59 protein-coding genes and 1 pseudogene (2 of these 60 only partly in view) are annotated in these 57,296 nt (G+C 45.8%); 26 read left to right on the plus strand and 34 right to left on the minus strand.

Annotated features, from left to right (window positions below; all coding sequences use genetic code 11):
- The 11 genes in view from flgL to flgB are tightly spaced (at most 32 nt apart) and all read right to left on the minus strand, a layout consistent with a single transcriptional unit that may run on beyond the window.
- Window positions 1-184 carry the 5' end (the start) of a flagellar hook-associated protein FlgL gene (gene flgL, locus R7R24_RS12155; RefSeq protein WP_005373998.1) on the minus strand. It extends 716 nt beyond the left edge of the window, so the window shows 184 of its 900 coding nt (coding positions 1-184); it begins with the start codon at window positions 182-184; its stop codon lies beyond the left edge, outside the window.
- 13 nt (window positions 185-197) lie between these two features.
- Complete coding sequence (gene flgK, locus R7R24_RS12160) at window positions 198-1,571, minus strand: flagellar hook-associated protein FlgK (protein WP_005374000.1); 1,374 nt, start codon at window positions 1,569-1,571, stop codon at window positions 198-200.
- Window positions 1,572-2,120, minus strand: a complete 549-nt coding sequence (locus R7R24_RS12165; RefSeq protein ID WP_005374002.1) for a rod-binding protein — start codon at window positions 2,118-2,120, stop codon at window positions 1,572-1,574.
- A 10-nt stretch (window positions 2,121-2,130) separates the two neighbouring features.
- A complete protein-coding gene (locus R7R24_RS12170) occupies window positions 2,131-3,267 on the minus strand; it encodes a flagellar basal body P-ring protein FlgI (RefSeq protein ID WP_086026720.1) in 1,137 nt (378 codons plus the stop codon).
- The gene (gene flgH / locus R7R24_RS12175) at window positions 3,252-3,923 is read right to left on the minus strand and encodes a flagellar basal body L-ring protein FlgH (RefSeq protein ID WP_017635111.1); all 672 of its coding nucleotides are present in this window, start codon (window positions 3,921-3,923) and stop codon (window positions 3,252-3,254) included. Before flgH ends, R7R24_RS12170 begins: the two co-directional genes overlap by 16 nt.
- Window positions 3,924-3,955: 32 nt before the next feature.
- A complete protein-coding gene (gene flgG, locus R7R24_RS12180; protein WP_005374008.1) occupies window positions 3,956-4,741 on the minus strand; it encodes a flagellar basal-body rod protein FlgG in 786 nt (261 codons plus the stop codon).
- Between the two features lie 24 nt (window positions 4,742-4,765).
- Window positions 4,766-5,497, minus strand: a complete 732-nt coding sequence (gene flgF / locus R7R24_RS12185; RefSeq protein WP_005374009.1) for a flagellar basal-body rod protein FlgF — start codon at window positions 5,495-5,497, stop codon at window positions 4,766-4,768.
- A 12-nt stretch (window positions 5,498-5,509) separates the two neighbouring features.
- A complete protein-coding gene (gene flgE, locus R7R24_RS12190) occupies window positions 5,510-6,706 on the minus strand; it encodes a flagellar hook protein FlgE (RefSeq protein ID WP_017635110.1) in 1,197 nt (398 codons plus the stop codon).
- Between the two features lie 27 nt (window positions 6,707-6,733).
- The gene (gene flgD / locus R7R24_RS12195) at window positions 6,734-7,417 is read right to left on the minus strand and encodes a flagellar hook assembly protein FlgD (protein ID WP_005384410.1); all 684 of its coding nucleotides are present in this window, start codon (window positions 7,415-7,417) and stop codon (window positions 6,734-6,736) included.
- Window positions 7,417-7,851, minus strand: coding sequence for a flagellar basal body rod protein FlgC (gene flgC / locus R7R24_RS12200; protein WP_005374012.1), 435 nt, complete (start codon window positions 7,849-7,851; stop codon window positions 7,417-7,419). Before flgC ends, flgD begins: the two co-directional genes overlap by 1 nt.
- Before the next feature lie 2 nt (window positions 7,852-7,853).
- Window positions 7,854-8,216 carry a flagellar basal body rod protein FlgB gene (flgB, locus tag R7R24_RS12205; protein WP_005374013.1) on the minus strand — a complete coding sequence of 121 codons (363 nt, stop codon included), beginning with the start codon at window positions 8,214-8,216 and terminating at the stop codon, window positions 7,854-7,856.
- Between the two features lie 77 nt (window positions 8,217-8,293).
- On the opposite strand from flgB, the gene flgA reads away from it, so the two are divergent.
- From flgA to R7R24_RS12225, 4 genes are all read left to right on the plus strand, one after another.
- The gene (gene flgA / locus R7R24_RS12210; RefSeq protein ID WP_054579236.1) at window positions 8,294-9,091 is read left to right on the plus strand and encodes a flagellar basal body P-ring formation chaperone FlgA; all 798 of its coding nucleotides are present in this window, start codon (window positions 8,294-8,296) and stop codon (window positions 9,089-9,091) included.
- A gap of 136 nt (window positions 9,092-9,227) precedes the next feature.
- Window positions 9,228-9,509, plus strand: coding sequence for a flagellar biosynthesis anti-sigma factor FlgM (flgM, locus tag R7R24_RS12215; protein ID WP_005374016.1), 282 nt, complete (start codon window positions 9,228-9,230; stop codon window positions 9,507-9,509).
- Window positions 9,510-9,529: 20 nt separating this feature from the next.
- Window positions 9,530-9,967, plus strand: a complete 438-nt coding sequence (gene flgN, locus R7R24_RS12220) for a flagellar export chaperone FlgN (RefSeq protein ID WP_005374018.1) — start codon at window positions 9,530-9,532, stop codon at window positions 9,965-9,967.
- Complete coding sequence (locus R7R24_RS12225) at window positions 9,948-10,694, plus strand: lytic transglycosylase domain-containing protein (protein WP_054579235.1); 747 nt, start codon at window positions 9,948-9,950, stop codon at window positions 10,692-10,694. Before flgN ends, R7R24_RS12225 begins: the two co-directional genes overlap by 20 nt.
- A gap of 434 nt (window positions 10,695-11,128) precedes the next feature.
- On the opposite strand, the gene R7R24_RS12230 is transcribed toward R7R24_RS12225, so the two are convergent.
- Window positions 11,129-11,647, minus strand: coding sequence for an NUDIX hydrolase (locus R7R24_RS12230; protein ID WP_005374021.1), 519 nt, complete (start codon window positions 11,645-11,647; stop codon window positions 11,129-11,131).
- A 277-nt stretch (window positions 11,648-11,924) separates the two neighbouring features.
- Here R7R24_RS12230 and R7R24_RS12235 point away from each other — a divergent pair, with 277 nt between their 5' ends.
- Together R7R24_RS12235 and R7R24_RS12240 are read left to right on the plus strand one after the other, a co-directional pair.
- Window positions 11,925-12,191 carry a DUF333 domain-containing protein gene (locus R7R24_RS12235; protein WP_005374023.1) on the plus strand — a complete coding sequence of 89 codons (267 nt, stop codon included), beginning with the start codon at window positions 11,925-11,927 and terminating at the stop codon, window positions 12,189-12,191.
- A gap of 248 nt (window positions 12,192-12,439) precedes the next feature.
- Window positions 12,440-13,096: a hypothetical protein gene (locus R7R24_RS12240; protein ID WP_005374025.1), complete on the plus strand. Its 657-nt coding sequence runs from the start codon at window positions 12,440-12,442 to the stop codon at window positions 13,094-13,096.
- Here R7R24_RS12240 and R7R24_RS12245 read toward each other — a convergent pair.
- Window positions 13,086-13,928, minus strand: a complete 843-nt coding sequence (locus R7R24_RS12245) for a YdcF family protein (RefSeq protein ID WP_054579234.1) — start codon at window positions 13,926-13,928, stop codon at window positions 13,086-13,088. The genes R7R24_RS12240 and R7R24_RS12245 overlap by 11 nt on opposite strands.
- Before the next feature lie 131 nt (window positions 13,929-14,059).
- On the opposite strand from R7R24_RS12245, the gene R7R24_RS12250 reads away from it, so the two are divergent.
- Window positions 14,060-15,430: an L-serine ammonia-lyase gene (locus R7R24_RS12250; protein WP_005374028.1), complete on the plus strand. Its 1,371-nt coding sequence runs from the start codon at window positions 14,060-14,062 to the stop codon at window positions 15,428-15,430.
- 121 nt (window positions 15,431-15,551) lie between these two features.
- Here R7R24_RS12250 and R7R24_RS12255 read toward each other — a convergent pair whose 3' ends face one another.
- The gene (locus tag R7R24_RS12255) at window positions 15,552-15,788 is read right to left on the minus strand and encodes a hypothetical protein (protein WP_005374030.1); all 237 of its coding nucleotides are present in this window, start codon (window positions 15,786-15,788) and stop codon (window positions 15,552-15,554) included.
- A gap of 248 nt (window positions 15,789-16,036) precedes the next feature.
- On the opposite strand from R7R24_RS12255, the gene R7R24_RS12260 reads away from it, so the two are divergent.
- On the plus strand, window positions 16,037-16,912 hold the full coding sequence (locus tag R7R24_RS12260; RefSeq protein ID WP_047102796.1) for a LysR family transcriptional regulator: 876 nt from the start codon (window positions 16,037-16,039) through the stop codon (window positions 16,910-16,912).
- 68 nt (window positions 16,913-16,980) lie between these two features.
- Here R7R24_RS12260 and R7R24_RS12265 read toward each other — a convergent pair whose 3' ends face one another.
- The 5 genes from R7R24_RS12265 to R7R24_RS12285 form a co-directional block, all read right to left on the minus strand.
- Complete coding sequence (locus tag R7R24_RS12265; RefSeq protein ID WP_047102797.1) at window positions 16,981-17,850, minus strand: LysR substrate-binding domain-containing protein; 870 nt, start codon at window positions 17,848-17,850, stop codon at window positions 16,981-16,983.
- Window positions 17,851-18,050: 200 nt separating this feature from the next.
- Window positions 18,051-19,031, minus strand: a complete 981-nt coding sequence (locus R7R24_RS12270) for an OmpA family protein (RefSeq protein ID WP_065275126.1) — start codon at window positions 19,029-19,031, stop codon at window positions 18,051-18,053.
- Between the two features lie 455 nt (window positions 19,032-19,486).
- Window positions 19,487-20,611, minus strand: coding sequence for a carboxypeptidase family protein (locus tag R7R24_RS12275; RefSeq protein ID WP_170893074.1), 1,125 nt, complete (start codon window positions 20,609-20,611; stop codon window positions 19,487-19,489).
- Window positions 20,612-20,724: 113 nt separating this feature from the next.
- Entirely contained in the window at window positions 20,725-22,125 is a 1,401-nt protein-coding gene (locus R7R24_RS12280; RefSeq protein WP_191115949.1) for an FAD-dependent oxidoreductase, read from the minus strand.
- Window positions 22,126-22,344: 219 nt separating this feature from the next.
- Window positions 22,345-22,704 (minus strand): DUF3316 domain-containing protein, encoded by a 360-nt coding sequence (locus R7R24_RS12285; protein ID WP_005374041.1) that lies wholly within the window; start codon window positions 22,702-22,704, stop codon window positions 22,345-22,347.
- A 412-nt stretch (window positions 22,705-23,116) separates the two neighbouring features.
- On the opposite strand from R7R24_RS12285, the gene R7R24_RS12290 reads away from it, so the two are divergent.
- Window positions 23,117-24,043 (plus strand): VirK/YbjX family protein, encoded by a 927-nt coding sequence (locus R7R24_RS12290; RefSeq protein WP_005384371.1) that lies wholly within the window; start codon window positions 23,117-23,119, stop codon window positions 24,041-24,043.
- A gap of 12 nt (window positions 24,044-24,055) precedes the next feature.
- A complete protein-coding gene (locus R7R24_RS12295) occupies window positions 24,056-24,607 on the plus strand; it encodes an outer membrane beta-barrel protein (protein ID WP_005374044.1) in 552 nt (183 codons plus the stop codon).
- A 68-nt stretch (window positions 24,608-24,675) separates the two neighbouring features.
- Here the strand turns inward: R7R24_RS12295 and R7R24_RS12300 are convergent, their stop codons facing one another.
- The 5 genes from R7R24_RS12300 to R7R24_RS12320 form a co-directional block, all read right to left on the minus strand.
- Window positions 24,676-25,581, minus strand: a complete 906-nt coding sequence (locus tag R7R24_RS12300; protein ID WP_047102800.1) for an EamA family transporter — start codon at window positions 25,579-25,581, stop codon at window positions 24,676-24,678.
- A 66-nt stretch (window positions 25,582-25,647) separates the two neighbouring features.
- Window positions 25,648-26,352: a phosphonate utilization transcriptional regulator PhnR gene (phnR, locus tag R7R24_RS12305; RefSeq protein ID WP_005442366.1), complete on the minus strand. Its 705-nt coding sequence runs from the start codon at window positions 26,350-26,352 to the stop codon at window positions 25,648-25,650.
- Between the two features lie 9 nt (window positions 26,353-26,361).
- A complete protein-coding gene (locus R7R24_RS12310; protein ID WP_047102801.1) occupies window positions 26,362-28,086 on the minus strand; it encodes a putative 2-aminoethylphosphonate ABC transporter permease subunit in 1,725 nt (574 codons plus the stop codon).
- 8 nt (window positions 28,087-28,094) lie between these two features.
- Entirely contained in the window at window positions 28,095-29,201 is a 1,107-nt protein-coding gene (locus R7R24_RS12315; RefSeq protein WP_009705055.1) for a putative 2-aminoethylphosphonate ABC transporter ATP-binding protein, read from the minus strand.
- A gap of 269 nt (window positions 29,202-29,470) precedes the next feature.
- Entirely contained in the window at window positions 29,471-30,481 is a 1,011-nt protein-coding gene (locus tag R7R24_RS12320) for a putative 2-aminoethylphosphonate ABC transporter substrate-binding protein (protein ID WP_005384363.1), read from the minus strand.
- 266 nt (window positions 30,482-30,747) lie between these two features.
- On the opposite strand from R7R24_RS12320, the gene phnW reads away from it, so the two are divergent.
- The 3 genes from phnW to phnX all read left to right on the plus strand — a co-directional run bounded on the left by phnW (window position 30,748) and on the right by phnX (window position 34,162).
- Window positions 30,748-31,851 (plus strand): 2-aminoethylphosphonate--pyruvate transaminase, encoded by a 1,104-nt coding sequence (gene phnW / locus R7R24_RS12325; protein ID WP_054579226.1) that lies wholly within the window; start codon window positions 30,748-30,750, stop codon window positions 31,849-31,851.
- 26 nt (window positions 31,852-31,877) lie between these two features.
- Window positions 31,878-33,257, plus strand: a complete 1,380-nt coding sequence (locus R7R24_RS12330; RefSeq protein WP_054579225.1) for an aspartate aminotransferase family protein — start codon at window positions 31,878-31,880, stop codon at window positions 33,255-33,257.
- 89 nt (window positions 33,258-33,346) lie between these two features.
- A complete protein-coding gene (phnX, locus tag R7R24_RS12335) occupies window positions 33,347-34,162 on the plus strand; it encodes a phosphonoacetaldehyde hydrolase (RefSeq protein WP_054579224.1) in 816 nt (271 codons plus the stop codon).
- 86 nt (window positions 34,163-34,248) lie between these two features.
- Here the strand turns inward: phnX and R7R24_RS12340 are convergent, their stop codons facing one another.
- Entirely contained in the window at window positions 34,249-35,277 is a 1,029-nt protein-coding gene (locus tag R7R24_RS12340; protein ID WP_191115951.1) for a LacI family DNA-binding transcriptional regulator, read from the minus strand.
- Between the two features lie 248 nt (window positions 35,278-35,525).
- Between R7R24_RS12340 and R7R24_RS12345 the strand changes: the two genes are divergently transcribed.
- Genes R7R24_RS12345 through R7R24_RS12355 form a run of 3 tightly spaced genes read left to right on the plus strand, consistent with a single transcriptional unit; the run spans window position 35,526 to window position 37,582 of the window.
- Entirely contained in the window at window positions 35,526-35,969 is a 444-nt protein-coding gene (locus R7R24_RS12345) for a PTS sugar transporter subunit IIA (RefSeq protein WP_005384357.1), read from the plus strand.
- A gap of 59 nt (window positions 35,970-36,028) precedes the next feature.
- A complete protein-coding gene (locus R7R24_RS12350) occupies window positions 36,029-36,316 on the plus strand; it encodes a PTS sugar transporter subunit IIB (protein WP_005374080.1) in 288 nt (95 codons plus the stop codon).
- Between the two features lie 9 nt (window positions 36,317-36,325).
- Complete coding sequence (locus R7R24_RS12355) at window positions 36,326-37,582, plus strand: PTS ascorbate transporter subunit IIC (protein WP_005384349.1); 1,257 nt, start codon at window positions 36,326-36,328, stop codon at window positions 37,580-37,582.
- Window positions 37,583-37,774: 192 nt separating this feature from the next.
- On the opposite strand, the gene R7R24_RS12360 is transcribed toward R7R24_RS12355, so the two are convergent.
- Entirely contained in the window at window positions 37,775-38,137 is a 363-nt protein-coding gene (locus R7R24_RS12360; RefSeq protein ID WP_038895857.1) for an ATPase, read from the minus strand.
- A 9-nt stretch (window positions 38,138-38,146) separates the two neighbouring features.
- Entirely contained in the window at window positions 38,147-40,177 is a 2,031-nt protein-coding gene (locus R7R24_RS12365) for a S8 family serine peptidase (protein ID WP_025768035.1), read from the minus strand.
- Window positions 40,178-40,643: 466 nt separating this feature from the next.
- Between R7R24_RS12365 and R7R24_RS12370 the strand changes: the two genes are divergently transcribed.
- Complete coding sequence (locus R7R24_RS12370; RefSeq protein WP_017819748.1) at window positions 40,644-41,900, plus strand: type 2 secretion system lipase; 1,257 nt, start codon at window positions 40,644-40,646, stop codon at window positions 41,898-41,900.
- A gap of 155 nt (window positions 41,901-42,055) precedes the next feature.
- Here the strand turns inward: R7R24_RS12370 and R7R24_RS12375 are convergent, their stop codons facing one another.
- Window positions 42,056-42,655, minus strand: coding sequence for a TetR/AcrR family transcriptional regulator (locus R7R24_RS12375; protein WP_005374096.1), 600 nt, complete (start codon window positions 42,653-42,655; stop codon window positions 42,056-42,058).
- Window positions 42,656-42,766: 111 nt separating this feature from the next.
- Between R7R24_RS12375 and R7R24_RS12380 the strand changes: the two genes are divergently transcribed.
- On the plus strand, window positions 42,767-43,309 hold the full coding sequence (locus tag R7R24_RS12380) for a carboxymuconolactone decarboxylase family protein (RefSeq protein ID WP_005374097.1): 543 nt from the start codon (window positions 42,767-42,769) through the stop codon (window positions 43,307-43,309).
- A 96-nt stretch (window positions 43,310-43,405) separates the two neighbouring features.
- On the opposite strand, the gene R7R24_RS12385 is transcribed toward R7R24_RS12380, so the two are convergent.
- From R7R24_RS12385 to R7R24_RS12395, 3 genes are read right to left on the minus strand one after another with little or no spacing between them, the layout of a single operon-like run.
- Window positions 43,406-44,782 (minus strand): efflux transporter outer membrane subunit, encoded by a 1,377-nt coding sequence (locus R7R24_RS12385; RefSeq protein ID WP_170893068.1) that lies wholly within the window; start codon window positions 44,780-44,782, stop codon window positions 43,406-43,408.
- A gap of 14 nt (window positions 44,783-44,796) precedes the next feature.
- Entirely contained in the window at window positions 44,797-46,761 is a 1,965-nt protein-coding gene (locus R7R24_RS12390) for a MacB family efflux pump subunit (RefSeq protein WP_170893067.1), read from the minus strand.
- A 1-nt stretch (window position 46,762) separates the two neighbouring features.
- Window positions 46,763-47,938 carry an efflux RND transporter periplasmic adaptor subunit gene (locus R7R24_RS12395; protein ID WP_170893066.1) on the minus strand — a complete coding sequence of 392 codons (1,176 nt, stop codon included), beginning with the start codon at window positions 47,936-47,938 and terminating at the stop codon, window positions 46,763-46,765.
- 770 nt (window positions 47,939-48,708) lie between these two features.
- Between R7R24_RS12395 and R7R24_RS12400 the strand changes: the two genes are divergently transcribed.
- From R7R24_RS12400 to R7R24_RS12415, 4 genes and pseudogenes are all read left to right on the plus strand, one after another.
- Window positions 48,709-50,052 (plus strand): OmpP1/FadL family transporter, encoded by a 1,344-nt coding sequence (locus R7R24_RS12400; RefSeq protein WP_005497916.1) that lies wholly within the window; start codon window positions 48,709-48,711, stop codon window positions 50,050-50,052.
- A 78-nt stretch (window positions 50,053-50,130) separates the two neighbouring features.
- A complete protein-coding gene (locus R7R24_RS12405; protein ID WP_025768040.1) occupies window positions 50,131-50,850 on the plus strand; it encodes a carbonic anhydrase in 720 nt (239 codons plus the stop codon).
- Between the two features lie 79 nt (window positions 50,851-50,929).
- A pseudogene (locus R7R24_RS12410) lies at window positions 50,930-51,480 on the plus strand (YtfJ family protein).
- A 20-nt stretch (window positions 51,481-51,500) separates the two neighbouring features.
- On the plus strand, window positions 51,501-51,935 hold the full coding sequence (locus R7R24_RS12415; protein ID WP_191115953.1) for a hypothetical protein: 435 nt from the start codon (window positions 51,501-51,503) through the stop codon (window positions 51,933-51,935).
- Between the two features lie 79 nt (window positions 51,936-52,014).
- Here R7R24_RS12415 and R7R24_RS12420 read toward each other — a convergent pair whose 3' ends face one another.
- Together R7R24_RS12420 and yjjG are read right to left on the minus strand one after the other, a co-directional pair.
- Window positions 52,015-52,554 (minus strand): NUDIX hydrolase, encoded by a 540-nt coding sequence (locus tag R7R24_RS12420; protein WP_318119500.1) that lies wholly within the window; start codon window positions 52,552-52,554, stop codon window positions 52,015-52,017.
- 51 nt (window positions 52,555-52,605) lie between these two features.
- A complete protein-coding gene (gene yjjG, locus R7R24_RS12425; RefSeq protein ID WP_005374109.1) occupies window positions 52,606-53,280 on the minus strand; it encodes a pyrimidine 5'-nucleotidase in 675 nt (224 codons plus the stop codon).
- Window positions 53,281-53,418: 138 nt separating this feature from the next.
- Between yjjG and R7R24_RS12430 the strand changes: the two genes are divergently transcribed.
- The 4 genes from R7R24_RS12430 to R7R24_RS12445 all read left to right on the plus strand — a co-directional run bounded on the left by R7R24_RS12430 (window position 53,419) and on the right by R7R24_RS12445 (window position 55,853).
- A complete protein-coding gene (locus tag R7R24_RS12430; RefSeq protein ID WP_053307145.1) occupies window positions 53,419-54,342 on the plus strand; it encodes a LysR family transcriptional regulator in 924 nt (307 codons plus the stop codon).
- Between the two features lie 115 nt (window positions 54,343-54,457).
- Window positions 54,458-54,772: a hypothetical protein gene (locus R7R24_RS12435; protein WP_147690787.1), complete on the plus strand. Its 315-nt coding sequence runs from the start codon at window positions 54,458-54,460 to the stop codon at window positions 54,770-54,772.
- Window positions 54,773-54,819: 47 nt separating this feature from the next.
- Entirely contained in the window at window positions 54,820-55,506 is a 687-nt protein-coding gene (locus R7R24_RS12440) for a helix-turn-helix transcriptional regulator (RefSeq protein WP_191115954.1), read from the plus strand.
- 164 nt (window positions 55,507-55,670) lie between these two features.
- Entirely contained in the window at window positions 55,671-55,853 is a 183-nt protein-coding gene (locus tag R7R24_RS12445) for a hypothetical protein (RefSeq protein ID WP_042523437.1), read from the plus strand.
- 70 nt (window positions 55,854-55,923) lie between these two features.
- On the opposite strand, the gene R7R24_RS12450 is transcribed toward R7R24_RS12445, so the two are convergent.
- Window positions 55,924-57,296, minus strand: the end of a protein-coding gene (locus R7R24_RS12450) for a M66 family metalloprotease (RefSeq protein WP_206946933.1). Its footprint extends 2,746 nt past the window's final position; the window shows 1,373 of its 4,119 coding nt (coding positions 2,747-4,119); its start codon lies beyond the right edge, outside the window; the stop codon is at window positions 55,924-55,926.

Here is a 57,296-nt window from a genome sequence, read left to right on the forward strand (position 1 = left end):
ACTGAGCAATCGCACTGGTTTCTCGGTCTAAGTTAAGCAACTTGATCGAAGCCATTGGATCGTCAGACAGCTTGGTCAAGCGCTTGCCAGTAGACATCTGTTGCAGAGCTTCGCCTAATCCCGCGCTATTGCTCTGCAAGCTGTGCAACATCATTTGACTAAATTGATTGTCACTAATTCGCATCTAAACTTTCCTCTTAGAATAACTGCAGAATAGAATCGAGCAGTTGATTTGCTGTGCTGATCACTTTCATGTTGGCATTGTGCGCATTAGCAAACATCATTAGGTTAGCCGCTTCTTCATCGCTGTTTACGGAACTAACATTATCGCGAGCTGCGTGCGCTTGCTTGTTCATGGCTAACTTCGCTTGATAATCAGCATTAGCTTGGCGTGCTTTAATTGCGGTTTGACCCACCATTGAACTAAAGGCATCGTTCAAGCTTACTGAGCCGTAACCTGATACCGCCACTGGCTTGTTGCTTAACTCGATCAATGATTGCAACGCATCTGCGTTACCAGGTGTTCCATCACTTGAGAACGCAAGCTCATCTGGAGTTAGCTTGGTAATATCCAAACTGGCTGCAGGGTTTGCTGGGTCATAGCTGAACAAAGGTTTACCTGGGTTGCCATTTAAGTCTTTGCCAGTCGCAAGCACGGCGTTGTATTCATCCGCGAGAGCTTTCGCCATGTCATTCAGAGCCAGTTGGTTTGGTTTCAACACTTCGGTTTGATAGTCATTAATCGCACCTAATTTGCCACCAAGCGAGTCACCAATCGCAAAGCTTTGATTCGAGAACGTGACGTGTAAGTCCGCCAAGTAAGGATCACTCGGGTCAGGAATGGCTTCCAGTTTGCCATGGTCCGTACCCATCACAAGCGGTTGACCAGAGGTTAGTGTGACCTGAACACTGCCGTCATGCTGCTGTGTTGTTTTGATTTCAATGGTTTGAGATAACTCACCGATTAACCTATCTCGTTCATCCATTAACTGTGATGGGTTACCACCTGTACCTTGCATCTCTACCAGTTGCTTGTTCACCTTCGCGATATTTTCCATAAGGCTATTCGCGTGGTTAAGCGCTGCATTACGTTGGTCGCTCATGTCTTTATGTTGATTGTATAAAGACTCGGTAAGCGTATTAAAACGGCGGGCCAAAGCTTCAGATTCGTTAATGATCTGCTGGCGGTAGGGTATGGATTCTGGCTTAACGGTCGCATCGTTAAGCGCGGCGTTTAGTGAGTCCAAGCCAGCCGATATACTGAAACCATCGGCACCAAGCGTATTCTCCAGCTGACTCATGTTACTGGTGTATCCAGATGCGTATGCCGCCATACTGTTAGTCGACCACGTTTGCTTAATCAGAAATTGATCAGTAACGCGGCGAATGCTAGTGACTTCTACCCCTAAACCTGGACTTAAGCGATTGGCTTTACCATCATCGACAGACGCCATCAACGCTTGTTGACGACTGTAACCCACGGTATTCACGTTTGCCACGTTTTGCGCGGTTACGTCTAGGGCCACACGGTTCGCGCCTAAACCTGAAAGGGCAATATTAACTAGGTTCATTTACAGCTCCATTTTTCTGATCAACGGCTGAGAAAACGCGGTAGTCATACCGGCCTCACCGAATACCTGTTTAACAGAGGCGACGGCTTGAGAAGCGGTATTAAATAGGCTTGAATTCTTCTCCACCTCTTTAGAATCTACTTGTGAGATAGATTCAGAATTCGAAGCTTTACCATCGTTAGCGGATGAGATGTTGCGCGCAGCATCGAAAGCAACCTCACGCATAGACGGGCTCAGCTGCTGGATGAGCATATTGGCAATGCCTGAGCTCTGTTTCTTTGCTAGTTCCATCGCCAGCTGACCGTCATACATATCACGGAATACCCCTTGTTGCTGACTGGCGAACGGGCTGTCTTTATCAGCAAGAGCATCACTACTGCTGCGCATTTGGCGTAACACCATTTGTAGGAACATTGCCTCAAATTGACCTGCGACGACTTCAAGTGCGCCTTCTTGATCACGACTATGCTTGATGTTAGCCAATGCACTATTGTCGTGATAAAGCATCGAATTTAACTGAGTTTGTTCATTGGTACTGTCTAGCTTCATCCTTAACTCCTTATATCACGACCAATTCAGCGTTCAATGCACCTGCTTCACTCAAAGCTTGCAGGATAGACATCAAGTCTGTAGGCGTGGCACCTAAACTATTTACCGCATTAACTATGGTGTTAAGTTCCGTGCCTGGAGGCCAAATCACCATCTGAGCGAGATCTTCATTCACATCAAGGTCCGTTTGGTTAACGACTTTCGTATCGCCATTTGCAAACGCATTAGGCTGACTAACTTGTTGTGACTCAGAAATTCGCACGGTCAAGTTACCGTGACTTACTGCTGCTTCACTCACTTTGACACTCTTACCGATCACTACGGTGCCAGTGCGAGAGTTAAAGACAATACGAGCAGGTTTACGGCCTTCAACGACGCTCATTTCTTCAAGCATCGACATCATGACGACACGCTGCTGTGTATCTTTTGGTGCACGCATATCAATGCGCGCTTTATTGATCGCAACTGCAACGTTAGGCCCAAAAGTGTTGTTAATTTCACGCGCAATATTTTTTGCTGTAGTGAAGCTAGGCTTGCGCAGGTTTAGGGTGATTTCATCACGTTGGTTGAAATCGGTTTTGATTTCTCTCTCTAAAGTCGCACCATTCGGAACGCGACCCGCCGTTGGTGTGTTTACTTCTACTTTGGAGCCACTTCGCCCCTCTGCAGATAAGCCGCCCACAACCACGTTACCTTGCGCAATCGCGTACACTTCGCCATCAATACCACGTAAAGGCGTTAGCAATAACGTACCACCGCGAAGGCTCTTTGCATCACCGATTGAAGACACAACCACATCCAACGTTTGTCCTGGGCCTGCCATTGGGTCAACGGACGCTGTCACACTCACAGAAGCCACATTTCGTAGCTTAGGGTTCATACTGTCATCAATTTGAACCCCAAACTGACGTAGCATGTTGGTAATAGATTGAGAGGTAAATTTCACTTGGTTTCGGTCACCTTGGCCGGCTAAGCCAACTACCAAACCATAACCAACCAGTTGGTTTTCTCGAATGCCGCGAACATCGACCAAGTCCATGATCGGAATTTCCGCTTCAGCACGTGAAGTGCCTGGTAGTCCCAAGGTCAACACCAATAGGAGAGACATAAAGAAAGATTGCATTGTCTTCATTAGAAAGGTACCCATGGGCTGTTGAAGAACTGAGTTAGCCACCCGGCTGCGTTGCTGTCAGCTAGCGCTCCGCGACCTGCGTAGGTAATTCTTGCATCAGCAATTCGTTGAGAAGAAACTTGGTTACTGCGGTTAATATCATCCACACGGACGATACCGGTTAGACGAATAAACTCGTCGCCTTGATTCAGACGAAGCCATTTTTCACCGCTGATACGCAATACGCCATTAGGTAATACTTCGTGTACCGTTACCGTAATGGCACCTTGAAGCTTGTTGCCTTGTGAACTTGATGCACTGCCATCGAAGTTACGTTTGCCATCCACGCTAACCCCTAACTCATCGATAGTTTTCGTGCCTATGGTCGGAGCCACAAAGTTAATTGCTGAACTTTTACCGAACTTAGTACCCGCATTTTTACTCGATGAGGTTTCTTCTGATAATTGAACCGTTAATACATCGCCAACTCGGTAAGCACGACGATCCTGAAACAGGGTCATCGTGTATTGGTGACGATAAAGGCTACCAGATTGGGTTTCCGGCAGCGTGTAATCGAGCGTTGGTGGTGCATATTCCTCAGCATTCGGCTCAGGCGGAATAAATTCCTGACGGCCAGCACATCCCACCAGCAACACGGCGGCTACTGCCCAACTCTTAGAAAGCCATTTCATTGCTTTTTCCTTCATCATCACCAATTTCATACTTACATTGATTGCGAAACAAACTTCAGCATGTCATCTGCAGCAGAGACCACTTTCGCATTCATCTCATACGCACGTTGAGTGGTGATCATGTCGACCATCTCTTCTACTACTTGTACGTTTGACCCTTCCAGTGCACCTTGCTTGATAATGCCGGCACCATCAGCTCCTGCAATCAGCTCATCAGCTGGACCGCTGGCTTCCGTTTCACGGAATAAGTTGCCACCCATGGCCTCTAAGCCTGCTGGATTGATGAATTTTGCAAGTGTAATTTGACCAAGCTGCTGAGGTGTTGGATCGTCTGCTGTTGTTGTAGTCACGGTGCCATCAACACCCACAGAGAAAGAGACCGCATTGTCTGGGATCTGGATTTGAGGCTCTAAAGGCAGGCCCTGACTGTTCACCATTAAGCCTTCTGAGTTTCTATGGAACTGACCATTACGTGTATACATGATCTGTCCGTCCGAGTTTTCTATTTGAAAGAAACCCTGACCCATTACAGCAAGATCCAACTCTTGCGTTGTGTTTTGGGTATTACCTTGAGTGAATACTTTTTGTGTGCCAACAACGCGAACACCGCTACCTAGCTGAATACCACTTGGTAGTTCGTTAACTTGGTCTACTTGAGCGCCTGGTTGACGCTGAATGCTGTAGAAAAGATCTTCAAATACAACTCGGTCACGCTTAAAGCCAACCGTGTTTACGTTTGCTAGGTTGTTAGAAATGGCAGTCATCTTCGTGTCTTGCGCTGCCATGCCTGTTTTACTTACCCATAATGCTGAATGCATTTTTTACTCCTTGCGGGGCGAGACTTAGCTCGCCGCCATTAATTTGTTACCAGCTTTTGCTAAAGTTTCCGCCGTTTTCATCATGCGAACTTGCATTTCAAAGTTGCGCGTCAGCGACATCACACTAACCAATTCATCAATAGCAGATACGTTACTGCCCTCAATGTGCTCAGGAGAGAGTTGCACGGTTTCATCTGCCGCGAATGGCACGCCATCTACGCTGTGCAGCAAGCTATCGCTCTCTTTTTGCAGTTGATTAATTTCCGGTTTAACCAACTTCAAAGTGCCTGCCACAATTTCTGCGCCGCCACCTGGTGGGATCACTGAGACTTGACCACGCTCGCTGATTTCAATCTTTTGATAATCCGGCACAACCAAAGGACCATTGTCACCGAGGACAGGGAACCCATTGATTGTTAGAGCGCCAAAAGTATCGACCTGAATATTGCCTGCACGGGTGTAAGCTTCGTTACCCGCTGGGGTTTCTACAGAGAGATACCCCTCACCCATAACCGCAACGTCCAACGGACGTCCTGTTTTCACAATATCGCCAGCGTCGAAACGTGTTGAGGCAGAGTTGGTCACAACCATAGTGCGACCATCAAAACCTGGGCCTTGCATCTCTACACTACGCACACGCTCCATATCCGCTCGAAAACCCGCAGTATCAGCATTTGATAAGTTGTTTGAACGAACGTGCTGCGCTTTAAGAACTCGGCTGGCACCCGACGTTGCCGTAAATAACAAACTATCCATGCAAAACTCCCATTACACCGCGTTAAACAAAGCTTGAGTAAGCTTGTCGCTGGTAGAAATTGTCTTTGCGTTTGCTTGGTAGTTGCGTTGTGCAGTCATTAGAGCAACAAGCTCGCTGGTTAAGTCAACGTTAGAACCTTCTAATGCACCCGGAGTTAGGTCACCCATCGTACCTGAACCCGGAACACCCATAATTGGAGCACCTGAGCTAAAGCTTTGAGTCCATGATGTTCCACTCACTTTCGCTAAGCCTTGTGTGTTTGCAAAATCAGCAAGAACAACCTGACCTTGTAGCTGTGATTGGCCGTTAGTGTAAGTCGCGTAAACCATGCCGTTACCTTCAACGCGTACACCTGCAAGTTCACCTGATGTGTAACCGTTAGGACTATTAGTACTTACGCCAAAAGCTGCACCAAATTGCGTGCTGCCTTTCAGGTTAATGTCTACACTCATCGCGTTCGCGCCTGCTGCAGGGAATGAAACATTAAACGGCGCAGTTGGTGTTGAAAGCGAGCCATCTTTACCAAACGTTACAGGCACAGTTGCTACTGGCGTCGTACCGCCATCTACTTGAACGTTCACTTCCCACGAGTTAGAAGCAGTCTTAGTAAAGTACTGAGTTACCGTGTGCGAGTTACCCAATGAGTCGTAGACTTTTGTTGTGTAAGACGAGTTAAATGAGCTTGGATCTTTTGGATTGAATGGCGTTACGGCTTTATCAATAACAGACGCGCTTGCGTCGAAGTTCGCAACAAAATCTAAGCTGTCTGTTGCTTTAGCATTCAGTGAGGAAGTCGATACCTGAATATTACCCACAGAACCTGTCATTAGGTTGTTGTTGCTATCGACACTGTAACCTTGAAGCTTTGCACCGCTGTTAGCCGTAACAAAGTTGTTCTTATCCGTTGAGAACACACCTGAACGTGTGTACAACATTTGACCCATATTATCTTTAGTAACAAAAAAGCCACCGCCATTAATAGCTAGGTCCATCGCACGGCCAGTTCCTGTGATACTGCCGTCTTTGTCGAAGTTCTGTGAAATTGACGCGACTTCCACACCACCAGGTTGCATGCCGTTGTATACAGCGGAGAATTCTGTGCGGCCACCTTTAAAACCATACGTTGATGCGTTGGCAATGTTGTGGCTGATTGTGTTTAGCTCTGTGTTGGTCGCGTCCAGACCACTTAGTGCGATGTTAAAACTCATAAATAGACCTCTGATTTCCGTATTTGGTTAAGCACCAAACTGAGTGATTTGATAGAAAGGAACGTTGCCAACGCCATGGACATTGACTAATGCTGCGCCACCGGTATTAGGAATGCGCACTTGCTCAACAGTGCCTGCCATCAGCACATTTGGACTTGCTTGCCCTTCTTGCACTTCTACGGCCACTGAGTATTTGCCTGGTTTAAGACCAAGTTCTTCAGGATTAATTGAAAAGTCGACGTCACCTTTACCGTGAGCACCTAGTGGCACTTTAGTTGATTGTCCAAATTCATCTTTAACAACTAACGTGACTTGGTTTGAGCTATGAGCGAGTTCGATTTTTCCGTTTTGTACGTCTTCACCAAGCTGAAATTCATCCGCGTTGACGTAAACCGTTTGCCCAACAAGGCCCGCTGTTGACAGCACTTGCATGTTGTCCAGTAACACCATGCTCTGTTGCATTGTCTTAGACATATTCTCGGTACTTTGTACCTGCGAGAACTGAGCCAATTGACCAACGTATTCCGTACCATCAAGGGGATTAAGTGGGTCTTGGTTTTGAATTTGAGCCACCATCAAAGAAATAAACTCATTCTCCAATGAAGAAGCACTGTTCATGTCTTTAGGGTTTGGTGAGATACCGTTGCTGTCTTTTGCTTTTGTATTTACTGGAGCGTCAGACGATAAAGGGGTGTATTGTGCAATACTCATTAGCTACCCTGCCCTAATCTAAGCAGACCTTGCTGCATACTTTTTACATTGGCTAATACTTCAACATTCGTTTCGAAGCTGCGTGTTGCGGACATCATGTCTGCCATTTCAGCAACTACATCAATATCTGGGTAAAACACATAGCCTTCATCATTAGCCAGTGGGTTGTTCGGCTCAAAACGCTTCTCTGCATCTCCAGCATTTTTAACAACGTCAACAATGCGAACTTCTGCATTGGGATAAGCTCCATTTTCTGTTGTCATTTGCGTTTTTTGGTACACAGTCGCAAATACTGGCTTAAGCGCTTTATAAGCATCTTCTGGATTTGCAGATACTGCATCTGCGTTTGCTAAGTTACTGGCTACCGTATTAAGACGCACAGTTTGTGCTGTCATCGCGGAACCAGTGATCGAGTAAATATCAGTGAATGACATAATTAACGTCCCTCAATCGCTTTCGCTAAGCCATTAAATTTCATGTTGAGAAACGTCAGGCTAGTTTGAAAGTCCATGTTGTTTTGCGTGAATTTTGCTTGTTCAACACCAAGCTCTACGGTGTTGCCATTTTTGCTATTCTGGTAAGGCACCGAGTATTGGGCCTGAACCTGGAACTTTGGCACCGGTTTGTTCACACCACCTGCCGTTACTTGGTTCATTACGGTGGTGAAACTTAGGTCTTTCGCCAAATACCCAGGGGTGTCAACATTTGCTAGGTTACTGGCGAGGACTTTGGTACGCTGAACGCGAAAATTAAGTGCCTCTGGATGTACTCCTAAAGCATTTTCAAATGTGATCGCCATGCATCTTCCTTACAGTTGGCTCGAATACGCCAACATACAAACAAGATACGTGCCATAAAAAATAGCTATATATATCAATGATTTACAAACAAGGATGGAAGCCAAACTTCCGGCTCTCGGAAAGCATTAAAAACAAGAGGAAAGTGTCCACTTCCTCAACAATAATGCTGACGTTACTCGCTTTGACATCAGAACAAGCATTCGCCAACACCAATGACAAAACCCTAAGCGTTGAAGAGATAAGGTCCGTTGTAGCAACGGATTTCGAACAAGAGGTGGATCGCGTAGCGCTCTCCAATCAGTGGGGGGAGTACAAACTAGACTTCGACATGTGGGTGCCCGGTTCCGCCAATCACTTGCCAGAATGTGAATCTCCTTTAGTTATCACAGGTCGTGACAACAACACGTTGCCAGTCGGTAACCTCAAGCGCTCAGTCAGCTGCGACAATATCGCATCACCATGGCGAATTAACGTTACGATAAAGTCTTCGCTGACTCTGCCTGTTTTGGTCGCGACAACCACGGTTGGCCGAAATGAAGTCGTAACGGCTAAACACATAAAGCTTGAAACCCGAACCATCTCTCGCCAAGACGATTTTTATACTCGCCCCGAGCAAGCAGTAGGCTTAGAAACCTCTCGTCGTTTGCGGGCTGGACAAGTGGTTAATCCATCCAATTTGTCGGCCCCACCTCTAATCGAGAAAGGCAATGAAGTCATAGTCATTGCGAGCAAAAATGGATTTAGTGCCAGCACAAAAGGAGTCGCCTTAGAAGATGGAGCGAAAGGGCAACAAATTGACGTGGAAAACCCAAGTTCGGGCAAGGTCATAAGAGCAGTCGTAACTGGATTAAACCAAGTTCATACTCAATTTTGATTTTTTGACTCGGGGTAACATTTTTTAATTTTGGCTCTCGTCAGTAACACTGAACTTCGAGTACAAAAAAAATATTTAATGTTTATCACATTCTAACCGCCTACTTAATTTAGAACATGATGATGAGGACCACAGCATGAAAATCGACAAAGTCGCGGGCGGTCATGTCCCACAAACAAAATTACAGCAAGCAAGCAAACAGCCTGTCGACGTCGTCGAACAGAGCAAAGTACACGAGCCTGCATTTCAAGCGAATACCGTAGCGATAGATCGCGCTCAAGCTGAAATGGCATCACTACCTGATGTTGATATGGAAAAAGTAGAACAAGTACGCAACGCATTAGCGCGTGGTGAACTTAGCCTAGATACAAAAGTGCTATCCAAGGCAATCATGCAGTTCCATACAGGTCACGAGTAATAAAACGCTAGGAAGACATCATGGCAAGCGCAGTATCGCAGCGAATTCAACAATTTGTTCGCTCTATATCTGAGGATATTAAGCTTTATCAACAACTGCTTCCTTTGCTGCAGCAGCAAAAGGTATTGTACTTAAAGTTTGATGGAGAGGCACTGAACGACAATGTTCAGAAACAAATGCCGATACTCAATAAACTCAGCCGCTCCGCCAATGACAGAAGCCAGTGTATGCGAGCGCTGGGGTTAGCGTGTAATGACGCCAGCGTAAAACGAATTTTCAATGCTTTGCCTGCCCAAATAGGTATGCAAGCTAGAAAACAATGGGCGCTATTGGAAACGTTGGTAAGTCAGTGCCAACAATACAATCAGAGCAATGGCCACAGCTCTGCGGCGTTCCATGAGTTGGTCAGTCAACTCAAACAACCTGTGCAACACACTTATGAAGATAAATCGTTCTAAACGATGTTCGTCTTGCCTACAGATTCAGTCGCCATCTCGGCTGAGTACTGTAGGCCTTTTTATTTTTATTGCCTTTCTGTCCTACCTTCCATTCACATGCCAGGCAAAACCAAATGCTGTCGATATTCAAACGCAGTATCAAGTATTAGCCCCATACAAGCCACAAATTGCCAAGCGTCTCGATTCATCCAAACCGGTAATTAACCACATTTTCAAACAGCTTCAAAACCACTCATTACCAAATAGCCTAGCCTTAGTGCCAATGTTAGAGTCTTCTTACAATCCCAAAGCCGTTTCTCATGCTAACGCCGCCGGACTTTGGCAATTGATACCAACCACAGCGAAACGATTCGGATTAACGATAAATACAAAACAAGACGATCGCTTTGACACAGAAGCCAGCACAACGGCCGCGCTCAAGTACCTGGCGTTTTTATACAACAAATTCGATCAAAATATGGCTCTCACTTTAGCTGCATACAATGCCGGAGAAGGACGTGTTGCACGTGCTATTCAGCGAGCAGGAAGTCGAGATTTCCAACAACTCACGCTGCCTAACGAGACTCGCCAATATGTCAGCCGCTTCTATGCATTGGAAAAGTTGATAGATATCGGTCAGTTACAATCCTCATCATTTCAACCTTTACTCTTATTTGCTCCAGACGCTCCTATGATTTCACAACCGCTGGTCGACTTTAGCCGACTGCCTCCGCTAGTTAATTTGTGATAAAAGCTACGACAGAGCTCAATGTCAGAGAAACGTAAAATCACAAGATCCTGTTCGGCGGATTTGAAAACTCGTGATCTCTATGCAAACGTGTGCAAAAAAGTTGAGGTAAGGTATCTCAAAGATAAGAAAGAGTAGTGGTTTACTAAAAAGCGCCCCAATTACGCTTGGCAATTGGGTAGATATGCGTCACATTGTGTTTGCAAAAAACATGAAAACCAATGGTCAGACCTAATAATTATTTACACACTAAATGTAAAACAGCTATTGTTTTCATAGTTCGAAACAAATCTAACATATCAAGATGACGCTTCGCTTGCGCGTCTGGAATAAGTCCGGGTTCCGGGGGGGAGTCCGGACTTTTTTATTGCTCTAAAATCTTTGCCCACAATAGAGCCAACAGAAGCTAAGTCGTAATGCTGCAAACTAGCTGTTTATAGTAATTCTTTAGAAATCAACTGAAGTAAAAACGTTTCGCGCTCAATGCTCATGCCTTTTTTCGGGCTTTCTGCCATCGTTTTTTCATTGTGTGCAATTGCTTCGTGTATGTTCATCCATACCGGGCGCATTCCATTTTTAACTTCGTAATCTTCATACGCCGTTTCGCCTAGCTCACGTTCGATTTTACATGTATAACAATACGACACCATGTGCATCACGTCAGCGTCATCCTTGTACCACGGACGAAACTCCTCAAAGATTCCGAAAGGCTTAATACCATGTATATTTTGGGCGCCCGTTTCTTCCTCTAATTCACGGACTAATCCAGCAATGACATCTTCACCATCATCAATACCACCGCCTGGTAGCGTGTAGTCATGGTAACGTTCTGTATAGAGCAACAGCACATCTTCACCATCAAGTACAATGGCTCGCGCTGCATTGCGCTGAAAAACAATTTTGTCATCCAAATGCTCTATGTCTGGATGAACGGTCGATTTTAAATGTCTCATCGAAAATACCACGGTCAATGTTTTGTGCGCATATTACCGAATTTCACACTTTAAATCATTGTTGTAGGCCAAGTACGTTCGAGCGCTTGTCAGGAAGTGATTGATATGACCTTCACAACAATACGCCAAGAACAGAAGTGTGACGTGCTAATCAGCAATAAATGAGAATATCTAAATTCTTATACGTCCCTCTTACTTTTAACATCGATAAGACAATAATCTCTTAAAGTTGCCTATAATCAATACAATACTCGCCCACCCCATGCGGAGATAAAGAATGAAAAAGACAAATTTAATGATGGCTATGGCTGCAACATTGGTATTGGCTGGTTGTTCAACTTACGAGGGAGCGACCCGATCAACTGAGTATACCTCCGTTGCAAATCCCGCAGCCGTATACTGTGTTCAGCAAGGTGGTGAGCTGGATACCGTGTCGGAAAACGGCGAACGTGTCACTTACTGTGTGCTGTCGGACAATGAACGCGTCGAGCAATGGGAATACTATCGCGAGAATCACAAAGAAAATGAGGGTGACAACTACTAATTATTTTTATCGATACGTCACCTTCCCTCTATCACCTAGGAGCCTTTGGGCTCCTTTTTATTTGATTTATCAAAGTGTTCTTACGTTGTTTTTACATATCTCTGACTTTACCGCACATCGACCCTATATCGAACAGTGTTCTATTCTTGACATTCCCCTGACATAACTTTCCACTTGGACAATAAAATTCCAAACACAGATCACACTAATTCACATTTCTTCCACATTTTCTGGGACAGGTGAGCAAGATGAAAACACAAATAGTAAAAGAAGCCGAGTCAGCCCCAAGCAACGTTGTTACTGAAAAATCAAAGCGCATTATTTATAAATCGAGTTTAAACGCCTTGATGATTGTCGCTATAAGTATTCTCGTTAACCTTAGTCTTCGTCTTGATTATGTCGTGTTGGGATCAAGCCTTGGCGAGCTTTCCGTTACAGAAACGCTCCAGCTTGTGATGCTTGCTATTGCATCATGGTCGTTTTTCAGCTTATCGAAACAACAGCCTCAGCTAAAGCATGCGGCTATTTTGATTGCAGGATTTTTTGCAGTACTGATTATTCGCGAAACGGACTATTGGACAGACATGATTCATCATGGCTCTTGGGTTTTCCCAGCACTTGCTGTCACCGCACTGGCTTGCGCCAAAGCTTACCAAGGTGGTAAAGGTACCATGAACGAAATGGCGACCATTTTAACGGTGCCACATATGAAGCTATTAGTTGGTGCTGTAATGCTATTATTAGTCTTCTCTCGTTTGTATGGTATGGGTAGTTTTTGGCAACAAGTGATGGACGAAAATTACATCCGTGATGTTAAAAATATCTCAGAAGAAGGTATAGAACTGCTTTGCTACTGTTTGATCGCATTAAGCGCCGTCCGCACAAAACGCGAGCTTAATGAATAGACTCTGGGTCAAAGCGACGGTTCAATGCCGTCAGTATCGGATGGAAGATACTTAATGCCTTTTCCGCAGCACCTACAGATTCATCCAAGGCCGTCATTTCGACGGCCTTTTTCATTTCTTCAATATGTTGCAAAGCCTCTTTATCGAGCGGTAAAGAGAGCAATTTGTGAATAGTATCTCTTGCGATCATAAGTGGCTTTTTTCGGACAATTGATAAATCTCGGAAAAATACGCCATGCTTGACCCCTTCTAAATAAACTCGGTAGGTTGTGAGTTCATCGAGTAGCAAGAATGTGTCCGCCATAAGCCCTTTATGTGGGTATGGCACGCTAATATGTTTGCTGATATCCAGTGGAATATTGAGGGTCACCCCCATGGATTCGCAATCGGATTTAAGTACTCGTAATAAGCCTTGCTCATCCATCAAATTCTGGATATCAATGATTCGTTCGAGGTGGTAGTCATTAGACAGCAAGATAACCTCAACCGGATGCCCCAACCATAACTCGAACAACCCACTTTTGCACAAAACTTGGGAAACATAACGCATGTTTTGAAACGTGTTCAACGACTCCGTTTCTAAGAGTATATGACGTTCAGGGAACGGATTCACAGAGTCTGCGTTTAGGGTTCTAAAATACGCGTACATCGCCTCTGCTTCAGAAACACTTTGTCCTTGCGTTACTCCGCCACAAAAAACAATCACCGTTCGCTCTATCGGTAGTGATGCAGTCCTACAAGACAAAGCTTCGACTCTGGTTATGCCCTCAGAGGTCAACCTGTTATTGACGAGGCGTTTACCTAAAACGATGACGATGTTGTCTAACTTCATTTTAAAATCTCGCGCTTAGTTGGCAGTGTTACAAAAATCTTCTTTCACTCCCGACCCACAAGCTTTAACATCTAGTTAACAACACTGTTCTAGAGACCTTTATAAAGGTTCACTGCTAAAGGAAGTCAATTATGCTGTCGATTTTCGATATATTTAAAATTGGTGTCGGGCCATCCAGCTCCCACACTAATGGTCCTATGCTTGCCGGATTCCATTTCACTCAGCTAGTTAGCGACTCTATGGCGAAAGTGCATCGGGTGCAAGTGGACCTTTATGGCTCATTGTCACTGACAGGTCGAGGGCACCATACAGACCGAGCCACGGTCCTTGGTTTGATGGGAAATAAACCTGATACCATCAAAATGAGCAGTGCCAAAAGTGCGCTACAAAATACCATAGACAATAATACGCTCATGCTCGCCGGTACACACCAGATTGAGTTTAGCTACGACCATGACATCGTCTTTCATAGCGACAACCTTCCCCTGCATGAAAATGGTATGACGATTACGGCATTAGACGCAGCTGGAGATCAAGTAGCGTTTGAAATTTATTACTCCATTGGGGGCGGATTCATCGCCACCGCCGACGAACTAGAGAACGGCACGCAACAAAATGAGGTCGCAGTACCATTTCCGTTTACATCCGCAGATGAGATGCTGGAAAAAGCCGAGACGAACGGTTTCAGCTTGGGAGGCATGATCCTCCAAAACGAACTCGCATTTCGCTCAGACGAAGAAATTAACCAAAGAGCAGAGCAAATTTGGAAAGTGATGTCGCTATGCATGCAACGTGGCTTCGATACGGAAGGGATTTTGGAAGGTGGTCTAAATGTCACTCGTCGAGCACCAAACCTTTTGAAAAAGCTCGAAGCCAACGCTGCAGTTGAAAACGATCCGATGGAGATCATGGATTGGATCAATCTCTTTGCCTTTGCGGTTAGTGAAGAAAATGCAGCAGGAGGGCAAGTCGTCACTTCTCCAACGAATGGTGCAGCAGGGGTGATTCCGGCGGTATTGATGTACTACCATCGCTTCATCAAAGAGCTCGATGTTAAACAGCTAAAAGACTTTCTCGCAGTCGCCGGCGCTATCGGCATCTTATATAAAACTAACGCGTCAATTTCTGGTGCAGAAGTGGGGTGTCAGGGAGAAGTTGGGGTTTCTTCATCCATGGCTGCCGCTGGCTTAACAGCGCTAAGAGGGGGCAGTAACGAGCAGATTTGTATTGCTGCGGAAATTGCGATGGAGCATTCATTGGGTATGACTTGTGACCCGATTGGCGGCTTGGTTCAAGTACCTTGTATTGAAAGAAATGCCATGGGAGCAATGAAAGCGATTAATGCATCGCGTATGGCATTAAAGCGCACAAGTAAATGTTTAATTTCTTTAGATAAAGTTATCGAAACCATGTATCAGACTGGTAAAGATATGAATAAAAAATACCGTGAAACCTCTTTGGGGGGCTTAGCTGTAATTCATATGGCACCGCCATGCGAATAATGGCAGGTGGTCATTGCGCTTAGCTTCTCACCATACGCTTATCTGGTAATTATGATCTGATGATATTACATATAGAAATGCCGCGTTCTTCGCGGCATTTTCTTAACAAGAAACTATTCGATTAATCACGTCGACCACGAAGTTCAATTTTTTGAGTTGCAGCATCCGAATGGATTGTTACACCGCCATAGGCCATTTCATTGCGACCCTTCAGCGTCAATTGAGAATCTGCACGCTCTACGTCAACCTGATTTTTCGTTGCCATCGTCATATCAATCGTGCCCGTGTATGACCCATCGCCAGCAAATGCTACGTTTGTTGAGCAAACCATCAAAACAAGTGCGATTAGTTTTTTCATACATCACCTCTATTATCGTTCTTACTTTCTTTCGGTGGAAAAACTGTAACAACAGAAACGCGCTCATACGAGGAAAGCCATTATTTACCAAATGGAAATCCATGCTAATAAACTGATGTAACCAAGAATAACTTATCGTTACCTTCAATAAATCAGGGATAAGGCAGCAACTTAAATTGACCGAGCGTTGTCTTTTCTTAAGAAATTCAGCGATATGATTTGTCGACAAAAGCCAAGCGAGACAATGTATGAGCGTTAATCTGGATATTCAAAATATTTTGGTATTAAAACGGATGTATGAGTTACGTAACGTCCGGTTAGTCGCAGAATCACTCGGTAAAACGTCAGGAGCAATCAGCAAAAATCTGACAAAGATGAAAACTCAGCTCAATGATCCGCTATTCGTTCAGACCAAAAATGGCTTTGAACCAACAGCTTTTGTGGAAGCGAACATTGCGCATTTTGAGCAAATAATCAACAGTATTGATTCCATCAAACCACAGCATTTTTCACCAGCTCATTTTGACGGCTCAATCACTATTTATGCCAACACATTGTTTTGGGAGTACTTCGGTGACAAGTTTTACTTGGAGTTACTAAAGCACGCTCCAGAAGCAAAATTCTCATGTTTGCGCTGGGGTAGCGAAGCAAAAAAACGATTAATTGACGGTGAAAACGCCATTGCGATTCATTACTTTGATGAAGATCTGCCACAGTCAATTGTTCAGACCGAACTGGGGCGAGGAAAAGCGGTATTTTTTGTTCGACAAGATCATCCCGCTCAAAACTCCCAAGAGCTAGAAGAATACCCTTTTATACTTTTTAAAACGCCGGGATGGAACGACTACCGATACCCTGTGTTGGAAAGGCTCAAACATATGGGTTTTAGAACCACACCTAAAGTGGAAATTGAGCACCCAGCGATGATTCAAAAAGTGCTTCTGCAAACGAATCATTTTGGCATAACGATGAGTGGACATGTTCCTAAGGGTTGCCGAAGTATCGCGCTTCCTGCTGGGCTAGAGCTTGATGTTCGCTACGTGATGAGCTGTCGTCGCTCTCAACAGCAAGCTCCGGTAAATCAGTGGTTATTAGATGTAATTAAGCATGTCGCTCAGTCCTAGACTGATGACTTGCTACTGCTAATAATAGCCAAACCACACATGCGCTCTACTCACTCGCTGAACGAACATTAAAGACTCTGTATTAACCATTGAGCAAAGGTGTTTACGTGTGATTTTTCGGATGCTCGAACCATCATATAATGTGCACCAGAACTTGGCATATTCCAATTTCCAGCCTGGACTAATACGCCCTGTTGCAGCTCATCCTCAACAAGAAAGTCTCTTACCAGCAACATGCCAAGTTGATTCATCGCAGCATGAATCGCAAGCAATGAGTGTTCAAACTCGGCGACGACTTTGCTCACCTTCCCTTGATAACCTTGGTGCGTAAGCCACTCTTGCCAAGATTCATGATAACCGCCAGTACAAATTTTAGGCGCTTTAGCTAACTGCAAGAGGTCATTTATCGGGTTTAAATGCATAAAGCCGGGGCTTGCGACAACGATCCAGTTTTCTTGGGTTAATCGTATGGCTTCTTGCTCTTGCCAATCTCCATCTCCGTTAATAATTTCGATATCCGCAATCGCACTGGCGCTTGGAACTGTATTAGCAGTAGTCGAGATTTTAAAGGAGATGTCTGGGAATTGTCGCTGAAAATCAGCCAATCTTGGCATTAACCACTGAGAGCAAAAGCTGTGAGCGACATGTAAGTTAACTTGCGTATTCTTGGGACGAGTAAATAAATGCTGCGTCGTGGTCGATAATGTTTGAAGCACATGATTAACCACAGGCCAGTATTCTTGTGCGGAGCAGGTCAGCGTAAGGTGCGTGCCCTTGCGCTCGAATAACGTCGCATTGAGCTGTGACTCTAGCGATTTCACCTGCTGGCTTACGGCCGCACGAGTCACATTTAGCTCCTCTGCGGCTTTTGTAAAACTCTGTAGTCGCGCCGTGGCTTCAAAAGCTCGGAGCAAATTGAGCGGCGGTAAACTTTGCATATCATTCTCCCAGACATTTAGCTGTCATGCTATGAACTGGTGATGACAAATTGATGAAGGTGTTGAGTTTACGTATGTTGAGCATATGTCAAAGCGTCCCGATATAACTATGTTTCTATACAACTACTTAGTTTGTTAAGCGGGATCAAAAAAGCCAGCGTGATACACGCTGGCTTTTGGAACTTTATCTTAAGCAGGAATTATTCTGCTTTTTCAGTTGTTTGGTATTCAAACGCAGGAACAACCACTTCAACACGACGGTTCATTTGACGACCTTGACGTGTCTCGTTGCTTGCTACTGGGTTAGCTTCACCCATGCCTTTCACTGTCATACGCTCAGCCGCAATACCTTTTGCTTGGAACTCGTCAGCAACGGCTTTCGCACGTTTTTCTGTGAGTTGCTTGTTGTAAGCAGCAGAACCTGTCGTATCGCTGTAACCCGTGATCTCAACTTGAGCTTGTGGGTAAGTATTCATCAAATCAACGGTACCAGAAAGGTTCGACGCGTCTTTCACTTCTGCACTTTCTAAGTCGAATTGTACTGTCGCTGTTGTTTGAGCAGGGTAAACGTGATCTACAATGCGTGTTGCAGGACGTGCTTCTACCACCTCTTCAACGGCTTTTTCTTGAACGACTGGCTCAGAACCAAACTTGTAGTTGAAACCGATACCGAAGAAATCTGAATCCATGTCTTCAATTACATCATCAGACATATCTTGGTAGCGTTGGTATTCAGCACGTAGGCTCCAGTTGTAGTTGATTTGGTATTCAGCACCCAGAGAGCCAGTTGGTACGAAATCTTTCTCGTCACCAGCCATCATGTATGCAGCACCAACTTTCGCGAATAGATTCCAAGAATCCGTTAGCGGTAGGTTAAATTTAGGAGCAAGCGTCAACGCCCAAAGATCACCATCAACGGTGTTTAGGCCAGGCTTTTTGAAGTTTGCAGTGAAGTCACCAAGGTAATCAACACCATACTCTGCTGCAACGTACTTGTTGAAGCTGTAGCCTAAGTGCATAGATGCTGCAAAACTGTCGTCGTCACAAGGTTCGTTTAGGTAACACGCATCGTTTAGAGAGTTGTAACCTATTTTACCGCCCATGTAAGTGTCAGCAAGTGCAACGTTTGAGATCACACCACCAGCAAGTACAGTAGCCACTGCTATAGCGATTTTTTTCATTATTCTTTTCCTTTTTCTTGTACACAAAGCAACACATCGCGGCAGCATACTGCCGTAAAATATGAAGCCGTAACTTTCTCTTTTCTTCGAATAGAAATAGCTAAATAGCGTAGGAAAGAATCAAAAATGATATTCAAACGCCAATGACGTAAAACGGAAAAAGGTAACCTCAAGACCATCTATTCATGAGCTTCATCCGCATACCCAACCGAAAAATAAAGTTCGTTGCGTTGGTTTAGCCATAGTCAATTCGTTGCGGAGAATATCACAAAGAAGCCAACTTTCTGTGACGCAAATCACCATAAAAAGCCACTTTCTCAAATTTAAGAATCATCATTTAAGCTTGTGAATGGCAACAAATTTTTACAGGGGAGCGTGGATATGGAGAGCACAAAAAAACAGCTCATTTAAAATGAGCTGTTTTCGAAATAATGAAAAAGCGTTAACTCGTCGCGCTAAATTTTATCCGCTACGGTTAACGTTGCAGCTAATACATCTTGTCCAAACAAGACACTACGCTCAGGAGACCAACCGTAAAGTGGATCAGGGTGATTGTTGTTATCTTTAAATGGCATTTCGATTGTGTAAGACAAGCATTTGAACTGCTCTGCAACCCAATTTGAACCCACAGTCAAATTCGCTTTACCAGGCTCATCTTTATCGTAACCAATCTCATCTTGGAACTCTGGCGTAATAGTCAATAACGCTTGCTTAAATGATGCCTCTAAAGCGGCAAGATTTTCATCGTAAGAAGGAATACCTTCTGAGCCAGCGACGAAGTTATACGGAATCGCTTCATCGCCATGGATATCTAAAAACATGTCAACACCCGTTTCCAGCATGCGCTGACGCACAAGGTAGACTTCTGGGCTCTTTTCCATTGATGGCGTTTGCCATTCACGATTTAGGTTTACACCTACTGCGTTGGTACGCAAGTGACCGCGAATACCACCGTCTGGGTTCATATTTGGTACGACGTAAAGCACCGCTTTTTCAAGCAATGCACGCGCAACCGTGTCGTTTTCATCTAACAGACGTTGGATCATACCTTCCATGAACCATTCCGCCATTGTCTCACCTGGGTGCTGACGTGCAATCATCCAGATTTTCTTTTTGCCTTCTTCTGGCTCACCGAAAGTAAGCAAGCTCATGTCATTGCCATCTAGCGTATGACCAAGCGTCTCTAGTTGGCAGTGGTGCGCGCTTTGTGCCATGTGTAACAAGTCTAAATGACGATCGTACGTGTATGGCGCAAAGTACGCGAAGTAAATTGAGCTGCGCTCAGGGATTACAGTGAAAGTCAGCGTGTCGCCATCGAACTCTGCCGGTAGTCGGAACCATTCTTCACGATCGTAAGACGCAACCACATCGTAACCTTGCCATCCTTCTGGATAAGCCGATTTAGCCAAATCAAGCAATTTGATGGTGTGTGATTGCTCGACTTCTGTCTCAAGACGGAAGTGGAACCACTGGTAGAATTCCGACATATTGTCGTTAGGAATTTTGAGTTGGATGTCGTTTTTGTCGTCCGCTTTCACTACGTGAATGCTGCCGCTATCGAAGTTGCTGAATACTTTCATTTTATGACTCACCTTTTAAATCTGAGCTTGAAAGACAGAGGCTAACACAAGGCTTCATCGCGCCCCAATGACTTTCACTGCAAACTGTCTCGTTTGTGGCTAAAGTCTTCAGTTTAGTCAAGCTTATCCGCTTTGCCTGCTGGTCCTGCAAGTTTTGCTAGCCACTTATCCCAGATAAACGGCGTTTTCTCGTTATCTTCTGCTTCCTCTTTTCGACGTACCGCGTTGCGCACTATCATAGCCCCGGTCCAGCGAAGCGGTTCTGGTGGGAAACACCCCAACGGTCCTTTGGCTAAACCACTGTTCGTCCACTCGTTATCGATTCCCAATATCAATGAAGATAGGATCTTTCCGCCCATGCGAGTCTGCGCTACACCATTGCCTGAATAACCAAATCCGTAAAAGATATTGCTCTGTTTATCTAGCTCGCCGAAAAAAGGGAAACCAGTAGCAGAACGATCAGAGCCCCCCGTCCATGAATAAGCAAACTCCTCGCCTCTCAAACGAGGAAACAACTTATCGAACGACTTACGCAGTAGACCTTGGTAGCGTGTTGGCTTGTTAAACATTACGTCAACTTGGTTATCGAAAGAAAACTGATTGCCGCCTTTCCCCAACATCAAACGGCCATCTGGCGTATCTCGGTAATAGTGCACAAAAATACGAGAATCCAACACACTAGAACCTACCTGCCAACCAGATTGAGGTAGTGCGTCACCAAGCGGCTTGGTGATCACCATGTCGGAAGAGACCACCACGATACTGTTTTTAAACTGTTTAAACTGCTCCACCATCCATGCGTTCAATGCCAACACCACCTGCTGCGCTTGAACATTTCCTTTAGGTGTACAGACAGTGGCAGGTTTTCCATAATCTAAACGCGTCATCGGCGTATTCTCATAGATTTCAACACCCAACTCCATTGCGACGCGTCTTAATCCTCTCGCCAATAAAGCAGGTTGAACGCTGGCTGCAACTGGAGAGTGAAAGCCTTCTATATTGCGCGGCGATCCCGCATTGGCACGCAGTTCCTCCACCGAGCAACGACGCCAACTGTTCACTTCTAATCGCTTTAACTCGTCCACAACTGGCTGCATTCCCCCAGTTTGAGCCGGATTGGTTGCAGTGTAATAAACCCCTTTTAACGATAATTGCGCATCGATGTTGTGCTGCTGACAAAAGTCGTCAATCTCTAGCACTGCTTGTTCCGACTCTTTTACTAACCAAGCAGCATGTTCTTCACCGAATAACCGTTTCAATGTCGGGAACTTGGTAGACCAAGTCAGCATACAACCGCCGTTTGCGCCCGATGCACCACTGCCACATAAGCCCTTTTCGATAACAACCACCTGTTTTGCCGGAGATTGCTGCTTAATCATAATCGCGGTCCAAAGTCCGGTGTATCCGCCACCAACAATCGCAACGTCAGTATTAATGTTCTGCTGTAACGGTTGTGGCGTTTCTGGTTGCTCAGCTTCAATTGCCTGCTTGAACCAATATGAATGATGTGTCATCGGGTATCCTCGTTAGTGCGTTACATCCATTTCCGCAAACACTTTACAAACGATGATGACAATCAACGAGCAAGAAAATCTAACGCTGAGCGATAGAAAATGTTGCACTGAGAGTGTGAAAATTTTCGCTTTCGACAAAAACAAAATGGGGAGCTCGTGGCTCCCCAAAACAAACAGCAAAAAATATTAGTGGTAAACAATTCAAGTCCGTCTTACTGGTTAGTATTTACCGGTATCACGCATGCGGTACTCGTATTGAACATTGAGAATAGGCTGGTAAACAACTTGCCCGTCACTTTGCAAGAACTCATTTACCATGACTTTTGAGTCAGTGATAGAAAACGATTGGCGATCAACATACGTTGTAAGGCTCGTAAACTCATCACGGAGTTGTCCAGATGATTTATTTTGGTAGCTTTGGATCATGTCTCGGCCCATTTCATAAGCCGCTTGTTTGCTATCCATTACGTCGCCATGGATAGTTTCGGTATCGTTTGTCCACTGATAACCACTAGCAAGAGCCATAGAAGGTGCAGCAATCAGAGCAATCGTACTTGCTAAAGTTGTTAAGCGTTTCATAAACCTCTCCTTACTTACCTTTACATCGGGCCAAAATTGGCTCGATACTTATAAGGTACGTATAAAGACCTAAAACACGTCAAAACAATTTCAAATAATGTTCAATTTTCGTTCAACTTATTTCACATTAACTTAGCAACTCAACGTCATATTCAGCCGACATTCGCATTTTCTTCATTTTGAACAATGGGTTTCAACCTGACACTTCCTTACCAAACCATACAATACCTAAGGTCAATTTTCTCTTAGAATTCCAGCAAAAGAACAGTGTTCAAAACCTTACAAAAACGTCGGACACAGCAAAAACCACCTCTTTTCAGTCGTGCTTTGCATTCCTCCTTTTCGGGTTCTTCGCTGCTCGTCCGTCGGTTCTTAATTGTCGCTATTGAGCACAAGTTAATCTGGAGTGAAAATGACCGCGAACAAATCCATTTTTTACCATAGCAAATCGATTTACTCAGATGATTATGCTGATGTCTACAAGCCAATTTGGACCTACAGAGCTAAGTTCATCTTACGTGCGCTTTATTACAAACGTGCGTTTAAGCACCTTTCAGACAATATTGAATCGTCATTGTTAGAGTTGCTTTGTACGCGTACACACCGATTCCTAGAAAAACCGTTTCGCCCGTACATCATCAAGAATAACTCCGCCTTTGATCGCTCCAACTTGGTGGTTGATCACTATAAAACGATTTCAGAACTGTTCTCTAAACAAACAATCGAAGAAATCTACACAGACTCGAAAGGCCTAACATTAGCCTCTTTTGAAATTGACGAAATACTGTACTCGGTGAGATTAGTATACGAAGCACGTTATCAAAAAGAAGGCGACATGAGCCTAGTGCTGCACAGCGCTGAAGATGGCAACTTCTACACGCTCTCTTTTACGCTAGGTCACATCGAATCTGGACGCAGTATTATGATTGGCGGCTTACAAGGACCGCGAAGCAGTGAAGAAAACAACGCGAAAATTAAAAAGCTAACCCGTAAGCTTTACGGACAGAGACCAAAAAGCTTGATGGTGAGCTTGCTCACTTTGCTCGCACAAATTTGGGAAGTGAACACGATTCTAGCAGTGAAAACGCAGTCCCATACTTACGCAGCTAAGCGCTACAGCAAAGGGCGAATCAAAACGGATTACGATGCACTCTGGCAAGAATTGGGCGGCACCGAATACAATCGTCATTTTTACTCAATTGATGTAAATGCACCCCGTCGAGATATCGAAGGCATGTCGCGCTCTAAGCGTTCGATGTATCGTCGCCGTTATGAATGGCTAGACAACACCAAGATCACTTTCGAACAAATATTAAAAGGCGAGCAAGCTAAAAGCTAAGGAGAAACGTTCATGCGTTATTCATTCATTACTGCTTTAGTGCTGTCGGCTTTTTCTTTGTCAGCCAATGCAGAAACCAGTGAGCACATCATAGGTACAAACATTGGCTATGGCGATGTGAACTACGATGCTCCGACAAGCAAAGAATCAGGCGACATGTTCTTAGGTGAAATATATTACCGCTACATGCCAACACATAACTTTGGTATCGAAGCAGGTTATAAAGGCGCGTTTGACGGTATCGGCTCGATACTCGTGAGTCCGATTTCAGAAGTCACCGATACGAGCTTTTCTGGCCCACGATTAAGCGGCTATGCGAGCTATCCTCTGGGTTCAGGTTTCGAACTGTACGGCAAGGCAGGTGTCACTCTCTACACTCTCGAATACACTTATAAAGTGAACGGTCAGAGCAAGAACATCGAACACTCAAGTGTCGGAGGGGAAGCCGCTGGCGGTATCGGCTGGAGCTATAAACACTTTGGTTTGAATGCAGAATATGTGTACTCAAAAAACAGCGATTTTGACTCTAGCGGCGTGATGTTTGGTGCGCAACTGCGTTTTTAAACAAGGCTTACAAGTTAATACAAAAGGCAGCGAGAGGCTCATTCGCTGCCTTTTTTCGTGAATATAGGTCAATACGCAAGCGCAAGAATGATCCCCGCCACGATCGAAGTAACGCCAAGCCCTCGGGTGAGATACCATTTCTCTGACAGAAACCAAATCCCCATAAACAGTCCAAACACAATGCTGATTTGCCTTAGTGCCACGACCAAGCTGACGTTGTCTGTCATGGTCATCGCAAACAACACCAAGCCGTAGGTGGATGCCATCATTACCCCTGCCATGCTGGCTGTTTTGCGGATCTGCCACGCTGTCTTAATCTCATCTGGCTTGTCCGTAACTAAGCACCACACAAGGGCAGGAATACCAATAGCCCAAAACTGCACGCCCAAGTAGAAGATTGCACTGTACTGATCATTCAAGATCTCTGATGCTTGTCCTGTAAGTAAACTCAGCGCTTCTTTATCGACCACCGAGTAACCCGTTGTGCCTATTGCGGCAATCAATGCCCAGAACACACCGACATTCAAATAAGAGCCCAACGTCATTTGACGAAAATTCGTCAGTGGCACCAGCATACAACCAAGGGTAATCAGCAAGAACCCAAGCCACTGCTGACTGGATAATTCATGTCCCAATGCCACACTGATTGCGCCGACCATCATCACAGGCAGTGCCCTAGCAATGGGATAAACCACACCCACGTCTGCGTGCTTATAAGCGACAATCAAACCAACCAGATAAACCATTTGTGAAATGCCGCTAATGAACAGCAATCCCCAAAACTCACTCGGTAATGATGTCCAGCCAATGGTTGCCAAATACCAAATCAAATAAGGGGTAAGAATGAAACACGCAGAAAAGCTGGCGGCCATGGTAAACGCGAGCCCTGACCCAGAGTTGCTTTTGCCAAGGATATTCCAACCCGCATGGAGAACAGCAGAGAAAACGACGAGACCAATCGCCAACAAATCCATTTCAATGTTCCTGTCTGAATAAAATAAAGGCCCCGAGATGGAGCCTTAGATAATGAGAAAATCCACTTAACGATTGAGTTCCGCTAGAGATTCAATGCTGATGGCATCGTGTCGCCAATACTCGATATCGCAATCAATCAACTCACCGTGTTGGTTGTAGTTGATGCGCTCCACCACCATCGCTGGCGTGCCGGCTGTCGCGCGCAGTGCTTGAGCCATTTCACCCAACAAAGTGCTGGTTGAAATGCGGTAGCGAATCTTTTGATATGTAACGCCATAATGATCGCGATAAATGTCCGTCAGTGAATTTGATAAATCGTAGTCCAACAGGTTCGGAAACAGCTCTGGACGAATGTAGTTTGTTACGAATACCACAGGTCTGTCTTCGAGGTATCGCACACGGTCGACTCGATACACGTCCGAGAAAGGTTGCAAGTCCAGCAAGCGCGCGGCTTGTTTGTTTGCCAAGGTTCCTTTTGCTGCGACCAACTCCGTTTTTGGCACGCGATTTTGCGCTTTCGCCATGTTCGGGAAGTTAAGTGTTTGGGTTGGGTCGTAACGCAATGGCTCGGGTGAGATAAACCAACCTCGGCGATCTTCGCGATAAATTCGACCTTCCGCTTCTAGCAGTGATAAAGCTTCACGCAGAGTGACGCGTGTAGTATCGAACGACTCCGCTAACTTACGCTCTGCTGGCAGTTTTTGACGCGGCGATAGCATGCCCGCTTCAATCTGTTCAACAATCGAATCTTTAATTTTTACGTATTGCACGAAGTGTCCTTATCTTTTGCGCCAAGCTTGTGTGCGATTCTCTAACAATTTACCCAAAGTCATCTGAACAATCTTCGCAATTGCGGCAGCAATCATGATCATCACCGCCATTGCCGCAGCAGCGCCAGTTTGACCTGCATCGTCCATATTCAGAATCGAGACCGAAGCCGGAATCGTATCGGTTGAGTAAAGGAATACTACCGCAGAAGTGGTGGTCAATGCATTAACAAACAAGTAAGTCGCAATGTCCAAAATCGCAGGTAAACACACAGGTAATGTCACTTTAAAGAACAACTTGTATTGAGGAAGCTTCACCGATGCCGCCGTGGCTTCAATCTCCGATGGCAACTGCTTTAGCGCTGTCAGTGCAGTCATGTGACCCACGGTGTAGTAATGCACTACCGTATTAATCACCAAGAATGCCATGGTGCCATAAAGCACGTTCAAAGGATTGTTTGCATCGTTGAAGTAAAAGATGTAACCCAAGCCAAGAACCATACCCGGAACCGCCATTGGCACCACGCTGAGCATTTGCATAACTTGGCGAATTGGACCAAACGCACGCCCTTTCTCAATGCAGTAAGCACCGACAAAGATAATGGCTGTACCAATAACCGCCGTCCAACCTGCAAGTGTTAGCGAGTTGAAGAATGGGCTCCAACCGTAGGTGCTCATTTCAGCAAAGTTGTAGTTGTTTAGCGTCAGCGCTTTGTTCCAAGGCCAGAACGTAACTAACGAGCCATACACCGCCATGCCAAGCACAGCCAACACTGCGATAGAAATGATGCTGCAGTAAACCAAACAAATGCTGTCGCGCGCTTTGTTAGGTTCTGGCTGATAAGGCACCGAGCGTGTGTCGAATAAGCTCTTTTGTTTTTTCTGTACCCAGCGGTCTGCACCAAATGCCATTACCGCAGGGAATAACAACATAATGCTGGTCACCGCACCCATGGCAAAGTTTTGTTGTCCCACAACTTGTTTGAAGATGTCAGTCGCCAAAACGTTGTAGCTGCCCCCAATCACTTTCGGCACACCAAAGTCCGTGATAACTAGCGTAAAGACGACGATAAGCGTACTGATCAAACCGTATTTCGCCGCAGGTAACGTCACCATAAAGAAAGTTTTGATGGGTGAAGTTTTAAGTGCGCGGGCTGCTTCATACAAACGGGCATCTGAAGTGCGCAGCGAAGTGGTCAAAATCATCAATGCATGAGGAAAGGTCCAGAAAATCAAACCCATCGAGATACCAATCACGCCGTAAACCGAGTTTCCTAACAGCATTTCTTTGGCAATGCCTTGATTACCGAAAAGGAAGATCAAACTGATCGCTGGTAACAGCGAAGGCGCAAGAATTGGCGCAGTGCCTACGATTTGAAACAAGCCTTTAAACGGCATGCATGAACGAGTCAGCGCGTAGGCATAACCAAACGCAAGCACACCCACTACCGAGGTCACTATTACGCCCAAAGTAAAAGTGTTGCCCACCGACACCCACAAGCTTGAAGAGGAAAAGTACGTCGCAAAGTTTGCCAGACCGACAAATTCGCCATTGGCATTTTGCACACTCTTGGTCAACATTGCCCAAAGCGGCATTAAGATGAACAGTACCATCATGGTCGACAAGCCTGCGAGCAAACCAAACAACACAAGGTTGTCGCGGCTAACACGTCCGAGTAGGGATTTTGCTTTGTCTTGTGTGGTCAGGCTATTCATCGTCATTGTCTTCGCATCCATGTTTACACCTACGCTGCTAGCGCTTTATCAACCGAGGGCACGGCGTAACCATGCAGCCCTTCTTCAGCAAACTGGATGTAACGTACATCGCCCGCCTTGATATTGAGTTTTTGAACCGTTTCCACAGGCACATCCACGACGATGGTTTTCGTTGAGCTGTCGTTTTGCAATACGCAATCAATGCGGAAAAACGCCCCCAAAAACTCGGTTGCGGTAACTCGCACTGGTAGAGAGTTGGTGTAGTTTTCAACGAACTTGATGCTTTCAGGACGCACCGCAAGGTCGAAGCGGTCACCGCGTTGGATCTTACGATTAGTCAAGCTTGGCGCTGGCATCAGGGTTTCTGCAATGCGTACCTGCGAATCCGTTGCGGCTGAGGTTTCAATAAAGTTCATGCTGCCGACAAACTCAGCAACAAAGCGTGTGGCTGGTTGTTGGTAGATTTCTTGAGGTGTGCCAACTTGCTCAATCACACCATGGTTCATTACCACGATACGATCCGCCATTGACAGCGCCTCGTCCTGATCGTGCGTAACCATGATGGTGGTGATGCCCAGCTTACGTTGCAGCTTGCAAATCTCATCACGTAAGTGAACACGTACTTTTGCATCCAGCGCTGACAGCGGCTCATCCAATAACAATAAACCCGGAGACAACGCCAATGCACGAGCCAAAGCAACACGCTGTTGTTGACCGCCAGAAAGTTGATTAGGGAATTTCTCGCCAGAGGTTGGAAGACCAATGGTTTCTAGCCAGTAATCCACCTTCTCTAACGCTTCTTTGGTCGACATACCTTGGTTTTTCAAACCCACCGCAATGTTCTCTTGCACAGTTAGGTTCGGAAACAGCGCATAAGATTGGAATACGATGCCGAAATCGCGCTTCTCTGGTGGTAGGAATGTGGTCTCTTGACCGTTTTGAAAAATCGCACCAGACGTTGGCAAGTCTAAACCTGCAATGGCACGTAGCAGAGTGGTTTTACCGCAGCCAGAAGGACCAAGAAAACAAACAAACTCGCCCTTTTCAATCGCTAGCGAGATCTTCTTTAATGCAGTGAACTGTCCGAATTGCTTCACTACATTTTCGATATTTAGGTAATGTTGGTTAGTTGACATAACACACGCTCCAGATGGTATATACCAACTTTAGTTTTGGAGTATTACGTTCCAATGACAAATTTATAGCCAGAAGATGACAAATAGATGAAGAGAAGCGAAGTTTGTTTACGTGACAATTAGAGATTCCCGACTTTCTTAAGTTCGTCATTCCAGCGAACCTAGGTGAGACTAGGAATCTACTTTCAGCAAACTTTGAAATAACAGAGAAAACAAAAAATCCACCTCAACCGAGGTGGATTTCAGCATTCAACTCAAAGCAAATTCAATTAAGACTTTGGCTCTGATTTCGCGTCAAACTTCTCAGACCATGCCGCTAGGATCTCTGCACGCTTACTGCCCATTTGCGCGAAGTCCATCTTCGCCATGTTCTCTTGAACATTCGGGAAGTTAGATACTGTCGCTTTCACTTCTTTATGTGCAACCACTGGGTACATTTCTACGTAAAGCTCGTTTGCCGCTTTAGAGATTGACCAGTCGACAACACGTTTCGCTGCATCAGACTCTTTTACTAGACCAACGGCTTCTGATTCCCAGCCGATGCCTTTTGGTGTGATCACCGCTAGTGGTGCACCTTGTGTTTTCAGCTTCGCACCGCGGCTAGCCATCGAGATACCGATAGCCACTTCACCCATGCCCGCTTGAACACATGGCTTAGAACCCGAGTGCGTGTAGTGTGCAATGTTCTTATCTAGGTCACGCATGTAGTTCCATGCTTGATCTTCACCCATGTTTTGTAGCCAAGCAGAAACCTGCATGTAGCCAGTGCCTGAAGAAGCTGGGTTCGGCATTGCAATGTGACCTTTGTAAACCGGTTTCGTTAGGTCTTCCCAAGACGTTGGTTTCGGTAGGTTAAGTTGTTTCGCTACCGCTTCGTTGAAACAAACTGCGTTAAAGAATGCATCGTTACCGAACCAAGCTTGGTTTGATTGAGGGTCGTTTAGGTTCGCGTGCAGCTCTTCCAAACCTTTTGGTGTGTAAGGCTTAAGAAGACCTTCATCTTTAAGCAGTGCCATTGACGAGCCAGCAAGACCCCAAACCACTTCCGCTTGAGGGTTGTTCTTTTCTGCCAGCAATTTCGCCGTCATGATACCGGTCGAATCGCGAACCCACTTAATCTTTATATCTGGGTTATCTTTCTCAAACGCAGACTTGTATTTCGCAAGAATGTCAGTTTCGAAAGCGGTGTAAACCGTGACTTCCTGTGCTGCCATTGCATTCGTAGCTAGCAGAGAGACAAGTGCAGCCAGCGATCCTTTCATCAAACGGTTTTTCATCATTTTCTCCAGTTAATTTAGCTAAGTTTTCATTTGGTCTGTACCAGTTGACGATATACACCCTACTGAGCCTTTGTGACGAATTCATGACCATTAAATGGCAGTTTTACGAAAATTTGCGATGAATAATCGTTCAATTGATCCGCCATTTTCTGGATATTAAAGTTTTATGAAATTGGAGATTCGCCTATTTACTGCCCTTTTCTTCCTCGCTAGAGTGAACTCTAAATTTGGTGTAGACCAACTTGCTTATTCTGATGGAAATCGAGATGAAAAACGAATACCTACTACTGACTCCAGGTCCTCTATCTACTTCTGAAACAGTACGCGAAGCCATGCTGAAAGACTGGTGTACTTGGGATGATGAATACAACAAAGACATTGTAGAAGTGATCCGCACTAAGCTTGTAAAACTGGCGACGGAGCAAGACGGCTACACCAGCGTACTAATGCAAGGTAGTGGCACCGCATCAGTAGAAGCGACGATTGGCAGCGCCATTGGCAAAGATGGAAAGCTGCTAGTTGTCGACAACGGTGCTTACGGTGCACGTATCGCTCAGATCGCTGATTACCTAAATATTCCATGCCATGTAGTTTCCCCAGGCGAAACATCACAGCCACACTTGAACGAGGTGGAAACTGCATTGGCATCGGATCCTACAATCACACACGTGGCGATTGTTCATTGCGAGACAACCACTGGCATGCTCAACCCAATTGAGGCATTTGCTTCTGCGGCAAAAGCACACGGTAAAGTCGTGATTCTCGATGCCATGTCGAGCTTTGGTGGCATTCCTATCGATATCGCAGAGCTAGGCATCGATTTTATGATCAGCTCTGCAAACAAATGCATTCAAGGCGTACCGGGCTTTGGCTTCGTGATTGCAAAACAAACTGAGCTCGAAAAGTGCCAAGGGCAGGCACGTTCTTTGAGCCTTGATCTTTACGACCAGTGGCACTGCATGGAAGTGAACCACGGCAAATGGCGTTTCACATCTCCAACGCACACGGTTCGCGCTTTCTATCAAGCCTTGTTAGAGCTAGAACAAGAAGGCGGAATCGAAGCCCGTCACGACCGCTACCAGACTAACCAGAAAACACTGGTTGCTGGTATGCGCTCTTTGGGTTTCGAACCACTACTGAGTGATGACCTACACTCGCCAATCATCACTTCTTTCTACTCTCCGACGCACAGTGATTACCAATTCAAAGAGTTCTACACGCGTTTGAAAGAGCAAGGCTTCGTGATTTATCCGGGTAAAGTATCAAACGCAGATTGCTTCCGTATCGGCAACATTGGCGAAGTTTACCCAGCAGATATCGAGCGCTTAATCGGTGCAATTGAAAAAGCAATGTACTGGCAAGTTGCGTAAAGCAGCCTTCTGATTGAGAGAGCGTTATGACTCAGAATATCAAACCGACCCATTTCCGCAGCGAAGGCGATGTCAACACAACACCAGCGCGCCAAGCTTGGAATACATCGATGGACGACGAACGCACGCAAGCATTATTGAAGCGTGATTCGGAGGTCTTTCTTCATCAAGCCATGTCGACGCCTTGCTTAGATACCTTGGAAGCAGCAGAAGGCATCTACATCCAAGATGCCACCGGCAAAAAGTACATGGATTTCCATGGCAATAACGTCCATCAGCTGGGCTACGGTCATCCGCATGTGATTAAACGTGTGCAAGAGCAAATTGCCAAACTGCCGTTTTCACCACGTCGTTTTACCAATGAAACTGCGATTGAATGTGCCGAAAAACTCACCCAAATCTGTGGCGGCGAATTGAACCGCGTGCTGTTTGCTCCGGGTGGCACATCTGCGGTTGGTATGGCTCTTAAATTAGCACGCCACATCACGGGCAATTACAAGGTGGTGTCGCTGTGGGATTCCTTCCACGGCGCATCATTGGATGCCATCTCAGTAGGTGGCGAAGCGTGTTTCCGCCAAGGTATGGGACCATTAATGGCAGGTGTTGAGCGCATTCCACCAGCCGTGTCTTACCGAGGCGCTTTCCCAGTAGAGGACGGCAGCGACGTGCATTACGCCGATTACCTCGAATACGTGATTGAGAAAGAAGGCGGCGTGGGCGCATTTATCGCAGAAGCGGTTCGCAACACGGATGTTCAAGTGCCGAGCAAAGCCTACTGGAAACGCATCCGTGAAATCTGTGACAAACACAATGTCATGCTGATCATCGACGACATCCCTAACGGTATGGGTCGCAGCGGTGAATGGTTTACCTACCAAGCCTACGACATCGAGCCAGATATGCTGTGCATCGGTAAAGGCTTGGGTGGTGGCTTAGTGCCTATCGCAGCCATGGTCACCAAAGACAAATACAACACCGCCGAGCAAATCTCCATGGGTCATTACACTCATGAGAAAAGCCCTATCGGTTGTGTTGCAGCACTGGCAACCATGGAAGCCATTGAACAAGACGGCTTGCTAAATAAAGCCAAAGCCGACAGCCAGTTCATGCGTGAAAAGCTGCTAGAGATGAAAGCCAAATACCCAGTGATTGGTGATGTGCGTGGCATCGGCATGTTATGGGGCATTGAACTGGTCACCGACCACGAAAGCAAAGCACGCGCGTATGACGAAGCGGAAGCTGTGCTGTACCAATGCCTCAACAACGGAGTGAGCTTCAAGGTATCGCAAGGTAACGTGATTCAACTCAGCCCACCGCTGATCATCACTCACGAACAGCTGACAGAAGCGTTGGCAATTTTCGAAGAAGCGATCGCCAAAGTGTGCAAAGACTTTAACTACTTCTAGGGTCAATAGACCTCAACAAACACCAATTGATTCAGAGCGCGGTTCCAATGTGTAGGCAGCGCTCTGGCAAGCAAGAAAAAGGATTGAACATGAGCAACTCACCAATTCAAGCAGTGATCTTTGACTGGGCTGGCACTATCGTCGATTTCGGCTCTTTTGCGCCAACCAGCATCTTTGTGGAAGCATTCAAACAAGGCTTTAATTTTGAAATCGACCTTGAAGAAGCGCGCGAACCAATGGGTCTTGGTAAGTGGGAGCACATCCAAGCAGTGGGTCGCATCCCTGCGGTTGATAAGCGTTGGAATGAGAAGTTTGGTCGCTCAATGACCAGCGAAGACATCGACGCTATCTACGCAGCATTTATGCCTCTGCAAAAAGCAAAAGTGGCTGACCATGCAGAGCCTATCTTAAATGCGATTGAAGTTGTGAACAGTCTGAAAGACAAAGGCATCAAGATCGGTTCTTGTTCTGGTTACCCTCGCGAAGTGATGGATGTACTGATTCCTGTTGCAGCGGATTACGGTTACAAGCCAGATTACGTAGTAGCAACGGATGACCTACCGCAAGGTGGTCGCCCTGCACCATTTATGGCACTGAAAAACGTGATTGAGCTGAATGTTACCGACGTTAATGCGTGTATCAAAGTGGATGACGCCGCACCGGGTATCGACGAAGGTCACAACGCCGGTATGTGGACCGTTGGCTTGCTGCTTTCTGGTAACGAAGCAGGTCTAACGTTTGAAGAATACCAAGCTGCGGACGGAGCAACACTTAATGCTGCTCGTGAAAAAGCACGTGCAAAATTGCTCAAGAGCTCGCCGCATTACCTAATTGACACCATTGCTGACTTCCCAGAAGTGGTTGCAGATATCGAACGTCGCCTAGCAGCAGGTGAGCGTCCTTAGCCGACAGTCACTATTCTCACGCATAAAAAAACCTCTCAACATCGAGAGGTTTTTTGTATCACGTATTAGTTTCTAACCAAATGAGGTTAGTTGATCGCAGTACTCGCTCGGCGTTTTAGCTTAAAGCCCATATCCGTTGCATGCTCTACAGGCTCACCTTTAATGGCTTGCAGTAACTTGTCTGCAGCTTTCGTCCCCATGCGTTCGTAGTCGAATTCCGCACAGGTCAAACTTGGATAGGCGTGCTCACCCATGGAAGAACCTTCCAAACAGATAATCGCAATGTCGGTCGGGACTTTCAGCACTCGGCGGTGACACTCAAACAACGCGCCAATCGCAATCTCTTCATGGCTACATACCAAAGCATTCAAACTTGAATCGCGCAGCAATAGCTTTGCCAACCCTTCCGCACCCAATTGTGAAGATGGTGCTTCGTGCGTGGTTAAGAAATGATCCGGCGTAAGATAGTTCTCAATCATCGCGCTTTGCCAGCCGTGTAGCTTACGTTGCAAAGTGGAGTGATCGCCACGCGCACCAATGAAGCCCACGTTCTTGAAGCCTTGTTCAATCACATGCTTGGTACAGGCTTTACCCACCTCAAAATGGTCAACGCCGATATTGAGGTAACTGGCTTTCGAACTTAACTCAGCAATTTCCAATACTGGTGTGTTCGAGGCTTCCAAAAGTTGATTAGTACGTTGGCTGTGTTCATTTCCAAACAACACCACTCCGGCTGGGCGGCTCTCAAGAAATGTCGAAAGCAGTTTTTCTTCTTGTTCTACCGAGTAGTCGCTGTAACCAAGCAGCAACTGATAACCCACCTTGTTCAACGCTTGTTGAAAGCTCGGTAAGAAAAGCGCGCACGCTTTTTCAAACAGGGAAGGAATGATAAGAGCGATGGAGTAACTTTCAGCAGACGCCAAAGCCCCTGCCGCTTTATTCGGGATATAGCCGAGCTCATCAACCACTTGTTGAATCTTTTCTCTCAGCTTGTCAGATACCAGCTCGGGCGTTCGTAATGCTCTCGACACCGTCATGGTGCCTACGCCGGCTTTTTTAGCGACGTCCGCCAAGGTGACATTGCCAGTACTTCTTCGTTTGCGAGGTTCGCTCATTGTTCTTATTTAGTGTTCTCTATTTTCTGCCGCGACATCTTACCACAGCGTTTTAGTGGTTTTGATATTAGCGCATTAGAAGTCGATCACAAGCATATGAAACTCGGATGACTGATAAAAATGGTAGCGCTATCACAATTTATGATAGCGCTATCAGATAGCGCTACCATTTGTGATCATTCTCAGGTTTTTCTGACAAATTGATCGATAAAGTACCTATCAACAAAACAACAAACCGGAAAGATCCAATGCTACGTGAACTGATTACCTCTGATGTGATTCGCATCCATTCTGATGCTACTGACTGGAAAGATGCGGTGAGTAAATCCTGTGAAGCACTGATTGAAAATGGCGCGATTGAGCCAAGCTACGTGGACGCTATTTACCGCTCACACGAAGAGCTCGGTCCTTACTACGTGGTAGGTCCTGGTATGGCAATGCCACACGCTCGCCCTGAAGATGGCGTTAACCGTTTGTCTCTTGCAATCACGGTGATTCAAAACGGCGTGAACTTCGATTCTGAAGGTAACGACCCAGTGAAAATGCTGGTTACGCTAGCCGCGACAGACAGTAACTCGCACGTGGATGCGATTTCTAAACTGGCTGAGTTGTTTATGAATGAAGAGCATGTAGAAGCCATCTGCACCGCTCAAAACACACAAGATGTTCTCGCGATCATCGAAAAATACTAACTCCTGATGTGCCCTTAAAAAATGGGCATACACCCCTATAAAAAGAAAAGGTCTGAATTATGAAAATTATGGTTGTTTGCGGTCACGGTCTTGGTACTAGCCTAATGATGGAAATGAGCATCAAAGGCATCGTGAAAGAATTGAATGTAAACGCAGAAGTGGATCATATCGATCTAGGTTCTGCAAAAGGTACGGATTGTGACATCTTTATCGGTACTAACGACATCGTTGAACAGTTGAACGCACTTGGCGTTGAACCTCGCATCGTTGCGCTTGATAACATGGTCGACAAAGTGGCAATGAAAGAGCGTCTATCTGTAGCACTTCAAGAGCTTGGCGCTCTATAAGGTGGCGTTATGGAATTTTTCAGTTTCTTAATGAACGATGTCCTATCAGAGCCAGCGGTTCTGGTAGGTCTCATCGCCCTAATCGGCTTAATTGCCCAGAAAAAACCGGTCACCGAGTGCATTAAAGGCACGGTAAAAACCATTCTTGGTTTCATCGTGCTTGGCGCGGGTGCAGGTTTGGTTGTGACTTCACTGGGTGACTTTGCGACAATTTTCCAACACGCGTTCGGCATCACAGGCGTGGTTCCAAACAACGAAGCTATCGTCTCTATCGCGCAAGAAGCGTTTGGTAAAGAGATGGCGATGATCATGTTCTTCGGTATGTTAGTGAACATCTTGATCGCTCGCTTCACGCCATGGAAATTCATCTTCCTAACAGGTCACCACACGCTATTTATGTCGATGATGGTAGCGGCGATCCTTGCTTCTAGCGGCATGAAAGGTGTTCCACTGATCGCGCTTGGCTCTCTGGTTGTGGGCTCTGTGATGGTGTTCTTCCCTGCGATTGCTCACAAGTACATGAAGCAAGTAACAGGCTCTGACGACGTTGCGATTGGTCACTTCTCTACCCTTTCTTACGTACTAGCGGGCTTTATTGGCAGCAAGTTCGGTAACAAAGAACACTCTACTGAAGAGATGAACGTACCTAAGAGCTTGTTGTTCCTACGTGATACGCCAGTGGCAATCTCGTTCACCATGGGCATCATCTTTATGGTGACGTGTATCTTTGCTGGCGGTGATTTTGTACGCGAAGTTAGCGGTGGTAAGCACTGGTTCATGTTCGCACTGATGCAATCCATCACATTCGCCGGTGGTGTGTACGTTATCCTTCAAGGTGTACGTATGGTTATCGCAGAAATCGTTCCGGCGTTTAAAGGCATCTCAGACAAACTAGTACCAAACGCGAAACCTGCGCTTGATTGTCCGGTTGTATTCCCATACGCACCAAATGCGGTATTGGTTGGCTTCCTATCGAGCTTTGCGGCGGGTCTTTTGGGTATGTTCCTACTTTACGTGATGGGTCTTACTGTGATTATCCCTGGTGTTGTTCCACACTTCTTCGTGGGTGCTGCTGCAGGTGTATTTGGTAACGCTACAGGTGGTCGTCGCGGTGCAATCTTGGGTGCTTTTGCACAAGGTCTACTGATTACCTTCCTACCAGTATTCCTAATGCCGGTACTGGGTGACCTAGGTTTTGCTAACACAACCTTTAGTGACGCAGACTTCGGCGCTGTTGGTATCCTACTGGGTCTGATTGTTCGCTAAGTAGTTAGTCTGAATATGACTAGCTGATAACTGACTTGATTGATGCGCGAATAGGCTCATCGGCATCAATCCTCAAGAATCTCTAGTCATAGCAAACGACGAACTTTAGAAGAAAGCAATCGTAGAAAGAAAACAAACGCCCCTCACGTGAGGGGCGTTTTTCTTTTTGGCACTATCTTGAGGAGGTTTGGTTTATTGAAACGTACTTCCGTTAGATAGCAGCTTTCTTGTCGGCTCTTGCTCGGTGTATTCGACCGCATCGTGATCCGCGAGCTTATCGACTTCCGCCTGTTCACCCACCACAACCAACACGTGTTGTTTCACCAGAGCGTCGACCACTTCAATGTTGTGCTGACGAAGAAGCGCTCTCACTTCGCTCTCTTTCCCTTCATGATACTTAACAAAGTAACGTGCAGGTTGCTGCTCGGCTTGATCTTGGCGTTCATCCACGAGAGGAAATCCTTGATTGTTTGCCAAGCTGCTTGAGCTCAGTCCGATTGCCAATAGTGCGGTAGCGCCTACCGCAGACAAAGAAAGTAAGGTCAACTTCTTCATAGTCACTCCTTATTGAAAGGTCAGAGTCCAACTGTTGATGGTGCCTGTGTCTCTTCTGGCACTGTCCACCGCTTTTAGTTCCCATGTACCTTGCGATTCAAAACCAGAAAAATCCGCTTGGAACGTGTTTTTTATATCGTTAGCGCTGCCGCCAGTATTATTGTGAAGTACAACTTCTCCACCAGTCGGTGACGTTAAAGTCACTCGTAGATCACCGATGTAAGTGTGGCTAATATCAACGTCAATACTTACTGTGCCTGAATCACCAGAGCGATCGACTTCTACTGCACTGATTGCGCCAGAAGATTTATTATCTGGAATCGCAACAGGGCTGGTATTTGAGAAGCTAGAGTCCGAAGAGCTACCACCATCAGGTCCATTACAGCCAGCGTCCAAGAACAGCTTCGCCGCTTCAGCATTAACTAGGCCGTGGCCCGTACGGTTGTCTCGACCAGCAACATCAATATCTGTTGCAGTTTTCACTAGGGCATTACGTACTTGCGCTGCGGTACAGGTTGGGTGGTAACTCCACACCAAGCCAGCTACGCCCGTTACGTGCGGTGTCGCCATTGATGTACCATTGTAGTACTCGTAATCTTCACCAGAGGTTGTTGCAACAGTAATTTCCTGACCAACATACCCCAACAGCTCTTGACCAAATGCACGATCAACCGTTACCGAAACCATACGATAAGCGTTGTTTGTGTCTACCAAGAATGGGTTTTGTAAACCAGGTAGTTCAGAGTTGCTGTATACGATTGCAGCTCGCGCACCCGCATTGTAACAAGCCTGAACCGCATCCACTTCAGGGTAGTTTCCTGAAGACTGGTTGCCAATGCGCTCAGTCAAACAAATTTTGCCCGACATATCACCACAGTTAAAGTTACCGCCAGATACATCACAGCTATCTAGCGTTGCCGTTACTGAACCCGCGATTGGATCCGGAACATACGAAGAACCGTTATTGATCAAACGATTGTGAGGAACAATCCCACGATCAAACTGACTTACACCATTCAAGGTAATATCAGAAAGTTTACCTTCACCTACCGTAACCGTTGATAAGATCGCCACACCCGGGCCTGAGATCTCAACTTGATTAGTAGATTGTGAAAACGCCGCATGATCATTTTGATTATCAACAGCCGCAACAGACATCACTGAGTCATAAGAAGCTGGATAGCTGTGCGCTGTATTGCCATCATTACCCGCAGCGGCGATCAATAGAACGCCTTGATCGTAAATATTTTGCAGTGCATTTTGCTCAGTTCGGCTTGATTGACTACCACCAAGGCTCATGTTCACAACGTTAGCACCATTATCGGCACAGGTCTGGATTGCTTTAACAAGCCCAGATGAGTAACCCCAACCCGATTCGTTAAATACTTTCACGATGTGCAAATTAACATTCTGGTTTGGCATCACACCCTTTACACCTTCGGTGTTGGCAATCGCAGCAATCGTACCCGCGACGTGAGTACCGTGGGCATTGTTGTTACCCGGATCACTCCATGATCCCGTACCACTATCGTTAGTACCAGCAACGCGGTTACCGCTTAGGTCGTTGTGCGAAATGTCGTACCCTGAATCGATAATACATACAGTGCGATTACCCGCATTGAAGTCAGCTAGCAGTTGAGCATTAACCGCTTCATATCCCCATGGGGTCGTTTCGCTGAGCAAATAGCGAGGTGGATCGACTTCCACGTATTCCACATCACTACGATTGCGAAGCGGCTCTAAGTCATCGCCATCCAATTCAACGCTGTAAATGGCGCGATTGCCTAGTTTTTCCACCTTACGTGCCTTCACCTGTTCTAGAACAGACTCCTGCGCGATTCGTGGCCCCCAGAATGAGTTACCACCCATTGAAGAACGGCTGACTGCATCTTCTTTGAATTTGACGATGTACTTCGTCGGTAACTTAGATTCATCAAATCCCATTGGTGGAGCCGCAAACGCTGACATCGAAGTGGTCAGTGCTATTGCTACGGCAGACAACGAAAATAAGCCTTGTTTTTTACTTGTTGTGTAGTGCATTTGCCCTATTCCTTATTTGAGCTAATTTTTATTCACTATATTCTCATGAAAAGTCATCATCATGATGTTTGCATGAGAGCTTCAGCTATAGTTTACAGAGCAAAAATGCCAAACAATTTGTTTCATGAATATACAAATTTGTACAAAAGATCATTCAATAAACACTTTAAGTTAACATTAAAAATCACCAACAAAACCTTATAAAGCAATTACTTAATTAACAAAAAGTGAATGTTAAATTAATGTTAGTGAGTAATTATTCTAAATATCACCCATTTAATCGATTGCTATGCTGAATGGATTTTTTGACCGTGGTGCCAAAACTGAAATATTGAATATTTAGTTGTTGACTGTCTTGAGCATTTACTCAGAATTAGAAGGTTTAGTGAGAAAAATTCTCATCTAAATACTGTTATAGCCGAGCGTATTCACGCATTCGGAACAATAACCATTACAAGAAGAGTGAATGATGAAAAAAACAATCACACTATTAACTGCATTACTTCCGCTTGCCTCCGCCATTGCAGAGGAGCCAACTTTATCACCAGCAATGGTTTCTGCGGCTGAAGTGGTTAGCGCGCAAGAAAATCAAACTTATACGTACGTTCGATGCTGGTATCGTACGAGCCACTCTAAGGACGATGCGGCTACCGATTGGAAATGGGCAAAAAACCAAGATGGTAGTGACTTCACTATCGATGGTTATTGGTGGAGCTCTGTCTCATTTAAAAACATGTTCTACACCAATACCTCACAAAACGTAATTCGCCAGCGTTGTGAAGAAACACTAGATCTAGCGAACGAGAACGCAGACATTACATTTTTTGCTGCTGACAATCGTTATTCTTATAACCACACGATCTGGAGCAATGATGCTGCAATGCAACCAGATCAAATCAACAAGGTAGTGGCTTTGGGCGATAGCTTGTCTGATACAGGCAACATCTTTAACGCGTCCCAATGGCGCTTCCCTAACCCGAATAGCTGGTTCTTGGGTCACTTCTCAAACGGTTTTGTTTGGACGGAATACGTTGCTAAAGCCAAAAACTTACCGCTATACAACTGGGCAGTTGGTGGCGCAGCAGGTGAAAACCAATACATCGCGCTAACTGGTGTCGGCGAACAAGTTTCTTCTTACTTAACCTACACAAAGCTGGCGAAGAACTACAACCCTGCTAACACATTGTTTACGTTAGAGTTTGGTTTAAATGATTTCATGAACTACAACCGTAGCGTGCCGGAAGTAAAAGCGGATTACGCTGAAGCTCTGATTCGTTTAACAGACGCTGGCGCGAAGAACTTTATGTTGATGACACTGCCTGATGCAACCAAAGCACCACAGTTCAAATACTCAACACAGGAAGAAATTGAAACGATTCGTGCGAAAGTATTGAAGATGAACGAGTTCATCAAAGCACAAGCGATGTACTACAAAGCCCAAGGCTACAACATCGCATTGTTTGATACACACGCACTGTTTGAGAAGTTAACCTCGGCACCAGAAGAACACGGTTTCGTAAATGCAAGCGACCCTTGCTTAGACATCAACCGTTCATCCTCTGTTGACTACATGTACACTCACTCATTACGTTCTGAATGTGCAGCATCTGGCGCAGATAAGTTCGTGTTCTGGGATGTGACTCACCCAACCACAGCAACGCATCGTTATGTGGCTGAAAAAATGTTAGAAAGCAGCAATAACTTAGAAGAGTTTCGCTTTTAATAAGCCGTTGTTGTTCATTGCAAGTTAATTTGCATAAAAATGACCACGAAGCATCGTGGTCATTTTTTATCGATATCGAACCCCGATAACGGTTTTATTTGAGCTCGCTTAGTTCAAGCCGTTGATTTAGGGACGTTGACTTTGAGCTGCCTCATTCAGCTTTCTGTTTTTGGTACGTTACCGCGGAAGCTGTCCACCATAATAGAGATCAACGTCTTTAAGGTTACATCATCACTGCGGTATGAGTAGGCTCGTATACCCGTAAACTGAACCTGGAACAACTGAGCAAGAAGCAATGTATCCTGGGCTTCAATTTCGCCATTCTCGATTGCTCGCTCAAACAGCTTTGCAAGAAAAGATTCAAATTGGTTTGCTAAGCTGTTTGTTTGATTGCGCAGCGCATTAAAATCCTCAGCAAATTCACTTGCTGATTTGACTAACATGCACACTTCACTGGGATTGGAGTCTCGCTGATTGATAACCACATCAATCGCGAAAGCTTCTATTGCATCTAGAACCGTTGTGTTCTGAGCTAAATGCAACTCAAACAGGGCTTGTAAGTTCGCAACGTACATTTTTAGCGCTTCACAATATAGCCCCTCTTTTGACCCAAACGTCGCATAAATACTTCCAGGACGCAGATTAACGCTATCTTGTAAATCACGTGTAGATGTTGCATGAAAACCTTTCTTCCAGAATAGATCCGAGGCGGCTTTCACCACTTCATCACGTTGGAATTTCTTTGTATTCGCCATGAGCAATTATCAATTTTGAACATATGCTCAATTTTATATTGAGCGACCGCTCAAAATCAACTATCCTGTTCTTGCCTAATCCGCTCATATCCAATTACAGGAGATTTAAACATGGCAGAATTTAAACTGTATACCGCAGAAAACGCACCCGAAGGATCAAAGCACCTGATTGAAAATTCAGTCAAAGCGTTTGGCATGCTACCAAATCTTCATGCTGTTATGGCTGAAGCGCCAACCTTGCTTGAGGGTTATCAAGTTGTGCATGAGCTATTTCAACAAACATCATTTAACGCAGAAGAATTGACCGTCGTATGGCAAACCATCAACGTTGAACATGGTTGTCACTACTGCGTTCCTGCTCATAGTGCGATCGCGGCGTCAATGAAAGTGGATCAGGAGATTGTTGATGCTCTCGTCAACCAAACACCATTGGCAGACGAAAAACTTGAAACACTACGAGAGACAACGCTTCAAATGGTGCGTCAACGTGGTGTAGTGGAAGAGTCTCAGATAGAGAAATTCTTTGCGGCAGGTTACGGACAGCAGCAACTGCTTGAAATTGTTCTTGGTCTAGCGCAAAAAGTGATGAGTAACTACACCAATCACCTAGCTGACACCCCGGTTGATGCACCTTTCAAGAAGTTCGCCAAGTAACTTAAGCTTTTATTACTGGTCCCATTCATGGGACCAGTAATACCTTCAAAAAAGGCTTTGTTGCATGGCGCTTCGCTAGTGTGAGCTGACCCCTAATTACAACGGCGCGACGTCGGTTCCCCCTAAAGACTGGTAAAGCGTAACCTGAGTGAGAAACTGGTTGTAGCGGTTCTCCAACAAAGAAGCTTGCGCGTTTCTGGTGTCTTCTTGTGCATTCAAATAGTCCATGATCGACGTCGAACCATACTGATACCGCGCAGCATAAATGGACTCAGCGGCACTTGCGGCATCATATTGTTCTTGTAAACGCGCCGCCTGATACTTCAATTTCTCGCGTGCCGACAAGGCATTTTCGACATCTTGGAATGCGGCGTACAACACTTGGCGATAACTCACAATAGCCGATTGATAGTCTAAATCGGCAATGGCTTGGCTATTTTTCATCTCATTCCACTGCAAAAACGGCAACGTCATATCTGCACCTAAACTGCCGATCGGGTTGGAAAGCAGGTCTTTGAGCGCTTGTGACGATCCACCCAAAGCCCCAGTGAGCGTCAGCTTAGGCAAGTAGTCCAAATCTGCTGCGTCTTTATTTGCTAGCGCGGCTTTGACGTCATAAATCGCGGCTTTAATGTCGGGTCTGCGGATCAATAAATCAGACGGAGCACCAACACTCAACGATGGCATATCGCCTTCAGGCAGCATTTGGATGTTTGCACTGATGCTCTTCGGCGGTTGATTGAACAAAATCGCAAAGGCGTTGTTTGCCTCAAGTAAACTCTGTTCAAACTCACTTTGCTGCGCTTGTAAGCTTGCCAACGTACGTTTTGCTTCAAGCACATCTAACTGATCCACAGCGCCAAGTTGGTACTGTTTTTCAATCAATTGCAGCGTTTGAGCTGCGTCTGCCACATTACGTTGACTGAGGTTTAAGCGCTGTTTCAAATAACCGATTTGCCAATATAACGATGCCGTCGTTGCGACCAAACTTTGTGCGGTCGCCTCGCGATCTTGTTGACTTGCCATAGCCGTCCACTTGGCTTGGTCAACGTCTGCCGAGATTTTTCCCCACAAATCCAACTCGTAATTGACGGATAAGTTAGTGCTGTAGCTATCTGCCGATTCCCCGCTATCAAGAGATTTTTGAACTTGTCCTGATGTGGAAGAACTCAACGTAGGGAAAAGGTCATCTTGCGCTAAACCCAGCTGTAAACGCGCTTTCTTTAGCGTTAGCGTTGCCAGCGTCAAATCGTTGTTTTGAGCCAACACCTGAGTAATGTATTGATTAAGCGTTGGGTCGTTAAACGCCAACCACCAAGGATCCATACTGACATCACCCGCAACATGCATCTGTTGCCAATTTGCAGGCACTTGCACCTCAGGAGCTTGATAGTCGCTACGCATAAGCGAACCACAACCTGACAACCACACTGCAATTAAGGCAGCCGCGACCAATCGAGTTTTGAATTTCATTGTGTTACTCATTTTTAGTCTCTCGCTAGCGCTTCTATCGGATCGAGTTTGGCGGCATTGCGAGCGGGTAAAAAGCCGAAAGCGATGCCAATCAACGTTGAGCAAATAAACGCCCAGATGATCGAGTTCATTGAGTAAATCATTTGGAAGCTGCTGCCAGATGTACTGAATGCAAAACCAATCAAAAACGCCAAGCCAATACCAGCAATGCCACCACATAAACACACCAGTACCGCTTCAATCAAAAACTGACGCAAAATATCCGCTTGCCGCGCCCCCACTGCCATTCGCACACCGATCTCTTTCGTGCGCTCTGTCACCGACACCAACATAATGTTCATTACGCCAATTCCGCCGACAATTAGGGAGATCACCGCAATCGCTGAGATCAGTAACGTCATGGTTGCGGTGGTTTTCTCGATGCTCTGACGAATGGTGTCAGTGTTAATCGTGAAGAAATCTTCTGTACCGTGGCGCATTTTTAACAAGTTGATGATGCTCTGCTCTACCGCCGCACTTGGGGCGTTCTCATCAATCCGTACAGTAATGCCGTTGAGGTTGCGTTGTCCCATCATGCGTCCCGACATAGTGGTGTATGGCACCCAAATTTTCAGCGCGTCGCTGTTACCAAACGCGTCTTCTTTTTTCTGCGTGACACCCACAATACGCACTGGCAATGAACCAAGAAAAATCACTTCACCAATCGGATTTCTATCCGCAAACATTTCCTTTCTGGTGTTGTCATCAATCACTGCTTCTTGGGCGAGTGAGTTCACGCTCTCTTCATCCCAAAACTGACCTTTGGCAATCTCATAACCGCGCACACGGAAATAATCTTCCCCAACCCCTTCCACAGACGCGGTTGCATCCTGATTGGCGTAACGCACGGTTAAGCTGTTGGATAAAGACGGCGTGACACTGTCGACAAAAGGTAGACTCTCCAACGATTTAGCATCGTCGGCGGTTAGCGTTTTCACTCGTCCGGAGCGGCGGTCACCAAACCCTTTGCCCGGCCTGACATCAATGGTGTTTGTTCCCATGGATGAAATATTCGACAAAATTTGCTGTTGTGAACCATTACCTAGTGCCACCACGGAAACCACCGAGGCTATACCAATAATGATGCCGAGCATGGTCAAAAACGTGCGCATTCTGTGGCTAGACATCGCCAGCAGCGCCATTTTTAGCGCGTCAATAAAACTGTCCCACTTCCACCACTTACTGGCGGCTTGCGCTGGGCGATGAAAAGATGCGCTCGGTGTCTTTGCTGCTTGCTCATTGATTACAACTTGTGCATTTGGCGTATCTGCAATGATTTCACCATCTTTGATTTCAATGATGCGATCCGCAAAGTTCGCCACGTTCATATCATGAGTCACTAAGATGATAGTATGCCCAAGTTGATGCAACTCTTTAAGCAGTGCCATCATCTCTTGCCCACTGTGACTGTCTAATGCGCCAGTGGGCTCATCAGCGAGAATCACCTCACCACCGTTCATCAGTGCACGAGCAACACTCACGCGCTGTTGCTGGCCACCACTCAGTTGGCTGGGCTTGTGGGTCAAACGATCTTCCAGCCCCAAGCGAGCCAATAGTGACTGCGCTCGATCCGTTCTTTGACGATGAGGAACTCCCGCGTAAACCGCCGGTACTTCCACGTTTGCCACCGCGGTTAAATCCCCCAGCAGATGGTAACGCTGGAATATAAAGCCAAAATACTCGCGGCGCAGTTCCGCCAGTTGATCAGATTCCAACGTCGAGACATCTTGCCCATTAATGAAGTATCGACCGCTGGACGGTTTATCCAAGCAGCCGAGCACATTCATCAGCGTCGATTTACCTGAACCTGATGCTCCCACGATCGCGACCATTTCACCGCGTTTTATCTCTAAATTAATGTGGTTCAACACAGTAAGCGATTCGTCGCCAGAGACAAATCGTCGAGTTAAATCCTCAACTTTTAAAAGCACGTCACTCATCTTAGAACCTCATTGGAGGTCGACGACGATCACCTCGGCTTGATGATTCTCCATCCATAGCATTGCCAAGAACAACTTGGTCGCCCTCCTTCAAACCTGAGAGAATTTCTGCGTTCACTTTGTTGTTAATACCCGCTGTCACGGGCTTTTGCACCACTTGGCCCTGTTCAAGCACTGGCACGGTATAGTTGCCTTTGCCGCCAGATTTTTGCAGCACTTGTGAAGGGACAATCAAGGTATTTTCCGATTGCTCAAGGACAATCGAAACTTGCGCAGTCATGCCGATGCGCAAAATACCTTGCGGGTTCTTCACATCAAATACAGCGTTGTAGTAAATGGCGTCGCTATCTGAAATGCTCAAATCGCTGTCATCGCCATCCATGATGGTTGGCCCCGGCTCAATGGCGCGCAGTGTGCCTTTAAACTGCTGATTCGGTTTGCCTAAAATGGTGAACAGCGCCATTTGGCCTGGGTGAACAAAAATCACATCGGCTTCCGAAATTTCGGCTTTCACCGTCATCGTATCTAGCTTGGCTAACTCGATAATAGTTGGCGTGGTTTGATTGGCGTTTACGGTTTGTCCTTCTTCCACCGCGGTGTAGACCACCGTGCCATCCATCGGTGCGTTGATGGTGGTGTAACCGAGATCTAACTGCGCATTGTCGACGTTGATTTTGGCTTTCTCGATTTCGGCATCCAGTTGCGCTAACTCGGCTTTGTAGATGGCGAGCGTCGCTTCGGCATTCTCGTAATCAGCTCGTGAGCTCGCTTTCGCTGCCAACATGCCTTTTTGGCGCACGTATTCATAGTTTGCTTGTTTAATCTGCGCTTGCTTAGCCTGGTACTGAGCGTTGAGACTATTAAGAGACGCTTGGGCTTCTTTGAGGCTGTTTTGCTGAGTCAGGCTGTCAATCTGTGCAATCAAGTCCCCCTGTTTTATCTCATCCCCTAAGTTCACAGCGAGGCGTTGAATTTGCCCAGATACTTGCGCACCTACATTCACCAATTTGGACGCTTGCAACATGCCGTTAGCTAATACCGCCTTTTCGATATTGCCTTTGCGAACGACTTCTGTCGCGTAAGGAGAAATGGGTTCTGGACGTTGCAGATAATGATAACCACCAGCACCAATAGCAAGTAGGCCACACAAAACGAGCCATTTTTTATTGAGTTTCATAGCAGGAGTGAAGTAAATAATCGTTTTGATTTTATACTGCTATTTGTCTTAGCCGTACAGGGTACGAGACGTAAAGATAGGTAAATTAACGTCAAGATACTGTAGGAATAACATCACTAATGTGGAAAATCCGAGATATTATAGCTACTTCAAAACTTTATCATCCAATAAATATAACAAAGATCATTTTTAATATAGAAATTCAAGTTATAATTATTATAAACAAAACTTTTAAATACCAACAAACCAGTAAAATCTAAACTTATTCAATATGCCATCCATTTAGATTTCATTATGGTCATTTTGATGATTGAATTTAAAGAAGAGTTAAGTGGCAAGTTAAATAAAAAATACCCACATAACACAGGTAAGACCGAGAGGAGTGTGTCATGTGGGTTTAAAACGATAGTTCTCTTGCTGATTCGAACTACCAACGTTGGGATGCAATGGAAATACAAATGACTCAGAGTTTCCATCACGGACACTTTATCGCTGGATTTGCCTCTATTTGTTAGGGAACAGTCAGCACAATAAAAATAGAGAAGTAATACCGCAAAAATAAAAACAGAGGCTCAGAGTTTAATTTACACTTAAAATAATCACAATATTCACGACATGAACCATTAATAAATTCATCAATAAATATTTATTAATTTAAATCTATTTATTGTCAACATACTGTTAGTTTTACCCCTAAATGTACTGGTCAGATTTGTTTATTTTACTTCTTTTCGTTGCAATACAACCTCTAATTAATTCATGAGAAAAACATGCAGCGACAATTAACTCTTTCACCGATTTATTTATTAATCGGTTTAGCCTCATCGACGGCGTATGCCGGTGGTTTTCAAATTAACGAACATTCGGCGACGGGTCTTGGTCGTGCTTTTGCTGGTGATGCTGTTATTGGTGATAATGCGTCTGTAGTCAGCCGCAACGCCGCAGCGATGACGCTGTTTAAACAAAATGCCTTATCGTTCGGTGTCACTTACGTCAAACCTGACGTTACCGTTAAAAATGCGCAATATCATCGAGCTAACATTAATGCGGATGTCAATGTTGGTATGGGTGGTTTTCCTCCGTCCCCTCAAGTTGACATTACCCCGTCCTTCTCTCAAACCGTGACCGACATTGATGACGTCGATGGCGTTGGTCAACCAGCCGTTGTACCCAATTTTTACTTTATTCACCCTATCAACGACGACTGGTATCTAGGCTTATCGGCATACTCCAACTTCGGAACCGACATGGAGTTTAAACCAAACTATGGCGCACCTGTTTTTGGCGGTGTCACCAGCGTCGCGAGTGTCAACCTTGGCGCAAGCTTGGCATACAAGGTGAACGATCGTTTTAGTATCGGTGGTGGTATTGATGTGATTTACGGCTCTGGTGAGCTGTACCGCGATATGGACGTGGGTGTTTGCGTTGGTGGGAACATACTTGGAAACGAACTAGAACAACGCTGTGGATCCGTAAAAGGCAACGCACTTGATGTGGAAGCTGGCGGCATTGGGCTTGGCGCGAACATTGGCATGATGTACGAGTTTAACGAACGTCATCGCTTAGGTTTAAGCTACAAGCACAGCCCTAACATAGATGCCAAGGGCGACATCCACTTTGCTGGCGAATCGTACGACTCACTTGCTATGCCGCTACCGGATATTGCGGAGTTTTCCGGTTATCACCGCGTCTTACCTAAATTTGCCCTGCACTATTCTGTGCAGTGGATTGGTTGGTCAGCATTTGACAGCTTGAAAGCTGATGATCAGTTGCTAAAAGATTTTCAGTGGCAAGACTCCGCGCACTACTCCATCGGTGCGACTTGGTACGCCAATGAACGTTGGACACTACGCACGGGTTACATGTTCGACAAAACACCTGTCGATGAGCTGACTTCGCTTTCTATCCCAGATTCGAACCGTCACTGGTTATCTGCGGGCGCCTCTTACCAATGGTCATCAGATACCACGGTTGACATCGGCATGACGTACTTGATTGGTGAAGATGTCAACGTAGAAGAGTACGCGTATGAAGGTGTTCCTGCACCGATGGTGACGGGCGTGACCCATTCAAATGCGTTCCTAATTGGTGCCCAACTCAGCCACCGTTTCTAATTTGTCAGGCAGTGATCAAACCTCTAGGTCATTGCCTTGTAACAACGCTTATCAAGGCGACCGAACAGAGACATTATTATGAACAAAACACTACTTGCTTTTTCACTCTCACTTCTCACTCTAGGCGCGGCTCAGGCTTCAGAATGGGGCTATGGCAATGACAAACACGGGCCAGAGCACTGGGGAGAAATCGCCAAAGACTGCGCAACCACGAAAAACCAAAGCCCAATCAACATCGACAACCCAGCCGATGCAAAACTGGAAGCACTGAACCTTTCGTACACTGGTCAGGTCATTGGTTTAACCAACAATGGTCATACGCTGCAAGCGCAAGTGAACGGACGTAACAGCTTCACCATCGATGGCGAGACGTTCGAGCTGCAACAGTTCCATTTCCACACACCTTCAGAAAACCAAATCAAAGGCCGCCAATATCCACTTGAAGCGCACTTTGTGCACGCCAACGCAGACGGCGAGTTGGCGGTAATTTCGGTGATGTTTGATGCTGGCGATCAAAACGCAGCACTGTCTAAACTGATCAACGCAATCCCACAAGAGAATCAAACCACGTTCTTTAAAGATACGTTTGAGATTAACGACTTACTGCCAAAAACTGCAAACCACTATCGATTTAACGGCTCTTTAACCACACCGCCATGTTCAGAAGGTGTGCGCTGGTTTGTGCTTAAAGACACTCAAACCTTATCCAAAGATCAAGCCGCGAAACTGATGGAAGTCATGGGACAAAACAATCGTCCGCTACAACCGCTAAATGCGCGCGTTGTACTTTCTAACTAATCGCCACATCCGATAAGGGGCATCGTATTTGCCCCTTATTTTGATTCGCTCTAACCTCACTTCGTTACAGGCCCCCCCAATGAAAACTCCATCTGTTCTGTCACTCTTACTCGCACTCGCCCCGACATTCGCCTTCTCTCATAACCTTTCTGTCGGTCAAACCACCCCTTCCGTCAGCATTGATACCTATGGCGAAATGACGCTGCAAGGAGACGATGTGGCTTATCAACCTTGGGAAACTCAGCAGATGTTAGGCAAAGTCCATGTGATACAAGCCATTGCAGGTCGTAGTAAAGCCAAAGAGATGAACGCGCCGCTGATGTCAGCAATCACTGCCGCTCACTTTCCTGAAGATCAGTATCAGACCACAACCGTGATCAACCAAGAAGACGCCATTTGGGGAACCGGTACATTTGTTAAATCGTCGGCAGAGGACAGCAAAAAGACATTCTCTTGGTCTTCCATGGTGTTAGACAAAATGGCGTATTAGCAACAACTTGGGATCTGCAGCAAGAAAGTTCTGCGATTATCGTACAAAATAAACAAGGTGAAATTTTATTCGTGAAAGAAGGGGCTTTAACTCAAGACGAAGTCACACACGTCATCGAACTGATTAAACAGAATATCTAAACCTAAGGTAAGGAAAAGTTATGAAACTGTTCAACACCATCGCGCTCTGTCTTTTAGCGGCTTTAGCCTCTTTCCAATCGATTGCTGGAGACAACGATTGGGACAAGATTGCAGATAAAACCGTCAGTTTTAAATCGGAAACCGACACAGTCAATCCACTGTCACCATTTGCTAACGCTCGTTTTAGCCACATCAAAATCAAATGTACGCAAGGTACGGTCGATCTGAAAAGCGTTAAAGTAATCATGAAAGATGGTCAGGAAAAGACGTTCGACAGTTTAGGTGTTCTGACTAAAGGCATGTCATCAAGAAGCTTAAGCCTACCAACAAAAGATAACGCGAAGTTAGACAAAATCGAGTTGAACTATGAATCGGTTGGCAGCACTGCGCTGCAAGTCGCGGGGGTGACTAAAAAAGCGCAAGTGGAAATCTTAGGTAAGAAAATCGACGAGTAAGCGATGGCTCAACGAGCTCACCCAAACTAAAAACAGCGGCACTAGGCCACTGTTTTCATTAAAAAATCGTCATGGATAACTAAATGAATTTCTTCAGCTTCGCCAAACCATAAGCAGCGATGGTGACACAATCTTTGATCGTACCGTCGATCATCATCTGTTCGAACTCCTCAACAGAAAAAGCGCGAGTGATCAAATCCTCTTCTTCACTGTCGAGTTGATTGCCCACGTCCGTTAAATCACTGGCGAAGTAGACGTGACATGTCTGATTCAAAAAGCCGTATGCGATAAACTGCGCGCCGACATACGCCATGGCGCTCGCCTGCATGCCCGTTTCTTCACGCAGCTCGCCTTTGGCAAGCTCAAGATGATCCGCATCTGGGTTTGATTCCCACGCCCCTTGTGGGATCTCCCAACAACGTTGACCTACGGTGTAACGGTACTGCTGAACCAAGTGAATCATCCCGTTATCGATAGCCAGAATCGCAGCACAATCAGGTTTGTCGACCACACCATAGATGCTCTCTGCGCCGCTCGGACGTAAAATTTTGTCCTCACGCACCGTCATCCACTTGTTCTGGTAAACGACTTTGCTGTCTAGCTGTTTGATATCTGACATGATTATTCCTTGATTTTTCTGAGGGTTACTGCGGAATAATACCCGATTCGGTTACGCCACCAAAATGTTCTTTAGTTCACTCAAAGACTCAACGGTGTAATTTGGTGCGATACGCTCATCGACGCTTGCGCCTGTGGTATTTAACCAGCAAGTTTCAATACCAAAATTATTACCACCCAGAATATCGGAATGCAGGTTGTCACCCACCATCAGTACGCGCGTTTTGCATGGGTTGCCCATTTGCTGCATCGCGTATTCAAAAATACCTAAGTCCGGTTTTGCTACGCCCACTTGTTCAGAGATCACCACTTTATCGAAGTACTCAGTCATCCCTGTGCGCTCAAGGCGAATTGCTTGCAACTCTGTAAAACCGTTGGTGATGATGCCCATTTTGGCTTTGCCTTGCAGCGCTTCCATCAGCTCTTTTGCACCTGGCAACAAGCTGCAAATATCGGCCATTGCTTCTAAAAATGCGCTGTTGAGATCTGCTGTTGTGGTATTCAGCTTCTCAGCCCACTCGGTAAAACGCTTATGTTTTAGCTCATCTGCCGTTACTTTGCCGTCTTGGTAATCCACCCAAAGCGGTTTGTTTACGGTTTGGTAATGAGCAAAATCTTGTTCAGTAAAATCTACGCCTTTGCGAGAAAACATAAGCTGCAAACCTTTGAAAGCATCAAAGTGGAATAAGGTTTCGTCAGCGTCAAACAGGATCCAATCGTACTTCATTTTCTTCTTCCCAAAATCAAGGTCGTAATACTGGTGCATAGTCTAGATTGTTTTCTTCTTGAAGATAATCTCTATAATTGGAAATTAATTGTATCCTTGTGCTCAACAATAAATGCTTCACGATAATAGGAGATTGATGTGAACGCGATTGCCTCCCTGCCCGTTTTTGTTGCTGTTGTCGAATGCGGCAGCTTTTCCCTTGCGGCCAAACAGCTGAATCTGACGAAATCGGCGATCAGCAAACGCATCAACCAACTAGAAGACGATTTGGGCATTCGTCTCCTTAACCGAACCACGCGTAAGCTGAGCCTGACCGAAGCGGGAGAACGCTATTTTGAGTACGCCTCTCAAGCGCTCAACCTAGCCCAACAAGGCGTGGACGCGGTATCGGAGCTGCAAGGCTCTCCACAAGGTCGGCTCAAAATTACCGTGCCGATGTCTTTCGGTGTGCTGCATATCGCGCCTTTGATCAGCGAGTTTCTCGCTCGTTACCCGAAAATTGAAGTGGATTTAAACCTCGAAGACAAAATGGTCGATTTGGTTAAAGACGGTTTTGATTTGGGGATCCGTATTGGCGAACTCACCTCTTCCAATCTAATTGCAAAACGTCTCGCCCCTTGTAAAAGTGTGCTTTGTGCCTCACCAGATTACTTAGCGGAGTTTGGAACACCACAAAAACCAAGTGATTTAGTCGGTCACAACTGCCTGCGCTACTCCTATTTCCGTGGCGGCGTCGAATGGATGTTCATCAACAACGGCAGCGAATACAAGGTACTTCCAAAAGGAAACTTTATCGTCAATAACAGCGAAGCCATTCGCCAGTTGCTGTTAAGAGGTTCGGGCATTGCGCAACTGCCAACGTTTATTGCAGGAAGAGACTTTGCCGCAGGAAATCTAAAACCGGTGATGGAAGAGTATTCTCTACCAGAACACGCCATTTATGCGGTGTTCCCTGAGCGCAAGCACATGCCGTTGAAAGTAAGAGCCTTTATCGATTTTATCAGCGAAAAACTCGGCACAGATTTACCTTACTGGGATCGTTACAACAGCCCAGAAAAATAACCATATTGATGATAAGTGAGTGAGATTTCACTACTGACATGTTCTGACATTCCATCCGCGTAACCTTATTTGGAACTCAACAGGCAATCCGCCAAAACCAATAAGGAATCACAATATGGAAACCGTTATCGAAACTGTGCAATTTCGTCTAACCACAGGCACAACAGAGCAAGACGTGATCGCCGCTGCCAAACAGTCACAAACGTTTGTGAAGAATCTGCCGGGCTTTTTGTATCGCTCACTCAGTCACGAAGCGACGGACGATGTGTGGACAGACATCATTTACTGGCGTTCAATGGACGATGCAAAACAGGCGGGAAAACAGATTAAGCAAGCCGCTGAATTTCAGCCTCTGTTATCAATGATTGACTGCGAAAGCTTCGAGCTTAAACATCACAACTTAAAAATGTGCAGTGAGCTAGAGAAGTAATCAGCCACACTACCACTAACAACCAGTAGGTCTAGATAAGGAACATCATGAGCAAATCAGAACGACTGTTTGAGCTACTGACGCTTCTGCGCGCAAAGCGTTACGCCGTGACAGCGAAAGAGCTCGCAGAAAGAATGGAAGTTAGCGAACGTACGATTTATCGCGATATTCAGTCGTTGCTCAGTTCTGGTGTTCCGATTCAAGGTGAAGCAGGTGTCGGCTACCTGTTGCAAGCTGGCTCTCATCTGCCGCCTTTGATGTTCTCAGAAAAAGAGATGATGGCGCTTGAACTGGGTATGCGGATGGTTCGAGCCTGGTCGGATGTTGAACTCGCCGAAGCGTCTCACTCTGCGTCCACCAAAATACTTTCGGTATTGCCCGATAAGCTCAAACAACAAGTGGAAGATTGTCCGCTGATTGTGCCCGATTATCACACCCAATCCGAGACTGCCAAACGAGGGCAGCTTCTGCGCCACGCGATTGATCATCAGTTTAAGGTCAGTTTGGATTACCAAGATGAAAGCGGACAGGTGACCGAGAGAAAAATCCAACCGTTAGGCCAGTTCTTTTGGGGCAAAGTCTGGACGCTGGTCGCCTGGTGCGAATTGCGCGATGACTACCGCCAGTTCCGCCTCGACCGTATCCAAGCACTTCGTATGCACGATGAAGAGTTTGAGAGTGTGGAAACCAAATCTCTCAAACATTATATTGCGCAGTATGAATCGAAAGATTGAGTGTTCTTCATCCTTCCATCAAAAGGATTCTAAATTGCTCTGCTCAATGCTCGATATTTGGAAAGGCACATTTGGTTAAACTAATGTTTCATTTTTAACAGATGCGCAACCAACCTAAGATCGTTAACTTAAGTAGCACGTCAACCACACCGGAGCGTGAAGCTATGAAAGTACTGATTCAATACACCCAAGCAGGGAAATATCGAGATCAAGCGTGGGAGTCTTTAACTCTTCGATCTAAAGGTGATATGCAGGCCGTTACCCCTTCTTATGCTGCCCAACTTATCGAACAAAGCAAAGCGACACTTGTGATGACAGAAGACAGACAGATCATCTTTCACTCCTAAATTCCATCAATCCTATGACGAAAAAGGCCTGCATTGCTGCAGGCCTTTGTATGAGTGAATTAAGAGTTATTTACTGGAAACTCACTGCAGTTGGTAGGCGATCAAGCATCTTGTAGTAATCACCAGCCACAGCGCCGATATCACCACGCAAATACGCTTGAATCATATTGAGATCTTTCAGCCAAAGTTCTTTGTCAGCATCTGAAGACGCCATGTACCCTGCGTACACATTGTCGACCGCGAACATCATGTCTTCGGCGTGATCGTTGTAAATCAAAAGCATCGCATCTGTGTAAGCTTCGAACGCTTTCAGCTCATCGTGCGCTTTACCACCTTTATAGCTCAATGTGCCTGAAGTTGCATCGATGACCAAATCACCCGAAGTCACATTCGCTGTCGTAAAGTTGATGAAAGACTGGCTAAACGACAGCACACCTGCCGCAATATCCGCATCAATGGTTCGCTTCATTGCGTTGACCATTGGCGCATCCAGCAGCAATACAGGATCGTGGAACGCTGGGACAATCGCTGTTCGGAATGGCCCCCAAGCACTATCGATGCTCTCTGCGACCTTGTTTAGTGTTGCAGGCTCATAGCTATCTAGGTAAGTTTTTAGATCGTAACCTTTGGACGTCACCAGTTGATTTGCGTAGTCGTAAGCCAGCTTGTTTGCTTTTGTTGCCACAAACTTCTCGCCGTCGATAACAAACTCAACCTTGTCACCCGCGATAATACCGTAGCGGTCTTGTTGCTTCGTAAACGTATCAAACTGAGATTGACCACGAGTCTTCACTGTGTAGTCGTAAGACTTCATTTGGCGCACACCCATTCTCAAGATGACATCGCCAACACGTCCGCGGCCTTCTGCACCAATATCAAGGAATCTTGCAATACCACGAGGCATTGGTGGTAGGGACTCCATTTGCTCAGTGATGTGTAGGTTCACGGTAACACCTTTTAGATTGGTGTATTCCTTACCGTCTTTACCCACCAATTTAACTGGCGTATTTAACGCATCATTTGCCACGACGTTGCCCATGATGTCTTCGTATTCAGCTTGCACCCCAGGGATATCAAGCAGCGATGCAAAGCTCACCTCATCGGTAAAACGGTTCGAGAATCGACGTGCTAAGAAGTGGCTCGCAAGCGCTTTGTCTGGCCAGTTACCCAACACAGACACCGCATTTGACCAAGGGTAATCCGGGTCAAAGCTACCAATTGAGTTTAGGAAGCGTCCATTCGCAGTTTCCGCAACAGCTATATAGCCCTCATCTGAATCTTCGATAAAGCGTGCTGCCAAATCATCAAAACAGCTGGCTGTTGAAAGATCGTAATCAGCCGGAATTTGGTGTGAGTTGTTGTCTAACAGTTGACCAAAAGAAATCACTTTTTGGTTGCCTGCCGCATTTTCTATCACACATTGATGCTCTGGTGTGCGCAAGA

The organism is Vibrio sp. 704 (assembly GCF_033339295.1).

Excerpts from the sequence above, each read along its gene's own strand:
- flgK (WP_005374000.1), bottom strand. The coding sequence starts at position 1,571 with ATGAACCTAGTTAATATTGCCCTTTCAGGTTTAGGCGCGAACCGTGTG.
- R7R24_RS12165 (WP_005374002.1), bottom strand. The coding sequence starts at position 2,120 with ATGAAGCTAGACAGTACCAATGAACAAACTCAGTTAAATTCGATGCTT.
- R7R24_RS12170 (WP_086026720.1), bottom strand. The coding sequence starts at position 3,267 with ATGGGTACCTTTCTAATGAAGACAATGCAATCTTTCTTTATGTCTCTC.
- flgH (WP_017635111.1), bottom strand. The coding sequence starts at position 3,923 with ATGAAATGGCTTTCTAAGAGTTGGGCAGTAGCCGCCGTGTTGCTGGTG.
- flgG (WP_005374008.1), bottom strand. The coding sequence starts at position 4,741 with ATGCATTCAGCATTATGGGTAAGTAAAACAGGCATGGCAGCGCAAGAC.
- flgF (WP_005374009.1), bottom strand. The coding sequence starts at position 5,497 with ATGGATAGTTTGTTATTTACGGCAACGTCGGGTGCCAGCCGAGTTCTT.
- flgE (WP_017635110.1), bottom strand. The coding sequence starts at position 6,706 with ATGAGTTTTAACATCGCACTAAGTGGTCTGGACGCGACCAACACAGAG.
- flgD (WP_005384410.1), bottom strand. The coding sequence starts at position 7,417 with ATGAGTATTGCACAATACACCCCTTTATCGTCTGACGCTCCAGTAAAT.
- flgC (WP_005374012.1), bottom strand. The coding sequence starts at position 7,851 with ATGTCATTCACTGATATTTACTCGATCACTGGTTCCGCGATGACAGCA.
- flgB (WP_005374013.1), bottom strand. The coding sequence starts at position 8,216 with ATGGCGATCACATTTGAAAATGCTTTAGGAGTACATCCAGAGGCACTT.
- flgA (WP_054579236.1), top strand. The coding sequence starts at position 8,294 with ATGATTTACAAACAAGGATGGAAGCCAAACTTCCGGCTCTCGGAAAGC.
- flgM (WP_005374016.1), top strand. The coding sequence starts at position 9,228 with ATGAAAATCGACAAAGTCGCGGGCGGTCATGTCCCACAAACAAAATTA.
- flgN (WP_005374018.1), top strand. The coding sequence starts at position 9,530 with ATGGCAAGCGCAGTATCGCAGCGAATTCAACAATTTGTTCGCTCTATA.
- R7R24_RS12225 (WP_054579235.1), top strand. The coding sequence starts at position 9,948 with ATGAAGATAAATCGTTCTAAACGATGTTCGTCTTGCCTACAGATTCAG.
- R7R24_RS12230 (WP_005374021.1), bottom strand. The coding sequence starts at position 11,647 with ATGAGACATTTAAAATCGACCGTTCATCCAGACATAGAGCATTTGGAT.
- R7R24_RS12235 (WP_005374023.1), top strand. The coding sequence starts at position 11,925 with ATGAAAAAGACAAATTTAATGATGGCTATGGCTGCAACATTGGTATTG.
- R7R24_RS12240 (WP_005374025.1), top strand. The coding sequence starts at position 12,440 with ATGAAAACACAAATAGTAAAAGAAGCCGAGTCAGCCCCAAGCAACGTT.
- R7R24_RS12245 (WP_054579234.1), bottom strand. The coding sequence starts at position 13,928 with ATGAAGTTAGACAACATCGTCATCGTTTTAGGTAAACGCCTCGTCAAT.
- R7R24_RS12250 (WP_005374028.1), top strand. The coding sequence starts at position 14,060 with ATGCTGTCGATTTTCGATATATTTAAAATTGGTGTCGGGCCATCCAGC.
- R7R24_RS12255 (WP_005374030.1), bottom strand. The coding sequence starts at position 15,788 with ATGAAAAAACTAATCGCACTTGTTTTGATGGTTTGCTCAACAAACGTA.
- R7R24_RS12260 (WP_047102796.1), top strand. The coding sequence starts at position 16,037 with ATGAGCGTTAATCTGGATATTCAAAATATTTTGGTATTAAAACGGATG.
- R7R24_RS12265 (WP_047102797.1), bottom strand. The coding sequence starts at position 17,850 with ATGCAAAGTTTACCGCCGCTCAATTTGCTCCGAGCTTTTGAAGCCACG.
- R7R24_RS12270 (WP_065275126.1), bottom strand. The coding sequence starts at position 19,031 with ATGAAAAAAATCGCTATAGCAGTGGCTACTGTACTTGCTGGTGGTGTG.
- R7R24_RS12275 (WP_170893074.1), bottom strand. The coding sequence starts at position 20,611 with ATGAAAGTATTCAGCAACTTCGATAGCGGCAGCATTCACGTAGTGAAA.
- R7R24_RS12280 (WP_191115949.1), bottom strand. The coding sequence starts at position 22,125 with ATGACACATCATTCATATTGGTTCAAGCAGGCAATTGAAGCTGAGCAA.
- R7R24_RS12285 (WP_005374041.1), bottom strand. The coding sequence starts at position 22,704 with ATGAAACGCTTAACAACTTTAGCAAGTACGATTGCTCTGATTGCTGCA.
- R7R24_RS12290 (WP_005384371.1), top strand. The coding sequence starts at position 23,117 with ATGACCGCGAACAAATCCATTTTTTACCATAGCAAATCGATTTACTCA.
- R7R24_RS12295 (WP_005374044.1), top strand. The coding sequence starts at position 24,056 with ATGCGTTATTCATTCATTACTGCTTTAGTGCTGTCGGCTTTTTCTTTG.
- R7R24_RS12300 (WP_047102800.1), bottom strand. The coding sequence starts at position 25,581 with ATGGATTTGTTGGCGATTGGTCTCGTCGTTTTCTCTGCTGTTCTCCAT.
- R7R24_RS12310 (WP_047102801.1), bottom strand. The coding sequence starts at position 28,086 with ATGGATGCGAAGACAATGACGATGAATAGCCTGACCACACAAGACAAA.
- R7R24_RS12315 (WP_009705055.1), bottom strand. The coding sequence starts at position 29,201 with ATGTCAACTAACCAACATTACCTAAATATCGAAAATGTAGTGAAGCAA.
- R7R24_RS12320 (WP_005384363.1), bottom strand. The coding sequence starts at position 30,481 with ATGATGAAAAACCGTTTGATGAAAGGATCGCTGGCTGCACTTGTCTCT.
- phnW (WP_054579226.1), top strand. The coding sequence starts at position 30,748 with ATGAAAAACGAATACCTACTACTGACTCCAGGTCCTCTATCTACTTCT.
- R7R24_RS12330 (WP_054579225.1), top strand. The coding sequence starts at position 31,878 with ATGACTCAGAATATCAAACCGACCCATTTCCGCAGCGAAGGCGATGTC.
- phnX (WP_054579224.1), top strand. The coding sequence starts at position 33,347 with ATGAGCAACTCACCAATTCAAGCAGTGATCTTTGACTGGGCTGGCACT.
- R7R24_RS12340 (WP_191115951.1), bottom strand. The coding sequence starts at position 35,277 with ATGAGCGAACCTCGCAAACGAAGAAGTACTGGCAATGTCACCTTGGCG.
- R7R24_RS12345 (WP_005384357.1), top strand. The coding sequence starts at position 35,526 with ATGCTACGTGAACTGATTACCTCTGATGTGATTCGCATCCATTCTGAT.
- R7R24_RS12350 (WP_005374080.1), top strand. The coding sequence starts at position 36,029 with ATGAAAATTATGGTTGTTTGCGGTCACGGTCTTGGTACTAGCCTAATG.
- R7R24_RS12355 (WP_005384349.1), top strand. The coding sequence starts at position 36,326 with ATGGAATTTTTCAGTTTCTTAATGAACGATGTCCTATCAGAGCCAGCG.
- R7R24_RS12360 (WP_038895857.1), bottom strand. The coding sequence starts at position 38,137 with ATGAAGAAGTTGACCTTACTTTCTTTGTCTGCGGTAGGCGCTACCGCA.
- R7R24_RS12365 (WP_025768035.1), bottom strand. The coding sequence starts at position 40,177 with ATGCACTACACAACAAGTAAAAAACAAGGCTTATTTTCGTTGTCTGCC.
- R7R24_RS12370 (WP_017819748.1), top strand. The coding sequence starts at position 40,644 with ATGATGAAAAAAACAATCACACTATTAACTGCATTACTTCCGCTTGCC.
- R7R24_RS12375 (WP_005374096.1), bottom strand. The coding sequence starts at position 42,655 with ATGGCGAATACAAAGAAATTCCAACGTGATGAAGTGGTGAAAGCCGCC.
- R7R24_RS12380 (WP_005374097.1), top strand. The coding sequence starts at position 42,767 with ATGGCAGAATTTAAACTGTATACCGCAGAAAACGCACCCGAAGGATCA.
- R7R24_RS12385 (WP_170893068.1), bottom strand. The coding sequence starts at position 44,782 with ATGAAATTCAAAACTCGATTGGTCGCGGCTGCCTTAATTGCAGTGTGG.
- R7R24_RS12390 (WP_170893067.1), bottom strand. The coding sequence starts at position 46,761 with ATGAGTGACGTGCTTTTAAAAGTTGAGGATTTAACTCGACGATTTGTC.
- R7R24_RS12395 (WP_170893066.1), bottom strand. The coding sequence starts at position 47,938 with ATGAAACTCAATAAAAAATGGCTCGTTTTGTGTGGCCTACTTGCTATT.
- R7R24_RS12400 (WP_005497916.1), top strand. The coding sequence starts at position 48,709 with ATGCAGCGACAATTAACTCTTTCACCGATTTATTTATTAATCGGTTTA.
- R7R24_RS12405 (WP_025768040.1), top strand. The coding sequence starts at position 50,131 with ATGAACAAAACACTACTTGCTTTTTCACTCTCACTTCTCACTCTAGGC.
- R7R24_RS12415 (WP_191115953.1), top strand. The coding sequence starts at position 51,501 with ATGAAACTGTTCAACACCATCGCGCTCTGTCTTTTAGCGGCTTTAGCC.
- R7R24_RS12420 (WP_318119500.1), bottom strand. The coding sequence starts at position 52,554 with ATGTCAGATATCAAACAGCTAGACAGCAAAGTCGTTTACCAGAACAAG.
- yjjG (WP_005374109.1), bottom strand. The coding sequence starts at position 53,280 with ATGAAGTACGATTGGATCCTGTTTGACGCTGACGAAACCTTATTCCAC.
- R7R24_RS12435 (WP_147690787.1), top strand. The coding sequence starts at position 54,458 with ATGGAAACCGTTATCGAAACTGTGCAATTTCGTCTAACCACAGGCACA.
- R7R24_RS12440 (WP_191115954.1), top strand. The coding sequence starts at position 54,820 with ATGAGCAAATCAGAACGACTGTTTGAGCTACTGACGCTTCTGCGCGCA.
- R7R24_RS12445 (WP_042523437.1), top strand. The coding sequence starts at position 55,671 with ATGAAAGTACTGATTCAATACACCCAAGCAGGGAAATATCGAGATCAA.